The organism is Micromonospora sp. ZG13, assembly GCF_059359355.1.
Genome location: NZ_JCADBQ010000006.1, coordinates 230,687 through 288,357 on the forward strand (window position 1 = coordinate 230,687; position 57,671 = coordinate 288,357).

At 72.6% G+C, this 57,671-nt stretch carries 38 protein-coding genes and 1 pseudogene (2 of these 39 running past the window's edge); 35 read left to right on the plus strand and 4 right to left on the minus strand.

What is annotated here, in order from left to right:
- The 23 genes from AC5L34_RS15910 to AC5L34_RS16020 all read left to right on the plus strand — a co-directional run.
- Positions 1-262 carry the final stretch of a fatty acyl-AMP ligase gene (locus AC5L34_RS15910; protein ID WP_441175898.1) on the plus strand. It extends 3,098 nt beyond the left edge of the window, so the window shows 262 of its 3,360 coding nt (coding positions 3,099-3,360); its start codon lies off the left edge, out of view; the stop codon is at positions 260-262.
- Positions 263-272: 10 nt separating this feature from the next.
- A complete protein-coding gene (locus tag AC5L34_RS15915; RefSeq protein ID WP_494825650.1) occupies positions 273-6,962 on the plus strand; it encodes an amino acid adenylation domain-containing protein in 6,690 nt (2,229 codons plus the stop codon).
- 34 nt (positions 6,963-6,996) lie between these two features.
- A complete protein-coding gene (locus AC5L34_RS15920) occupies positions 6,997-9,717 on the plus strand; it encodes an amino acid adenylation domain-containing protein (protein WP_494825652.1) in 2,721 nt (906 codons plus the stop codon).
- Positions 9,714-10,988, plus strand: a complete 1,275-nt coding sequence (locus tag AC5L34_RS15925) for an MFS transporter (protein ID WP_494825654.1) — start codon at positions 9,714-9,716, stop codon at positions 10,986-10,988. The genes AC5L34_RS15920 and AC5L34_RS15925 overlap by 4 nt, the downstream gene beginning before the upstream one ends.
- The gene (locus AC5L34_RS15930) at positions 10,985-13,327 is read left to right on the plus strand and encodes a penicillin acylase family protein (RefSeq protein WP_441175894.1); all 2,343 of its coding nucleotides are present in this window, start codon (positions 10,985-10,987) and stop codon (positions 13,325-13,327) included. Before AC5L34_RS15925 ends, AC5L34_RS15930 begins: the two co-directional genes overlap by 4 nt.
- Before the next feature lie 514 nt (positions 13,328-13,841).
- On the plus strand, positions 13,842-15,464 hold the full coding sequence (locus AC5L34_RS15935; RefSeq protein ID WP_494825656.1) for a condensation domain-containing protein: 1,623 nt from the start codon (positions 13,842-13,844) through the stop codon (positions 15,462-15,464).
- On the plus strand, positions 15,461-17,269 hold the full coding sequence (locus AC5L34_RS15940) for an amino acid adenylation domain-containing protein (RefSeq protein WP_494825658.1): 1,809 nt from the start codon (positions 15,461-15,463) through the stop codon (positions 17,267-17,269). Before AC5L34_RS15935 ends, AC5L34_RS15940 begins: the two co-directional genes overlap by 4 nt.
- Positions 17,266-21,753, plus strand: a complete 4,488-nt coding sequence (locus tag AC5L34_RS15945) for a type I polyketide synthase (protein WP_494825660.1) — start codon at positions 17,266-17,268, stop codon at positions 21,751-21,753. Before AC5L34_RS15940 ends, AC5L34_RS15945 begins: the two co-directional genes overlap by 4 nt.
- Positions 21,746-22,984 (plus strand): MupA/Atu3671 family FMN-dependent luciferase-like monooxygenase, encoded by a 1,239-nt coding sequence (locus AC5L34_RS15950; RefSeq protein WP_494825662.1) that lies wholly within the window; start codon positions 21,746-21,748, stop codon positions 22,982-22,984. The genes AC5L34_RS15945 and AC5L34_RS15950 overlap by 8 nt, the downstream gene beginning before the upstream one ends.
- Entirely contained in the window at positions 22,981-27,039 is a 4,059-nt protein-coding gene (locus AC5L34_RS15955; protein WP_494825664.1) for a non-ribosomal peptide synthetase, read from the plus strand. The genes AC5L34_RS15950 and AC5L34_RS15955 overlap by 4 nt, the downstream gene beginning before the upstream one ends.
- On the plus strand, positions 27,036-28,286 hold the full coding sequence (locus tag AC5L34_RS15960) for an MFS transporter (RefSeq protein ID WP_441175888.1): 1,251 nt from the start codon (positions 27,036-27,038) through the stop codon (positions 28,284-28,286). Before AC5L34_RS15955 ends, AC5L34_RS15960 begins: the two co-directional genes overlap by 4 nt.
- Positions 28,283-30,595: a non-ribosomal peptide synthetase gene (locus AC5L34_RS15965; RefSeq protein WP_494825666.1), complete on the plus strand. Its 2,313-nt coding sequence runs from the start codon at positions 28,283-28,285 to the stop codon at positions 30,593-30,595. The genes AC5L34_RS15960 and AC5L34_RS15965 overlap by 4 nt, the downstream gene beginning before the upstream one ends.
- Positions 30,588-31,877: an ATP-grasp domain-containing protein gene (locus AC5L34_RS15970; RefSeq protein WP_494825668.1), complete on the plus strand. Its 1,290-nt coding sequence runs from the start codon at positions 30,588-30,590 to the stop codon at positions 31,875-31,877. The genes AC5L34_RS15965 and AC5L34_RS15970 overlap by 8 nt, the downstream gene beginning before the upstream one ends.
- The gene (locus AC5L34_RS15975) at positions 31,859-32,713 is read left to right on the plus strand and encodes a thioesterase II family protein (protein WP_494825670.1); all 855 of its coding nucleotides are present in this window, start codon (positions 31,859-31,861) and stop codon (positions 32,711-32,713) included. The genes AC5L34_RS15970 and AC5L34_RS15975 overlap by 19 nt, the downstream gene beginning before the upstream one ends.
- On the plus strand, positions 32,704-33,039 hold the full coding sequence (locus tag AC5L34_RS15980; protein WP_494825672.1) for a cupin domain-containing protein: 336 nt from the start codon (positions 32,704-32,706) through the stop codon (positions 33,037-33,039). Before AC5L34_RS15975 ends, AC5L34_RS15980 begins: the two co-directional genes overlap by 10 nt.
- Before the next feature lie 14 nt (positions 33,040-33,053).
- Positions 33,054-33,593, plus strand: a complete 540-nt coding sequence (locus AC5L34_RS15985; RefSeq protein ID WP_494825674.1) for a type 2 periplasmic-binding domain-containing protein — start codon at positions 33,054-33,056, stop codon at positions 33,591-33,593.
- The gene (locus AC5L34_RS15990) at positions 33,586-34,536 is read left to right on the plus strand and encodes an aminotransferase class IV (protein ID WP_494825676.1); all 951 of its coding nucleotides are present in this window, start codon (positions 33,586-33,588) and stop codon (positions 34,534-34,536) included. Before AC5L34_RS15985 ends, AC5L34_RS15990 begins: the two co-directional genes overlap by 8 nt.
- On the plus strand, positions 34,533-35,234 hold the full coding sequence (locus AC5L34_RS15995; RefSeq protein ID WP_494825677.1) for an RraA family protein: 702 nt from the start codon (positions 34,533-34,535) through the stop codon (positions 35,232-35,234). Before AC5L34_RS15990 ends, AC5L34_RS15995 begins: the two co-directional genes overlap by 4 nt.
- Complete coding sequence (locus tag AC5L34_RS16000) at positions 35,235-38,303, plus strand: condensation domain-containing protein (RefSeq protein ID WP_494825679.1); 3,069 nt, start codon at positions 35,235-35,237, stop codon at positions 38,301-38,303.
- Between the two features lie 48 nt (positions 38,304-38,351).
- The gene (locus tag AC5L34_RS16005) at positions 38,352-39,932 is read left to right on the plus strand and encodes an AMP-binding protein (RefSeq protein WP_441175879.1); all 1,581 of its coding nucleotides are present in this window, start codon (positions 38,352-38,354) and stop codon (positions 39,930-39,932) included.
- Positions 39,929-40,621 (plus strand): HAD family hydrolase, encoded by a 693-nt coding sequence (locus AC5L34_RS16010; RefSeq protein ID WP_441175878.1) that lies wholly within the window; start codon positions 39,929-39,931, stop codon positions 40,619-40,621. The genes AC5L34_RS16005 and AC5L34_RS16010 overlap by 4 nt, the downstream gene beginning before the upstream one ends.
- A 21-nt stretch (positions 40,622-40,642) precedes the next feature.
- Entirely contained in the window at positions 40,643-41,818 is a 1,176-nt protein-coding gene (locus AC5L34_RS16015; protein ID WP_441175877.1) for a hypothetical protein, read from the plus strand.
- Complete coding sequence (locus AC5L34_RS16020; protein WP_441175876.1) at positions 41,815-42,816, plus strand: NAD-dependent epimerase/dehydratase family protein; 1,002 nt, start codon at positions 41,815-41,817, stop codon at positions 42,814-42,816. The genes AC5L34_RS16015 and AC5L34_RS16020 overlap by 4 nt, the downstream gene beginning before the upstream one ends.
- A 160-nt stretch (positions 42,817-42,976) precedes the next feature.
- Here AC5L34_RS16020 and AC5L34_RS16025 read toward each other — a convergent pair whose 3' ends face one another.
- Positions 42,977-43,846 (minus strand): DUF6745 domain-containing protein, encoded by an 870-nt coding sequence (locus AC5L34_RS16025; RefSeq protein WP_441175874.1) that lies wholly within the window; start codon positions 43,844-43,846, stop codon positions 42,977-42,979.
- Between the two features lie 297 nt (positions 43,847-44,143).
- On the opposite strand from AC5L34_RS16025, the pseudogene AC5L34_RS16030 reads away from it, so the two are divergent.
- A pseudogene (locus AC5L34_RS16030) lies at positions 44,144-44,884 on the plus strand (class I SAM-dependent methyltransferase); the annotation flags it as partial.
- A 65-nt stretch (positions 44,885-44,949) separates the two neighbouring features.
- On the opposite strand, the gene AC5L34_RS16035 reads toward AC5L34_RS16030, so the two are convergent.
- Entirely contained in the window at positions 44,950-45,543 is a 594-nt protein-coding gene (locus tag AC5L34_RS16035; RefSeq protein ID WP_494825682.1) for a TetR/AcrR family transcriptional regulator, read from the minus strand.
- Positions 45,544-45,644: 101 nt separating this feature from the next.
- Here AC5L34_RS16035 and AC5L34_RS16040 point away from each other — a divergent pair, with 101 nt between their 5' ends.
- Both AC5L34_RS16040 and AC5L34_RS16045 read left to right on the plus strand, forming a co-directional pair.
- Complete coding sequence (locus AC5L34_RS16040; RefSeq protein WP_441175872.1) at positions 45,645-46,022, plus strand: DUF4267 domain-containing protein; 378 nt, start codon at positions 45,645-45,647, stop codon at positions 46,020-46,022.
- 64 nt (positions 46,023-46,086) lie between these two features.
- On the plus strand, positions 46,087-46,554 hold the full coding sequence (locus AC5L34_RS16045; RefSeq protein WP_441175871.1) for an SAM-dependent methyltransferase: 468 nt from the start codon (positions 46,087-46,089) through the stop codon (positions 46,552-46,554).
- A gap of 122 nt (positions 46,555-46,676) precedes the next feature.
- On the opposite strand, the gene AC5L34_RS16050 is transcribed toward AC5L34_RS16045, so the two are convergent.
- The gene (locus tag AC5L34_RS16050; RefSeq protein ID WP_441175870.1) at positions 46,677-47,039 is read right to left on the minus strand and encodes a hypothetical protein; all 363 of its coding nucleotides are present in this window, start codon (positions 47,037-47,039) and stop codon (positions 46,677-46,679) included.
- 388 nt (positions 47,040-47,427) lie between these two features.
- Here AC5L34_RS16050 and AC5L34_RS16055 point away from each other — a divergent pair, with 388 nt between their 5' ends.
- Positions 47,428-48,993, plus strand: a complete 1,566-nt coding sequence (locus AC5L34_RS16055; protein WP_494825685.1) for a class I SAM-dependent methyltransferase — start codon at positions 47,428-47,430, stop codon at positions 48,991-48,993.
- 253 nt (positions 48,994-49,246) lie between these two features.
- Here the strand turns inward: AC5L34_RS16055 and AC5L34_RS16060 are convergent, their stop codons facing one another.
- On the minus strand, positions 49,247-51,250 hold the full coding sequence (locus AC5L34_RS16060; protein ID WP_494825686.1) for an endo-1,4-beta-xylanase: 2,004 nt from the start codon (positions 51,248-51,250) through the stop codon (positions 49,247-49,249).
- A gap of 375 nt (positions 51,251-51,625) precedes the next feature.
- Here AC5L34_RS16060 and AC5L34_RS16065 point away from each other — a divergent pair, with 375 nt between their 5' ends.
- The 8 genes from AC5L34_RS16065 to AC5L34_RS16100 form a co-directional block, all read left to right on the plus strand.
- Positions 51,626-52,312 (plus strand): hypothetical protein, encoded by a 687-nt coding sequence (locus tag AC5L34_RS16065; protein ID WP_494825688.1) that lies wholly within the window; start codon positions 51,626-51,628, stop codon positions 52,310-52,312.
- Between the two features lie 6 nt (positions 52,313-52,318).
- Positions 52,319-52,909 carry a MauE/DoxX family redox-associated membrane protein gene (locus tag AC5L34_RS16070; protein ID WP_494825690.1) on the plus strand — a complete coding sequence of 197 codons (591 nt, stop codon included), beginning with the start codon at positions 52,319-52,321 and terminating at the stop codon, positions 52,907-52,909.
- Entirely contained in the window at positions 52,906-53,454 is a 549-nt protein-coding gene (locus tag AC5L34_RS16075; RefSeq protein ID WP_441175865.1) for a hypothetical protein, read from the plus strand. Before AC5L34_RS16070 ends, AC5L34_RS16075 begins: the two co-directional genes overlap by 4 nt.
- Positions 53,451-54,386 (plus strand): peptidoglycan-binding domain-containing protein, encoded by a 936-nt coding sequence (locus tag AC5L34_RS16080; protein ID WP_441175864.1) that lies wholly within the window; start codon positions 53,451-53,453, stop codon positions 54,384-54,386. Before AC5L34_RS16075 ends, AC5L34_RS16080 begins: the two co-directional genes overlap by 4 nt.
- Positions 54,383-54,556: a hypothetical protein gene (locus AC5L34_RS16085; protein WP_441175863.1), complete on the plus strand. Its 174-nt coding sequence runs from the start codon at positions 54,383-54,385 to the stop codon at positions 54,554-54,556. Before AC5L34_RS16080 ends, AC5L34_RS16085 begins: the two co-directional genes overlap by 4 nt.
- Before the next feature lie 63 nt (positions 54,557-54,619).
- Entirely contained in the window at positions 54,620-55,141 is a 522-nt protein-coding gene (locus AC5L34_RS16090) for a hypothetical protein (protein ID WP_441175862.1), read from the plus strand.
- Positions 55,142-55,273: 132 nt separating this feature from the next.
- A complete protein-coding gene (locus AC5L34_RS16095) occupies positions 55,274-56,164 on the plus strand; it encodes an ABC transporter ATP-binding protein (protein WP_494825692.1) in 891 nt (296 codons plus the stop codon).
- A protein-coding gene (locus tag AC5L34_RS16100) for an efflux permease Rv1217c-related protein (protein ID WP_494825694.1) crosses the window boundary here: on the plus strand, positions 56,161-57,671 show its 5' portion. 91 nt of this gene lie beyond the right edge of the window; the window shows 1,511 of its 1,602 coding nt (coding positions 1-1,511); its start codon is at positions 56,161-56,163; the stop codon falls past the right edge of the window. The genes AC5L34_RS16095 and AC5L34_RS16100 overlap by 4 nt, the downstream gene beginning before the upstream one ends.

Here is a 57,671-nt window from a genome sequence, read left to right on the forward strand (position 1 = left end):
CGTGCCCTGGATCCGCCGGCGGCGACGGCTCGGCTCCCACGACGTCGAGACGTTCGACATGCCACCCGTGGACGTCGCCTTCGCGACGAGCCTCTACGGCGCCCTCGACGCGGACGGACTCGCGTTCCGCCTCGTCCACCAACGCAACCTCGTGTCCGCGGAGGCGGCAGCCGAGGTGTGTCGGCGCTTCTCCGAGAATCTCGCCCGGTTGGTCCGACGGCCGTCCACACCACTCGCTCACGACCCGGTTCGACTCAGCTAAGGCGGAGATGATGACTGCTTCCGATGGTGCCGTCGGTAATCTGGTGGAGTCGTTCGACGAGGTCGTCCGACGTCATCCGGACAGCATCGCGGTGTGCTGCGCAGGCCGGCGGATGTCGTACGCCGAGGTGGCCGCCCGGTCGACGGCTCTCGCCGCGGCGATCAGGGCGCGGGTCGACGACCCGTCGCGTCCGGTGCTGCTGCTCCTGCCGCGTTCGGCGGACATGGTGGTCGCGAGCCTGGCCGTGCTGCGGGTGGGCGCGGCGTACGTGCCGGTCGATCCGTCCACTCCCGCCGCCCGGCTGAGGCTGATCGTGGCGGACGCGACGCCCTCGGTGGTGTTGACGACTCCCGAGCTGGCGGAACTGCTGCCACCGGACACCCCGGTGATCAGGCCGCAGGACGTCGCGGAGGACCGGAGCGACGACACCGACGGGCGGTGCCCTGCGGCGTGGGACACCCGCGCCTACGTGATCTACACCTCGGGCACCACCGGGCGGCCGAAGGGCGTGGAGGTCAGCCACGGCAACGTGCTGCGCCTGATCCGCGCCACCCAGCCGCAGTTCGGCTTCGGCGCCGGGGACGTCTGGACGATGTTCCATTCGTTCGCCTTCGACTTCTCCGTCTGGGAGATGTGGGGGGCGCTGCTGTCCGGTGGCCGGCTGGTCGTCGTGGGACAGGACGACGCACGGGACCCGGTGGCCTTCCGGGCGTTGCTCGCCGACGAACACGTGACGATGCTCAGCCAGACGCCCACCGCCTTCAACAGCCTGGTGGCGCACGAGATCTCCCAGCCCGACAGGCTGCCGCTGAAGTGGGTGGTCCTCGGCGGTGAGGCGCTGCGCTTCGGTGACCTCCGGCCCTGGGTGGACAGGTACGGCGACCAGCAGCCGCAGCTGGTCAACATGTACGGCATCACGGAGACGACGGTCCACTCCTCGTACCGCAGGGTTCTGGCGGCCGACCTGACGAGCACGGCCAGCCTCATCGGTCGTCCGCTGTCGGATCTCGACTTCCTGCTCTGGGACGAGCAGGGCCGGCCGGTGGCCCCGGGCCAGACCGGTGAGATCATCGTGACCGGGCCAGGGGTGGCCACCGGATACCTGGGCCAGCCCGGAGCGACCGCCGAGCGGTTCCTCGACCTGACCGTCGACGGCAGGCCCGTGCGGGGCTACCGGTCCGGTGACCTCGCGCGCCTGACTCCCGCCGGGGAGTACGAGTACCTGGGGCGGGCCGACGACCAGGTCAAGATCCGTGGGCACCGGGTCGAGCTCGGGGAGATCCACGCGGCGTTGACCGCGGTACCCGGCGTCGAGCAGGTCGCGGTCACCGTCCGTCGGACGCGGCCGCAGCGCAATCCGGTGGTGAAACAGGAGGCGGTGTCCGGGCGGATCTCCTCGGTGCGCAGTCTCGTCCGGGCCGGGCAGCCGGCGGCGTCGGGCACCGGCAACAACCGGGCGCAGATCGTCGCATACGTGACCCACGACCCCGGCTGCGAGCTGGGGGAGATTCCGGAACTGCTGCGGGCGAGCCTGCCGTCGTACATGCTTCCGGCCTTCATCGTCCCGGTGCCGGAGATTCCCGTGAACGCCAACGGGAAGGCCGACTTCACGCTTCTACCCGCACCGACCGCGGCCAACCAGCTCCGGGCGCCGATGGCCACGGAGGCGGACGCCGACGCCTCGTCGGCGACCCTGGAGCGGGCGATCTGCGCGCTGTTCGAGGAGGTGCTCGGCGTCGAGGGGGTGGGACCCGACGACTCCTTCTTCGGCATCGGCGGGGACTCCATCATCGCGGTGCAGCTGCGTGCGGCCGCGGCGAGCCGCGGGATGACGCTGGACCTGGCCGACATCTACGAGCTGAAGACGCCGCGTGCGCTGGCCGCGAACGCGGTCGCCACCGACGAGTCGGTCGACCCGCCGGTCGAGCCGTTCAGCCTCATCGACGCGGCGGACCGGGTGCGCCTGCCGGCCGGCGCGGTGGACGCCTACCCGTTGGCCACCCTCCAGGCCGGCGTGCTGTTCCACAGCGCGTACGCCGAAGGCGTCAACATGTACTGCGACATCTTCATGTTCCGGTTGCGCGCCAGGTTCGACCAGGACGCGATGAGCCGCGCGCTCGCGCGGGTGACCGAGCGCCACGAGATCCTGCGGACGTCGTTCCACCTGTCCGGCTTCTCGCAACCGCTCCAGGTCGTCCACGCGCAGGCCCGAACCCCGCTGAGCGTGGCGGACCTGAGCCGGTTCGACGAGGATCGGCAGCTGGCCGAGTTCGAGGCCTGGCGACGTCGGGAGATGAGCAACCCGTACGACTGGGCGCGGCCACCACTGGTCCGGTTCACGGCGCACCTGCTCGGCCCGGACGAGTTCATGTTCTCCATGAGCTTCCACGACACGATGTTCGACGGGTGGAGCGAGACGTCCCTGCTCGCGGAGATCCTCGTCGACTACTGGCAGGACCTGCGGGGCATCGCGTCGCACGACCGTGCCCTGCCCGTGCGCCGGTACGCCGACTTCATCGCCAAGGAACAGGCCGTGCTCCGCGACGAGGCGGTCCAGGAGTTCTGGCGACAGGAACTGGCCGACGTCGAGCCGAGCCTGCTGCCCCGCCTGGCCCGGGGCTCCGGCGCCGTCCACGAGGGGCGGATGGGCTTCCTCAGCGTGGACCTCCCGGCGGAACTCTCCGACCGCCTGCACCAGCTCGCCGCCGCCTGCGGGGTGTCGGTCAAACACGTGGTGATGGCCGTCCACTCGCGGGTGGTGATGGCGCTCACGGGACGCGACGACGTCGTGCTCGGCGTCGCCGCCAACGGGCGGATCGAGGAGGAGGGCGGCACCGAGGTCATCGGCCTGCACCTCAACCTCGTACCCTTCCGGCTCCGGCCGCGGGGCCGCACCTGGCGCGACCTCATCGCGGCCACCAGCGACAAGGAGCGGGAACTGCTGCCGGTGCGGCGCTTCCCGCACGCCGAGATGCTCCGCCTCGCCGGCGTACCCGAGCTGACCGACATCATGTTCAACTACACCCACTTCCACGGCTACGAACGGCTCGCCCACGCCACGGGCATCGAGGTGGTGGACGGCTTCGGCTACATCCAGACGAACTTCACCCTGCGGGCCGAGTTCAACAAGGATCCGTTCAGTCGACTGCTCACGCTCGACCTCGAAGCGAACATGGAGCGGATCTCGGAGGACCAGCTCCACGACGTGGCGGACATCTTCCTGCGGGCGCTGACGAGCATCGTCGACCAGCCGGACGACGAGCCGACGCAGGTCGCGCTGCTCGGTGAGCAGCGGTACCGGGCGTTGCTGGCGATCTCACGCGGGCCGGTCGAGCCGGCGACGGCGACGGGCTTCCTCGACCGGATGGCCCGTTCGGTGCAGACGTTCCCCGACGAGGTGGCCGCCGTCTGCCGCGGCCGCGAGATCACCTACCGGGAGCTCGCCGTGCACGTCGAGCGGGTGGCCGGATGGCTGCGTGAACGGCAGGTGGGTCACGGCACCGTGGTCGGCCTGGCCAGCGGCCGGAACATCGACTACCTCGTCGTCACCCTCGCCATCCTCCGCCTCGGCGCGGTGTACCTGCCGCTGCCGCAGGGCCCGGCCGCACGCGTCGCCCGCATGGTCCGACGGGCGGAGGCGAGGCTGGTGGTGTGCGACGAGACGCACCGCGCCGCGTTGGCCGCGATCGGTGAGGTGGAACTGGTCGATGTGGCGGACGTCCTCGCCGCCGCTGCCGGCGCCCCGGTCGCGCTCGGACCCGCACCGGGCGGTCGGGACAGCGCGTACATCATCTTCACCTCGGGATCCACGGGCGAGCCCAAGGGTGCCCTGATCCGGCACGACGGCATGCTCAACCACCTCGACGCCAAGATCCAGCAACTGGACCTGCGGCCCGGCGACCGGCTGGCCCAGGACGCCGCCGCCACCTTCGACATCTCCGTCTGGCAGTTCCTCGCACCACTCGCCGTCGGCGCCACGACCGTGATCTACCCGGACGAGATCGGTCAGGACGCGGCGTCGCTACTGCGGGCCGTGGCCGAGGACGGGGTCACGGTGCTGGAGGTGACGCCGTCCGTGCTCAACATCATGTGCGCCGAGCTCGCGTTCTACGGCGTCGACGCGTTCGCCCCGTTCCGCCTGCGCTGGGTCGCCTCGCAGGCGGAGACGCTGACCCCGCAGTCCGCCAACACGTTCCGCCGGCTGCTGCCCGAGGTGGGGCTGCTGAACATGTGGGGGACGACCGAGACGTCCGACGACGTCCTGCACCACCTCGTCGCGGCGGACGTCGACGAGCGGGACGTCTCCGTCCCCATCGGACGGCCAGTGCGCAACACCGCCCTGTACGTGTTGGACGGCGGCCGGGAGCCGGTGCCCACCGGCACGCCGGGTGAGCTGTACGCCGGCGGCATCTGCGTCGGTGGCGGCTACGTCAACGACCCCGACCGTACCGCCGCGGTCTTCGTCAGCGATCCCTTCGCCGTCGACGGGGACGGCATCATGTACCGCACCGGTGACCGCGGCCGCCGGCTGGCGGACGGCTCGCTGGAGTTCCTCGGCCGGATCGACAACCAGCTCAAGATCAGAGGCAACCGGGTCGAACTGGACGAGGTCAGTCGCGCCCTCGCCGGCGTCGAGGGCGTCCAGGAGAGCGTGGTGATCGTCCGGCAGTCCGATGACGGCGGTAAGCAACTCGTCGGATTCTTCGTACCGGAAGTGGTCTCCGGCGGTGCCGGCGGTTCGGCCGAGGGCTCCCTGCTCCGCCGGGACCTGCGGCCCGAGGAGGTTCGCTCCGGGCTGAGCCAGGTCCTGCCACGCAACGCCATTCCGGACTTCCTGGTCCGCATCGACCAGTTGCCGCGGACGAGCCACGGCAAGGTCGACACCCGGTCGCTGGCGGCGACAGCCCTGTCCCCGGTCGACGAACCGACCGAGGAGAGCTGCGCCCCGATGACCTCGATGGAGGAGGCCGTCGCCGAGATCTGGGCCTCCGTGCTGTCCGGTCGCCGGCCCGGGCCCCAGGTCAGCTTCTTCGACCTGGGCGGCCACTCCCTGCACGCGACGCAGGTCCTCGCCCGGCTGCGCGACCGCCTCGGGGTCCGCCTGCCGATCCGGGAGCTGTTCGAGAACCCGACGCTGCGGGGTTTCGCCGCCCGGGTCGAGGCGGCGCTGACAGACGACCGGGAATCGGCTGTGCCGATCCCGGCGAGGCCCGCCGGCCTGCGGGAGTTTCCGCTGTCCATGGCGCAGTCGAGCCTCTGGTACCTCGACCAGCTCGACTCCGACGGCGCCTACACCGACGGTTACCTCCTGCATCTGCATGGCGACCTCGACGTGACGGCGCTGCGGACGGCCGTCGACCGGCTCGTCACGCGGCACGAGGTGTTGTCCAGCCGGATCGTCGAACGCGACGGCGTGCCGTTGCTGGTCGTGGATCCCGATGCGAAGCCGCGCCTGCGGGTACGGCAGGCTACTGACGCGGTGGTCGCTCAGGGGGACACCGAGGCGATGCTGGAGTACGTCCGGCAGCGGGCGACGCGGCGCATCGACCTCGGTGGGGTGCTGACCCAGGCCACCCTGTACCGCTTCTCCGACCGGGACCACGTACTCGAATGGACGAGCCATCACGTGGTCACCGACGGCTGGTCCAACGAGGTGATCCTGCGGGAGATCGCGGAGTCGTACGCGGCCCACCGGGCGGGACGGGAGGCGGACCTGGCCCCGCTCCCGATCCAGTACGGTGACTACTCCCGCTGGCAGCAGAACTACCTCGAATCGGCGCCGGCCCGACGCGAGGGCGACTTCTGGCGGTCCTACCTGAAGGGTTACGACGGGGAACTCGCCCTCGCGACCGACCTGGAGCGGACCGAGGACCGTGCGCGGGCCGCGGGCCGGCACCGCCGGGAGTGGGACGAGACCTTCTCCGCCGAGGTGAGGGCGTTCGCGCAGCAACACCACGTGACCCTCTTCATGGTCGTGCACGCCGTCAGCGCGGTGCTGATGGCCAAGCTCGCCCAGCAGTCGGATGTGGTGATCGGTGCGGCCGTCGCCGGTCGGCACCCGGCGGAGACGAAGGACCTCGTCGGCTTCTTCGCCAACACCGTGCCGTTCCGCTACCAGGTCGACCCCGAGCACAGCGCGCGGGCCGTCGTCGCGGTGGTCCGGGACAGCGCCCTGAACGCCCTGGATCACCAGAGCCTGCCGTTGCAGAAGATCGTGGACCTCGTGGGAGCACCCCGTCGACCCGGAGTCAGCCCCCTGGTCCAGGTCGTGGTCTCCGTCGCCCGGTCGATGCGCGGTGCCGCCGCGCTGCCGGGCCTGGACACGACCGTGACCCAGCTGGGCGCGCAGACGAGCCGCTTCGACCTGTTGCTGCACTTCACCGACGAGGACCGGATCGGGCTGACCATCGAGTACGACCGGTCGCTGTTCACCCCGGAGGCCATCGACCGGCTGGCCGGGGCGGCCGACCGGCTGCTGAGGTTCTTCTCTGGCAGCCCGGACCGGCCGGTGGAGGAGGCGACGCTCGTCGACGACGAGGACCGCAGGGCGCTCGGGGAGATCTGGCGGGAGGTGAGCGGCCAGTCCCTGGAGATCGACCACCGCGCGACGGCGACGCTCATCGACTCCCCGCACTGGGGCGCGTACGTGTCGCGGGTCGAAGCGGCAGGGCTGATCGTCCCGCTGGTGCTCGCCCTGTGAGGACCGGCGGGACGAAACCTGGGGAGAACCGCTCATGACGTCGACCGATCGCGCGCTACGGCTGCGTCGGCGGCTCGCCGGACGCCACGACGTGTCCGTACCGGCGCTCGGCCGGGCCGGCACCGCGACGGTCACCGCCGACAACCTGGTCGCCGCCTTCGACGAGGTCGCCGCTCGGCACCCCGACCGGGCCGCCGTCCGCTGCGACCGGCAGGCCCTGACGTACCGGGAGCTGGCCACCGCCTCCCGGGCCCTGGCCGGCCGGATCGCGACGGTCGCGCCACCCGGCCAGCCGGTCGGCGTGCTGCTGCCGCGCTCGGCACGGATGATCGTGGCGGCGCTGGCGGTGCTCCGGACGGGTGCCGCGTACCTGCCGCTCGACCCGGAGGCGCCCGCCGTCCGTACCGGCATGATCGTCGGTGACGCGGCGCCGTCCCTGGTGATCACCACGGGTACGCTGGCCGGCTCCCTGCCCGCGACGGTCGCGGCGGTCCTGCTCGACGCGTCGGACGGTGGCGAGGAACAGCCGGACCCGCCCGCCGCACCGGTCCGCCCGATCGCGCCCACCGATCGGGCGTACGTCATCCACACCTCGGGCACGACCGGCCGTCCCAAGGGAATCGAGGTCTCCCACGCCAACGTCCTGCGCCTGATCGGCACCACGCAGCCACTGTTCGGGTTCGGGCCAGCAGACGTGTGGACCATGGCGCACTCGTTCGCCTTCGACTTCTCGGTGTGGGAGATGTGGGGGGCGCTGCTCACCGGCGGGTGTGTGGTCGTCGTCGAGGGCGAGGTCATGCGGGACCCGGTCGCCCTGCGGCGCCTGCTGCGGGCGGAGCGGGTCACGATGCTCAGCCAGACGCCCACCGCCTTCAGTTCGCTGGCGGCCCAGGAGGACGAGTACGACGACCGGCTGCCGCTGCGGTGGGTGGTCTTCGGCGGTGAGGCGCTCCGGTTCGGGGACCTGCGGCCATGGGTCGCCAAGTACGGCGACACCGCGCCCGACCTGGTCAACATGTACGGGATCACCGAGACCACCGTCCACGCCTCGTACCGCCGGATCCTCGCCTCCGACGTCGCCAGCACGACCAGCCTGATCGGCGCCCCACTTCCCGACCTCGACTTCCTGTTGTGGGACGAGGACGATCAGCCGGTCGCCGACGGTCAGATCGGGCAGATCATCGTCACGGGTGCGGGCGTGGCCCTCGGATACCTGGGACAACCGGAACTCACCGCGCAGCGGTTCATCACCGTCACCGACGCGCAGGGCCGGCCCGTACGCGGATACCGCTCCGGGGACCTCGCCCGGCGGACGCCTTCCGGCGAGTACGAGTACCACGGGCGCAACGACGACCAGGTCAAGGTCCGCGGCTACCGCCTGGAGTTGGGGGAGGTGCACGCCGCCCTGGTCGCCCTGCCCGGTGTGCGGCAGGCCGCGGTGGTGCCGCACACCGCACCCGGCACGGGAACCCGGCTGGTGGCGTACGTCGTCGTCGGCGGCGACGCCGGTCCGGCGCAGCTGCGCTCCTGGATGGAGGGTCGGCTTCCGGCGTATGCCGTTCCGTCCGCGTTCATCCTCGTCGACGCGCTACCGCGAACCGCCAACGGCAAACTCGACCGGGCAGCCCTGCCCAACCCGGGCCCCGTCCTGACGCCACATGTGCCCGCAGGCGTCGACGACGTCACGCGGTCCCTGCTGGCGATCCTGGCGGAGCTGCTGCCCGGCACCGAGGTCGAAGCGGACACCGACTTCTTCCGGCAGGGCGGCAACTCCCTGCTGGCGACCCGCCTGCTGGCCGCCGTACGCCGACAGTTCGGTGTCGTCGTCCCGCTGCGCGACTTCCTGAGGGCGCCGACGGTACGAGCGGTGGCGGGCGCGGTCCGTCGGGCCCGGCCGGCCGGACGGAATGCGGCGTCCCGCCGCCCGGTCGACCTGATGCCGCTGGGGGACTCCATGGCGGGCCGGGCGCCCGTGGTGGCGCTGCCCGGCGTCTTCGGGATCGGCGCCTCGATGGCGCGGCTGTCGACGCACGTCCGGGGCCGCCCGTTCTACGCCCTGCACACCCGCGACCTCCTCCGCGCGCGGGACGGCACGCCGTCCGCCGCCGTCGCCGCGCAGGCCTGCCTGACCGAGCTGCTGCCCGTCGCCGATCCCGGGGTCCACCTCGTCGGACATTCCCTGGGCGGAGCGGTGGCGCTGCACCTCGCCCACGCGCTGCGGGCGGCCGGCCGCCAGGTACGGAGCATCACCCTGCTCGACGCGCCGAGCCCACGATGTCTCCACCAGCGCCTTTCCGAGGATCACCGGAGTCGGCTGGTCGCCTTCCTCTCCGACGTCGCCCTCGCGTTTCCCGAGCACACCCGCCGGTGGCGCGAGCTCTCCCCGCAGTCCGCGGCCGGGTTGGCCGACGCGGAACTCCTGAGCTGGGCCACCTCCACCGCGGCGCCCGCGCTGGCTGCCACGATCGGCGGGCTCGCCCACGCCTTCGCGGACTACCGGACGATGGGACGGATCATGGCGGAGCCCGCGCCTGCCCTGGCCGTGCCCGCACTGCTGCTGGTGGCGGGCCTGGAGAGGTCCGACGACGATGACGGGCACACCGAGGGCTGGCACCTGGTGCTGCCGAACCTGACCGAGACGGTGGTGGCCACCAGCCACGAGGGCATGCTGCGTGACCCCGGAGCGGCTACCGTCGCCGAGGCAATGACCGAGTTCCAGCGCCAGCAGGACAAGACGGAAGGAAACCCGAGTTGACCCGGGAACCGGCTGCGAGCGCAGCGTTCCGCCCACCGCGACTGGCCAGGATCCTCGTCGGCGGTTCCGGCGTGATGAGCCTGGCCAACGGCGTGACGATTCCCTTCCTCGCCATCTACCTCCGCAACGAACTCGGCCTGTCCGTCTCGACGGTCGGCCTGGTCATCGGCTCCTCCGTCCTCTTCGGCATCTCCGGTGGGTTCCTCGGCGGCGCGCTCTCCGACATCGTGGGACGCCGCCGGGTCCTGCTCTCCTGCCTGCTGGTGGTGATCGGCAGCTTCGTCGGGTTCTTCTTCGCGCGCGACGCCGTGACGGCGTTCGTCTTCAACTCGTCCATGGCGTTCGCCACCAGTGCCTTCAGCCCGGTCGCGAAGGTACTCATCAGCGACCTGCTCCCCGTTGCGCTGCGGGTGAAGTGGTTCTCCTACCAGTACCTCGCGATCAACGCCGGCTACGCCGTCGGTCCGCTGATCGGCGTGGCCCTCGGGTTCACCGGCGCCCGGATCTCCTTCCCCGCCGCCGCCGTCGTCTACCTGGTCTACCTCGCCGTCCTCTGGGCGGCCACGCGGCAACTGCCACGACCGTCCCTCGGGGACGCCGGGCTGGCGACGCTCGGCCGCAGCACGGGCGCCATCGTCCGCGGACTGGGCGAATCGGCCCGGGCCGTGATGTCGGACCGCCGCCTGCTCCTCCTGCTCATGGGCGCGATCCTGTTGGAGACGGTGCACAGCAGGATCTCGGTGCTGCTCGCCCAGAACTTCGTCATCGACTTCGCCGACAGCGCCCGGGTGCTCGCCGCGGTCATGACCACCAACGCGGTGGCGGTGATCATCCTCCAGCTCTTCGCCGCCGGTTACGTGCAGCGCTACAACCCGCTGAACGCCATCACCCTCGGCGGGATCCTCACCTTCGTCGGGATGGCCGGCTTCGCGATCTCCGAGCAGATGTGGCACTACATCCTGGCGATGGTGGTGTTCACCGTCGCCGAGACCCTGATCGTGCCGTCGGAGTTCGCGCTCGTCGACCGCATCGCGCCCGAGGACCGGCGCGGAGCCTACTTCGGCGCACAGACCTTCGCGCAGGTCGGCGGGTTCACCGGACCGTTCCTCGGCAGTCTCGTCCTCGCGTCCTTCGGCGGGCCGGTCATGTTCCTCGCCATCGGCTCCCTGGCGATGGTGAGCGTCGCGATCTACCTGCTGGTCGGCCGGCGCATCCCTGACCTGAATCGCCACGACACTCTCCCGGAGACGGAGACCGAAAAGGCGTCATGAGAGCCGCGGCGGGCATCCTGCGCCTGGTCGCCTGGCCGAGCAGTCGTGCGCTCCGGCGCACCCGGGTGCTTTCTCTGGCGGCCCTGCACGGGACCGTCGACATCGACCGCGACGGACGCGGCATCCCGTGGATCCGTGCGCGCGACGAGCGCGATCTCTACGTCGGCGTCGGGGTCGCGATGGCGTACGACCGGCTGTGGCAGATGGACGTCCTGCGCCGGCGGGCGACCGGACGACTGGCGGAGGTGTTCGGCCCTCGCGCCGCCGGTTCGGACGTGCTCGCCCGTACGCTCGCCTTCGAGCGGGCCGCCCGCCAGAGCGAGGCGCTGCTCTCAGCGCCTGCCCGCGCCAACCTCGCGGCCTTCGCCCACGGGGTCGACACCGCGGTGCGCCGGATGCGCCGCCGCGGGCAGCTCCCGCCCGACTTCCACCTGGTGAGGTACCGGCCGGGCCCGTGGTCGGTCAGCGACTCGCTGGCCATCGTCAAGCAGCTCGGCTTCCATCTGGGCCGCAACCTGCAGCAGGAGATCTTCCGCAGCCGGCTGCTGGCGGAGCGACCGGACCTCGTCCGCAGCTTCCTGGCGCCGAAGTACCCGCCCGGCGGCAGCGTCACCATCGGGTCCGACGCCCCGGCAGGGCCGGCGGCACGGCGCGGCGACACCGCGCTGCTGTCCGCGGCCGGCGCCGCCCACCTGGGCGACCTCTTCGCGGGCCGGCAGGGGAGCGGTTCGAACGCGTGGGCGGTGTCTGCGGCCAGGTCCGCCACCGGCTTCGCCGCGCTGGCCAACGACCCGCACATCCTGTTCACCCAGCCGAGCCTCTGGTATCAGCTGGGTCTGGACCTCGACGGCGAACGCGCGTACGGCGTGACGGTGCCGGGCGTGCCCGGACTGGTGATCGGCGCCAACCCGGATCTCGCCTGGGGGGTGACGAACTCCACCATCGACACCCAGGACCTGGCCGTGGGGGAGCGGGCGGACCCGCCGGGAGAGTCACGGTGGTCGCAGACCAGCGTCGTGCGGGTGCGCGGCGGAAACGAGATCTCCGTGACCGCCGCAGGCGGGCCGGGATACGTCGACCTGCCGGGCCCACGCGGTGCGGAGGCGGACCCGGTGGCCCTCTACTGGAGTGGCCTGCACCCGTCCACCGAGGCCGAGAGCTGCCAGCGCATGTGGCGGGCGCGCGACTACCCGGCGTTCCGCGAAACCCTGCGGGGTTTCGGCGTGCCCGTGCTCAACCTCGTCGTCGCGACCCGTGACGGTGCGGTCGCGCTGCGGACGGCCGGGATCGTGCCCCGCCGCGACCGTCAGGAGGGCCTCGCCCCGGCCGGCGCGGCCGAAGTGGCCGCTCGCTGGACCACCACGCTCGCGTTCGACGAGCTGCCGGAGGTCGTCGATCCGCCAGCGGGCTACGTGGTCAGCGCCAACCACCAGATCCTGCCCGACGGAGTCGCCCCGCACCTGGGCAGCGACTGGGGCGGACCGTACCGGGCCGACCGGATCGGGGAGCTGTTGACGGCGATGCCGACGGCCCGTCCGGACGACTTCGCCGCGTGGCAGATGGACCTGCGCAACGGCCGGGCACAGCGCATCCTGCCCACCTTGCTCAAGGCGCTCGACGAGAATCCACCCGAGTCGCCGCTGGCCCGGTTCAGCCATCAGTCGCTGGCCACCTGGGACGGCAGGGACGACGCCGATCAGGCCGCACCTCTGGTCTTCGGGGCGCTGGCCCGGGTGCTGACCGGGCGCTGGATCACCAGCCGGCTCGGTGCGGCCGTCGCAGACGCCATGACCGATGTCACCCTTCAGGTGGATCACCTGGTGATGGACGCGGACGCCCGCCGGCGGCTCGGCGAGACGGAGGAACTGCCGGTCGTCGTCGCCGACGCCCTCACCGAGGCGGCGCGTCGACTCGCCGACAGATTCGGCGACGACCCCACCGGCTGGTGCTACGGCAGGTTGAACCGGATCGCGGACCAGCATCCCCTGGCCGCGGTGTCGGACACGCTGCGTTCGCTGTACGGATCGCCCCCGACCCCGGTGGGCGGTGGCGGGCAGAGCGTCTGTCTGATGTATCCCGACCGCGACGGCCAGGTGGTCGAGGGCGCGCCGTGGCGCTTCGTCGTCGAGTTCGGCCCCGCCGGCAGCACCCGCATCCGCGACGTGCTCCGCCACGGCAGCTCGGGCAATCCCCTCTCGCCCCACTACGGGGACCAGACGCCGGCGCACGCCGAGGGGCGGCTGTACGAGGTACGCCTCGACAGCCTGCCGGAGGTGCGCAGACGCCTGACCCTGGCGCCCCGGACGGCGGGGCGGTCGGATCGCGCACGTCGAGGGTGATGTCGCGGCGCACGAGCTCACGGACCGGCGGTGCAGCCGGGACGGGGTCGTGGTGCAATCCGCCACGGGCCTTGGACGCGATGGTCGCCCACGCCGAGCGCCGGGTACGACGCGACCAACGTGGACCGCGACCGCGATGATCGTGCTGGGTGTGGTCGTACGCTGGGTGATCGTGCTCATCGCCGGCCCGGCTCGCGGTCCGGGGAGCCGGGTCGCGGTGTGACACATTTCATAATGTTCTTAATTCCTGGATTCCCCGGGCGGCGTGGGGAGTGCTCGGGTCCCTTACCGCGTCAGCGGAAGGGGCACAGAGGGTAGTCGCGGGGTAGCCCATCGCCCGGCCCCGGACCTCCGGCGATGCCCTGGTGGCTGCGGCTGTCCCCGTGTGGCCAGTCAGCGGAACGGCGCGGAAGGGTCACGCTGTGTCGCAACGGCGGAAGCGGTCGTCCGGGCGGCATGCCCCCAGATTCCACCGTCGGATTAATACATGTAACTGGTTGATCAAGTTGAGGCGGTGTGTAAGTGTTCCTCCTGGTGGGCGACGGGGGGAGGCCGCGTGTCTGATCCATGCCTGGAAGTTTCCGACTATGTGCTCGAGGAGCTCGAGGACATAGTCGGCGGAAACACCACAGGAGCGATCTCCGCGGGCGTCACGGGTGACGTCAACGCCGTCTTCGGGATCGAGTTGACCGAGCGTGAAATCGCCACCGCGGACTCCCTGGTTGCCCTCGGCGTTCTCGTGCAGACGGCGCTCGTCAGCCGTTCCGTCGCCGGAACGGCTGACGACGAGCCCCGGCCCGATCGCCCGGCCGATGAGGAGGTGCCGCTGTCCGGCGCTCAGCGGCGCATCTGGTTCATGCAGCAGTTCTCCCCGTCCTCAACCGTTTACAACGTGCCGACCAGGTTGGAACTGACGGGCCCACTCGTCGTCGAGGCTCTGCACGCGGCGCTTACCGACCTCCTTGCCCGGCATGAGATCCTGCGGACCTACTACCCGGCGCGCTCGGGTGTGCCGTCCGTCGCGGTCCGGCCGGCGGGGCCCGCTGACGTGTCGCGGGTCGACGCGTCCACGGAAGCCGAGGTGGACCGGCTGGCCGAAGCGCAGGCGCGGATCCCGTTCCGGCTGGAGCGGGACCTGCCCGTCCGGTTCGTGCTGGTCCGCCGCGCGCCCGACCGACACATCCTGATCAGCACGTTCCAGCACATCGCCGTGGACGGCCTGACACTCGATCTGCTCAGCCGGGAACTGGGCGCCCTGTACAGCCGGTACGCCGGCCCGGGCCCGGCTCCGACCCCGCCGGCCGCCCGCCAGTACGCGGAGTTCGCTCGCGCCGATGCGGCGGCGGCCATCTCCGAGGCCCGGCGGAGGGCTGTCGCCGAGCGGGCCGCGCAGCTGAGCGGGATGCCGTTCCCGCTGGAACTGCCCACCGACTTCCCGCGGCCCCGGTCTCCCCGGTTCCAGGGTGACGCGGTGGCCGTGGCGCTCGACGAGAGCCTGACAGCGGGAGTGCTCGGCCTGGCCAGGCAGCAGCGGGTGACGCCGTTCGCGGTGCTGCTCGCGGCCCTCGCGGTCGTGCTGCGCCGGGCCGCCGGACGTCCGGATGTCGTCGTCGGGACGCCCGCCGCCGGGCGTCTGCTTCCGGAGTGCCACGACGTCGTGGGCTGTTTCATCAACATGGTGCCGGTGGCGGTCACGGTGCCGGACGGCAGCACCGGCGCCGGGGTGATCGCCGGCGCGGCGGAGTCGGCGTGGCGTGCCCTGGAGCGGCAGGACGTGCCGTTCGAGGACCTGATGCGCACGCTCACCCGCCGCAACGTGCAGCCGCTCACCGTCATGTTGTCGTACCAGGTCAGCGGTCCGCCGGTCCGCTTCGCGGGGCTTGCCGACACCACGCTCACGGTGAGCCGGCCCGCGGGGACGGCCAAGTACGACTTGAGCTTGTACGCCGTCGCCACCGGCCCCGCGATGCGGCTCGAGCTGGAGTACGACACCGACCTGTACACCGCGGAGACGGCGACCGCGATCCTGGGTGCCTTCCGCGCCCAACTGAAGGCGTTCGTGGCGGACCCGGCGGCGGCCGTGGACCTCCACGGGCCGAGTGGATTCGACAAGTCCGAACGTGTGGAGTTCTTATGACGCGGCTGGAGCCGGGCCTACGGGCCTGCGTCCATGAGCTGTTCTCCCGGCAGGTGCACGCTCGGCCGGACGCCGTCGCGGTCACCCGGGACGGCCACGACATGACCTACCGCGACCTGGACCGGCGGGCCAACGGCCTGGCCCACCGGCTGCGCCGGTTCGGCGTCGGGCCGGATGTGCCGGTCGCCGTCTGTGTCGAACGGTCGGCCGAGGCGGTCGTCGCGCTGCTCGGCGTGCTCAAGGCGGGCGGGGCGTACGTGCCGCTCGATCCTGAGCACCCGGACGAGCGGCTGGCCTTCATCTGCGGCGACTCGGGCGCGACCCTGCTGGTCACCGACCAGCGGGAGCGGACGTTCGGGATCGCGCGATCGATCCTGCTCGACAGCTCCGACGAGGAGACCTCAGGCGAGGACACGCAGCCGCCGCCGGTGGAGGTCCGGCCGGAGCACCTCGCGTACATCATCTACACCAGCGGGTCGACCGGCACGCCGAAGGGCGTCATGGTCGAACACCGCAACCTGGTGGCGCTGTTGGGTAGCACCAGCGCCCGGTTCGACTTCCGACCGGACGACGTGTGGACCCTCTTCGCGTCGCTCGCCTTCGACGTCTCGGTGTGGGAGATGTGGGGCGCGCTGCTGCACGGCGCCCGGCTGGTCGTCGTGCCGAACGAGGTGCGGCGGTCGCCGGCGGCCTTCCACGCCCTGCTGGCCCGGGAGGGCGTCACGGTGGTCAACCTGACACCCGCCGCGTTCCGCCAGCTGTCCCGCTACGACGAGGACGCCGCGCCGGCGCCGGTCCGTACCCTGCGCTGGCTGATCTTCGCCGGCGAGTCGCTCACCCCGGGCATGGTCGGCGCCTGGATGCGGCGGCACGGTGACGAACAGCCGGCGCTGGTCAACATGTACGGCATCACCGAGACCACGGTGCACAGCACGTGGCGGCGGATCACCCTGGCGGACCTCGCCGAGCCGGAGGCCAGCCTGATCGGCCGGCCGTTGGAGAACTGGACGGCCGTCCTCCTCGGCCCGCAGGGGGAGAGTGTCGCGCCGGGTGAGCCGGGCGAGCTCCACGTCGGCGGTGCCGGAGTGGCACGCGGTTACGTCGGCCGGCCCGACCTCACCACGGCCAGATTCGTGGACGGCCCGGACGGCGCGCGGCTCTACCGCTCGGGTGACGGCTGTCTGCTGCGGCCGGACGGGGAACTGCAATACCTGGGCCGGCTCGACCACCAGGTGAAGCTGCGGGGCTACCGGATCGAACTGGGGGAGATCGAGGCCGGGCTGCGCGGGCATCCCGCGGTGCACGAGGCCGCGGTGATCCTCGATCCGGACGGGGCGGCCGAACCCCGGCTGGTCGCCTACCTGGTTCCCACGGGCGCGGAGGCGCCCGCGCCGCCGGACCTGCGGGCCCACCTGAGCCGCACGCTTCCGGAGTACATGCTGCCGGCGCTGTACATGGTGCTGGACCGTCTGCCGCTGACCCCGAACGGAAAGATCGACGTCGCCGCGCTGCCCGCCGCGAGCGCGGAACGTCCGGAACTGTCCACACCGCTGGTCGCCCCGTCGTCACTGGCGCAGCAGCGGCTCGCCGAGATCTTCGCCGAGGTCCTCGGCCTGGACCGGGTGGGCCTGGACGACGACTTCTTCGAGTTGGGAGGGCATTCGATGCTTGCCGTACAGGTGGCCGCCTTGGCCCAGGAACGCTGGGAGATGCCTGTCTCGCTGCGGACGATATTCGACGCGCCGACGGTGCGGTTGCTGGCCGCGGAGGCGGACGCCGCGCCGGTGCTGGAGGCGCGGGCATGATCCCGGACAACGCCGTCGCCGTCATCGGCATGAGCGGCCGCTTCCCCGGAGCGCCGGACGTCGAGGCGTTCTGGCGGCTGATCGTCGACGGCGGTGTCGCCGCGACCCGGTTCACCCGTGACGAGTTGCTCGCCGCGGGCGTTCCCGCGCACGAGATCGATGCCGACGGACACGTTCCGGTGGGCTATCCGCTGGACGGGTGGGCCGAGTTCGACGCCTCGTTCTTCGGCTACTCGCCCGCCGAGGCGGCGATGATGGACCCGCAGCACCGGCTGGCCCTGCAGACCTGCTGGCAGGCGCTGGAACGGGCCGGATATCCGCCGCGCGGCACGCGGGAGCCGATCGGGGTGTTCCTGAGCGCTTCGTCCAGCGCCTATCTGGAGCAGCGGATGCCGCCGCGGGACGCCGCCGAGCGGGGCTCTGACGAGCTGCAACGGGTGATCGGCACCGACCCGGGGATGCTGGCGCTGCGGGTGTCGTACAAGCTGAACCTCACCGGTCCCAGCCTGACCGTCCAGACGGCCTGTTCCTCGTCCCTGGTCGCCGTGCACCTCGCGGTGCAGAGCCTGCTCACCCGCGAGTGCGACACCGCTCTCGCCGGCGGTGCGGCGATCCGGTCGCTGGACCCGCGCGGCTACCGGTACGAGGAGGGTTCGATCCTGTCCCCGGACGGGTCGTGCCGTCCGTTCGACGCCGAGGCCGGCGGCACCGTCTCCGGCGACGGCGTCGGCGTCGTGGTGCTCAAGCGGCTCGAGGACGCGCTCGCCGCCGGGGACCACATCGATGCGCTGATCATCGGCTCGGCCGTGAACAACGACGGCAGCACGAAGATCGGATTCACCGCGCCTTCGAGCGCGGGACAGGCCGCGGCGATCGACGAGGCGCTGGCCGTCGCCGCCGTGACCCCGGCCGACGTGCAGTACGTCGAGGCACACGGCACCGGGACGCCGCTCGGCGATCCGATCGAGGTGCGTGGGCTGACCGAGGTGTTCGCCCGTACCCCGCGTGCCGAGGCGTGCCTGCTCGGCAGCGTCAAGTCGAACATCGGCCACCTGGACGCCGCGGCCGGCATCGCCGGCCTGATCAAGACGGTGCTGGCGATGCGGTACGGCATCGTCCCGGGCACGGCCCACTTCCGGGAATCCAGCTCGCAGCTCAAGCTCGACCCGGCGCTGTTCCGTGTCCGCGGCGAGAGTTCGGGGTGGCCGTCCCCGCCGGCCGGGGCGCCGCGCCGGGCCGGGGTCAGCGCCTTCGGCGTCGGCGGCACGAACGCCCACGTGGTGCTCCAGGCGGCGCCCGCGCGCGCGGAAGCCGCCGACGACGGCGCCGGGAGGCGGGTGCTGCCGTTGTCCGGGCGTACCGCCGAGGGTCTGCTCACCACCGCCGGCAAGGTGGCGGCCGTGCTCGCCGGTCCGCATCCGGTCTCGCTCGCCGACGTGGCCCACACGCTCCAGCGGCGGCGCCGCCCGCTGACGGCTCGCACCTCCGTGGTGGCCCGTGACCTCGACGAGGCGATCAGCGCCCTGAACGCGCTCACCCCGCAGGACGTGGACACCGTCGGCGCCGACGACGACCAGCCGCCTGGCGTGGTCCTGATGTTCCCGGGCCAGGGCAGCCAGTACGCCGGGATGGGTGCCGACCTCTATCGCGACGAGCCGGCGTTCCGGCGGGCGATGGACGAGTGCGCCGAGGCCTTTCGGCCGCATCTGCGCTTCGATGTGCGCGAGGTCGCCTTCGGCGACGACGAGGAGCTGCTCGGGCAGACCGAGTACACCCAGCCCACGGTCTTCAGCGTGGGATACGCGACGGGCCGGCTGCTGCTCGACGCCGGGATCGAACCCGCCGCGATGATCGGGCACAGTCTCGGTGAGTACGTCGCGGCCTGCCTGGCCGGGGTGTTCAGCCTGCCGGACGCGGCCCGGATCGTCGCCGCCCGTGGTGCCCTGGTCCAACGGGCCACCCCCGGCCGGATGATCTCGGTGGCGCTCGGCCCGGAGGAACTCGCCACGGTGGTCCGGGACCACGGCACGATCGCCGCCGTGAACGGCCCCGAGCTGTGCGTACTGGCCGGCACCGACGACCAGATCGCCGCCGCCGAGCGGCTGCTCGCCGAACGGGACGTGCCGGTCCGCCCACTGGCGACGTCCCACGCCTTCCACACCACGCTGATGGACCCGATCCTGGCCGAGTTCGCCGCGGTCGTCGCCGACGTCACCCGCAACGCGCCGCGACGTCCGTTCGCCTCCAACGTGACCGGTCGCCTGATCACCGCCGAGCAGGCCACCTCCCCGGACTACTGGGTCGCGCATCTGCGCCAGCCGGTCCGGTTCGGGGACGGCCTGTCCGGGCTGCTCGGCACCGGCGACGACCGGCGCGTACTGGTGGAGGCCGGCCCCGGGTCGGCGCTGACCGCGATGGCCCGGCTGACCGGAACGACCGCGGCCCTGGTGCCGTTGCTCGCGCGACGCGACCGGCCGCCGTCGCCGCTCGCCGCGGTGTGGCGGGCCGGCGTGGAGATCGACTGGGCTGCCCAGGGGTGCGCGGGCCGGGTGGTTCCGCTGCCCGGCCTGGAGTTCGACCGCCAGGAACACGCGCTGCCGTGCCGTGATCCCGCCGACGGACGGACCGACGAGCCGGCCGAGCCGCTGCGTTGGACGTACGCGCCGGTGTGGCATCGCGGCGGCCGGGTGGCCGCCGACCCGGCGGGGACGCCGGAGACCTGGCTGGTGATCGAGGACGAGGTCGGGCTCGCACACCGCATCGGTGTGCTGTTGCGGGCGGCCGGGCACGAGGTCGACTCCGTCACGGCGTCCGCCCTGACGGATCCGCAGGAGGCACAGCGGCTGGTGCAGGGGCTGGCCGCCGAGGGGCGGCTGCCGAGCCGGGTGCTGCACGCCGGGGCGATCCTCGGCGCCGACGCGGGCGATGCGATCGGCTCCTTCGACCTCGTGCAGGGTCGCGGCCTGCTCGGCCTGGTCGGGCTGGCGCAGGCGCTCAACGAACTGGGCCACCTGGACGGGCTCGGCGTCGTCGTGCTGACCGACCGGTTGCAGGAGGTCGCCGGGTCCGTTCCGGTCCGCCCCGAGCGGGCCACCGTCCTCGGGGCGGTGACGGTGCTGCCGCAGGAGTTCACCGGCCTGCGCTGCCGCGGCGTCGACGTGGAACTGCCGCCGCCCGGTGCGGAGGCCCGGTGGGCCGAACTGGCCACCACGCTGACCGGCGAACTGCTGGCCGCGGTGCCCGACGACCTGTTCGTCGCCTACCGTGACGGCTTCCGGTGGCGCCGGGCGTTCGCTCCCGTCGAGCTGGCCGGCGGCGTGGCGGTGTGGCGTCCGGACGGCGGCTACCTGCTGCTGGGCGCCGACACCGAGACCGGGCTGATGGTGGCCGAGGAACTGATCGCCCGCGGGGCGCGGGTGGTCGGCGTGACCGAGCCGGCCGCACCCCCGCAGGACCGGCGGGCTCGGCTCACCGACCTGCAGGAGCGGGCCCGGGGACAGCTGACGCTGCTCACCGCCGATCTGCTGGACGCGGTGCAGGTCACCGCCGTGATCCAGGAGGCGCTGGTCCGGCTGGGCCGGCTGGACGGCGTGTTCCACCTGCTCGACCACCGGGCCTCCGGCATGGTCGCGATGAAGTCGGCGACCGACATCATGGCCACCCTGAACGCCCGGGTGCGCACCACGTTGCTGCTGGGCGCGGCCCTGGACCAGATGACCGGCGACGGCTTCGACGGTTTCCTGCTGCTCGGCTCCTCCATCACGGGCGTGGTCGGCGGGTTCGGGCAGCTCGAGAACTGCGCGGTGGCGGCCTTCCTGGAGGCCTACGCCCACACGCACGACGTGCCTGGGCGTACCGTCACCGCCCTGCACTGGGGACAGTGGAGCTGGGACGACTGGTTCGAACAGCAGATGGCGGGTCTGCCGGAGATCCGGGCCGACTACGAGCGGCAGCGCCGCCGGTACGGCATTCCGGTCGCCGAAGGGCTGGAGCGCACCGAGGCCGCGCTGGCCGGTGGGCTGCCGTCGGTGCTCGTCTCCACCCGCGATCTGCGGGACGTGCTCAGCGAGCAACTGCAGCTGACCGCCGCAGGGTTCGCCTCGGCGGTCGTGGCACCCGGCGAGGCGGCCGATCCAGGCTGGGACCCCGCCCGGCTGTGGCCGGACGACGAGGTGGCTCAGCAGGTCGCAACCGTTTGGCGGGAGGTGCTCGGCGTCACTCTCGACGAGCCGGACACCGACTTCTACACCGTCGGCGGCAACTCGCTCTTCGCCATCCAGGTGGTCGCCCGGCTCCGGCAGATCTTCGGCCCGCTGCCGATGAGCGTGATCTTCGAGGCGCCGTCCGTGGCGGGTCTGGCCGCCGCAATCCGTGCCCATCAGACCCGAGCCCTGGCCGACGAGGAGATAGCGAGCATGCTCGACGAGGTCGAAGCCATGTCACCCGAGGAACTCGAAGCGCTGCTGGCGAGCGACCATGGCTGAGGCCACGGCGTCCCGCGACGAGCTCCAGCGGCGACTCGCCACCCTGACCCCGCAGCAGCGTGCGGCATTCGAGCGTCGCCGCCGTGAGCGGGCGGCCGCCGCCGGACCGGTCCCGGCCGTCCCGCAGGCGAGCGGCCCGGCCGCCCCCCGCCGCCGGCGACGCCCGGGCAGCACGATGGACTTCAGCGTCTTCTTCTTCTCCGGGGACGGGTCCAGCGTCGAGGAGAACCGCTACGACCTGTTGCTGGAGTGCGCCCGGATAGCCGACCGGGAGGGATTCGCCGGCATCTGGGTGCCGGAGCGGCACTTCGTCGACTTCGGCGGTCTCTACCCGAACCCGTCGGTGATCGCGGCGGCGCTCGCCGTCGCCACCGAACGGATCCAGATCCGTGCCGGCAGCGTCGCGCTGCCGCTGCACCACCCGGCCCGGATCGCCGAGGAATGGTCGGTGGTGGACAACCTCTCCCACGGCCGGGTGGCGATCTCGGCCGCCTCCGGGTGGCATCCGGACGACTTCGTCCTCGCCCCCGGCGACGGCGCCCAGGTCTACCAGGACCGCAAGAACGTGATGTTCAGCCAGCTCGACACGGTGCAGCGACTGTGGGCCGGTGAGACCGTCGAGATGCCCGGAATCACCGGCACACCGACCGCCGTGCGCACCCTGCCGCGCCCGATCCAGCCGCGGCTACCGGTGTGGGTCTCCTCGCAGGGCAGCATCGACACGTTCGTGCAAGCCGGCCGGGTCGGCGCGAATCTGCTCACCGGACTGGTCGCGCAGCAGCCGGAGCAGGTCAAGGCGAAGATCGCCGCCTACCGGCAGGCACGCGCCGACGCCGGGCACGACCCGGACGCCGGCGTGGTCACCGCGATGGTGCACACCTTCCTCGGCTCGGATCTCGACGAGGTACGCGAGATCGTCCGCCGCCCGCTGATCGACTACCTCGGCACGTTCCTGCGCCAGCAGGACAGCACCGGCAGCGGGTACGCGCTGCTGTCCGGAGCCGAGCGTGAGGTGATGCTGTCGGCCACCTTCGACCGGTACTTCGACCATCTGGCACTGCTCGGGACGCCGGACACCGGTGAGAGCTTCGTCGAGGACCTGATCGACCTGGACATCGACGAGGTGGCCTGCCTCGTGGACTTCGGTGTGGCGCCCGACCTGGTGATCGAGGGACTGACCCACCTGACCGAGTTGAAGAACCGCTACCAGGGGACCCGGGGTGTCGCATGACCGAGCTCGCACAACGGCTGGCGCAGCTGACTCCGGCACAACGGGCGGTGCTCGACCGCCGGCTGCGGGAGAAGGGTGCGCGGGCGCCCGAGGTGCCGCCGGTCACCCGCCGTAGGGACATCGGCGGCCACGCGCTCACCGTCGACCAGGAGCGGATCTGGCTGATCCACCAGTTCGACCCGGACGACCCGGCGTACAACATCTTCTTCGCCGCGCGTCTCACCGGGCGGCTGGATCTCGACGCGTTACGCCGGGCGGTCGGCGACTTCGTCGCCCGGCACGAGCCGCTGCGGACCACGTTCGTGGCAGTGGACGGGCGGCCCCGGGCGGTCGTGCACGAGCAGGTTCCGGTCGATGTGGTGGTGACCGACCTGCGGCACGTGCCGCGGGACGAGCGGGAGGCGGTGGCGCAGCGGCTCGCGCTCGACGAGATCCGTACGCCGTTCGACCTGACGGTGTGCCCGCTGATGCGGATCCGCCTGCTGCGGATCGCCGACGACGAACACATGCTGCTCGGCACCGTCGACCATCTCATCTGGGACCGGGCCTCGCTCACCGTGTTCAACGCCGAGTTCCCGGAGTTGTACAACGCGCACGCCACCGGGCGCGCGCACACGTTGCGACCGGTGGAGCTGCACTACGGCGACTACGCCGAATGGCAGCCCGGCTGGCTGAGTCGGGAGGTGGCGACCCGGCACCTGCCGTACTGGAGGGAACAGCTCGCCGGGGCCGCGCCGGCGTTGGAGCTGCCCACCGACCGGCCGCGCCCGCCGGTGCAGACCTTCCACGGCGCGCGTCACCAGTTCCGCCTCACGCCGGAACTCACCGCGGCGATCCGGGAGCTGGCCCGCGCGGAGAACGTGACCGTGAACGTCGTCCTGCTGGCCGCCTGGCAGCTGCTGCTGCACCGGCTGTCCGGCCAGGAGGACATCGTGGTCGGCACCACCTCGTCGACCCGGGGGCGGCCGGAGACCGAGTCGATGATCGGCTACTTCCTCACCATGCTGCCGCTGCGTGTGCGGGTGCGCCCGGAGATGAGCTTCCGGGAGCTGCTCGGCGAGGCCCGGACGGCCGTGCTGGGTGGGTTCGACCATCACGATGTGCCGTTCGGGGTGCTGCTGGACGCACTCGACGTGCAACGCGACCCGAGCCGGAACCCGGTCTACCAGTCGACGTTCATCTACGTCGACTTCGTGCACGAGGAACGCGTGCCGCTGCACGGACTGCGCACCGAGACGGTCATGCTGGACAACCTCACCGCGAAGGACGACATCACCCTCGGCTTCTTCGACGATCGTTCGCTCGGCGACGACCACTTCTACGGCCTGCTGGAGTACAACACCGACCTGTTCGACGCCGAAACGGTGGAGCGGATCGGCGAGCAGGTCGTCCAGCTGCTGGAGCAGCTCGTCGTGGACCCGGGGCGCACCGTCGCCGACTACCAGCTGATGGACGCCGAGCAGGTGCACCAGGTGGTGGTGGAGTGGAACGCGACGGCGGCCGAGCGGGACCCCGACGCCACGGTCGACCGGCTCGTCCGCGAACGGGCGCTGCGCACACCGCACGCGGTCGCGGTCCGGTGCGGTACGCAACAGTGGACGTACCAGCAGCTGATCGATCGTGCGGCGGTGATCGCGCGGCGGCTGCGGCTGCTCGGGGTCGGCCCGGAGGTCGTGGTCGGCGTCGGACTGGAGCGCTCCTGCGACCTGGTGGCGGCGCTTCTCGGCGTCCTCTGGGCGGGCGGCGCGTACCTTCCGCTCGATCCGTCGCACCCACGCGAGCGGCTGGCCGGCATCGTCGAGCGCTCCGACGCGCGGGTCGTGATCACCACGGCGGAGCACAGCGACGGTGTGCCGGCGCCCGAGGTGCTCCTCCTGGACGACCTGCCGCAGCGGGAGACGGAGCAGGAGCCGTCCGCGTCGGGTGACGGCCGGCGGCTGGCGTACGTGATCTACACGTCCGGTTCGACCGGCACGCCGAAGGGCGTGGAGATCACCCACGGCAACTTGATCAACGTACTGCTCGACCTCAACGACCGGGTCGGCGTGGAAGCCGGCGAGGTGCTGGCCGCGGTCACCCCGGTCACCTTCGACATCGCAGGTTTCGAACTGTTCGGGCCGCTGCTGGCCGGAGCCACCGTCACGGTGCTGCCACGGGCGGACACCCGCGAGGGCGGTCGGCTGGCGCGGGCGCTGGCCGAGTGCGGCGCCACCGTGATGCAGGCGACGCCGACGACCTGGCGGCTGCTGCTCGACGCCGGCTGGCGCAACCCGGCCGGCCTGCGGATGCTGGTCGGCGGCGAGGCGCTGCCGCCCACCCTGGCCGCCGAGATGGGTTCGCTACCCGGTCGCGCCTGGAACGTGTACGGGCCCACCGAGACCACGATCTGGTCGACCATCTGGCCCATCCCGGCCGAAGGCGAGCCGGTGTCGATCGGCCGGCCGCTGGCGAACACCCAGGTCTACGTGCTGGACGCGGATCGCCGGCCGGTGCCGGTCGGCGTACCCGGCGACCTCTACATCGGCGGGGCGGGCGTGGCCCGCGGCTACCGCGGCGCCCCGGAACTGACCGCGCAGCGGTTCCTCCCCGACCCGTTCCGCACGGGCGGCATGCTCTACCGGACCGGCGACCGGGCCCGGTGGCAGCGCGACGGCACGCTGATCTTCCTGGGCCGTGACGACAACCAGGTGAAGCTGCGCGGACACCGGATCGAACTGGGCGAGATCGAGTCGGCGCTGGAGCGGCATCCCGGCGTACGACGCGCCGTGGTGATCGTTCGCGAGGACCGTGTCGGCGACGCGCGGCTGGTCGGCTACGTCGAGCCGGCCGGCGAGGACCTCCCCACCGCGCCCGAGCTGATCGCGGACCTGCGCGGAACCCTGCCGGACTACATGATCCCCGCCGCGGTCGTCGTGCTCGACACGCTGCCGATGACGGCCAACGGCAAACTGGACCGGACGTCGCTGCCCGCGCCGTCGATCGACCGCGCCGCGGCCAGCTACGCCGCGCCACGCAATCCGTTGGAGCTGCGGATCGCCCGGATCTGGGAGGACGTGCTCGATGTCCGGCCGGTCGGCGTCCACGACCGGTTCTTCGACCTGGGCGGGCACTCGCTGCTGGTGCTGCGGCTGATGGCCGAGCTGGAGGCGGCGTTCGGCGTGACCCTGCCGATGGCGGCGATCTTCCAGGGCGCGACCGTCGAGCAGTTCGCCCGCATGGTGCGGGACGGCTTCCGCCCGGAGGGCGACGTGCACGCGATCCGGCTGCGGGCCGGCGCGGACACCGAGACACCCATCTTCTTCGTGCATCCGGCGGGCAGCGAGGTGGTCTGCTACATGCCGTTCACCGAGCTCGTCGAGCCGGCCGAGCGACCGCTGTACGCCCTGGCGTCGCCCGAGCCGGTCGACGGCCGGTTCCCGTACGAGACGTTCGAACAGCGCGCGGCCGCATTCGCCGGGTTGGTCCGCGAGCTTCAGCCGTCCGGCCCGTACGAGCTGGTGGGCTGGTGTTATGGCGGTTCCAACGCCTATGCCGTGGCCGCCGAGCTGGAACGTGCCGGTGAGACCGCGTCGGTGGTGCTGATCGACGCCCACCCGCCGGCCCCGGTGGACGTCGAACCGGACCGCGCCGAGATCGTCGCGGCGATCGCCGCCAATCTGCGCTGGGACCACCAGGACGACACGGCTGTCGACGACCTGCGCGCGATGAGCGACGACGAGCACATCGACCACCTGCTGCGCATCGCCCGTGCGGCGAACTACCTGCCGGCCGACAGCGGGCGGGCGCAGATGGCGTCGGTCGTCGAGATGTGGCTGGCGAACCTCCGCCTGCTGTGGAGGTACGAACCGCCGCCGCTGCGCGGCCCGGTGACCCTGGTCCGGGCGGAGGCCGAGGAGCTCGTGCCGTTCCGCGCGTGGCAGTCGCTCGCGGCGGGGCGGTTCCGGGAGGTCGAGGCGCCCGGAAACCATTACACGGTGGTGCGGTGGCCCCACGTCAGAGTGGTGGCACAGGTCGTGAGCGATGCCCGTAACCGGGCGCTAGGGGACGAGTCGTGAGAGAACTGCTGCGGGACAGGGTCTACATTCGCTACTGGCTGGCGGTGGTCACCTCCTTCCTGGGAGACGGCATCGCCAAGGTCACCGTGATCTTTGTGGCGGCGGACCTGACCGACTCGCCGGCGCTGTTCATCGCCGCCATCGTCATCGCGCAGCTGTTGCCGTCCGGGGTCCTCGGCACGTTCATCGGCCCGCTGGTGGACCGGATGTCGCCGCGGGTGCTGCTGGTCGGCGCGGACCTCGCCCGCGTGGTGATCGTCCTGGCGATGATCTTCGCGGTGGACTCGGCATGGCTCCTCGTGGTGCTGATCTTCCTGGAAGGGCTGGGCAAGGCGGTGTTCGAGACCGCCCGGATGGCCGCCATCCCCAAGGTCGTCGGCAAGCACAGCATCCCGGTCGCCATCGCACTGTTCCAGAGCACCGTGCAGGCGCTGAACCTGGCCGGCCCGCTGCTCGGCGGCTTCCTGATCCTGGTCGCCGGGGTCAAGCTGGCGTTCGTGGTCAACGCGGTGACCTTCGTGGTCTCCGCGCTCCTGCTGGGCAGCATCGCGGTGCTCAAGGAGGCCACCGTGACCGCAGCCGGGCCGGGCCAGTACTGGAGTTCGCTGCGGACCGGTGTCACCGGCGTGCTGAGCATCGGGTCGCTGCGCCTGGTGGCGTGGGCGATGGTCCCGGTGATGCTGGCGATCGGGCTGTTCACCACGAACGTCAACACGCAGTTGCTGGCCGGGTTCGACCTGCCCGCCTTCGAATTCGGCCTCGCCCAGGCGATGCTCGGCGGCGGCGCGATCATCGGGGCGTTCCTCGGGCCGGCCCTGGTCCGGCGGCTCCCGCTGACCGGGCTGCTGGCCGGCGCCGTCGCCCTGTTCGCCGTCTCCCTGCTGGTGCTGTGGCCGATCGACGACCGCTGGCCGGGCAGTGGTGTGGCCCTGGTCTGCGCGTGGTGCGCCCTGGTCGGCCTCGGCATGAGCCTGGTGCAGGTGCCGGTGGCGAACATCCTGCTCCGGGACCTTCCCGAGGACCTGCGGGGACGAGGGATCGCCCTGCTCAACGCAGTAATGATCAACTTCTCGATCGTCGGCGTCCTGCTCGGCGGCGTGGTGGCCAACGCCATCGGCGCGGCCGCGTCGATCGTCCTCACCGGTGTCGTCCTGCTGCCGCCGGCCCTGGTGCTGTTGTCCAGGTCGCGCACCGAGAAGAACAACCTCGCTCCGGCTGCCGACACCGAGGCGGGGGTCCCGCGATGAGCGCGGACAACCTCGCCACGCCAGTCGACGCGGAGCTCGGCCTGCCGGACGCGGAGTTGGTCGCCGCCTGGGCGATCGTCCGTGCCGCCGTCCTCCGGCAGCAGGCGCTCACCCTCCCGCTCGACCTGCGTGGGCAGTCGACCGAAGTGGACGTCGACCTGGCCGCCACCCCGACCACCAGCGACCTGATCGCGCACTGCGCGTCCGCGCTGGCGGTACGGCGGCCGGCTGGTCGAGGCCCGGCCGTCGACCCGATCACCCTCGCCGTCACCGAGGCAGGGGCGGAACTGCGGCACCGGTCCGGCGCCGTCGACCCGATGCAGGCCACGCTGCTGGCCGAGCTGGCGGGCCGGGCCGTACGGGAGCTCCACCGCGCGCCGCACAGCCCGCCGTCCGACCTGGACCTGCTCAGCGACGACGACCGGCGCCAGCCGCAACGCTGGCGGCAGGCCGCTCACCAGGTCGTCGACGGGCCGGCGCCCGAGCGCCACCGGGCCGTCAGCGAGCAGGCACGCCGGGACCCCACCCGGCTCGCCGTGATCTGCGGGGAGCAGCGGCTCACCTACGGCGAACTCGACGCCCGGGCGAACAGGCTCGCGCACCTGCTCGCCGACCGGGGCGTCGGCGCCGACGTCCGGGTCGCCCTCTGCCTGCCACCGGGCATCGACCTGGTGGTGAGCATGCTCGCCGTGCTCAAGGCGGGCGGTTGCTACCTACCGGTCGATCCGGGGTTCCCGACCGCCCGGATCGCGTTCCTGCTGGACGACGCCGACGTCGCGGTGGTGCTTGTCGACGACGCGACGCCCGCCGCCGCCACGGCGGGACGGCCGGTCGTCCGGCTCGGCACGGAGCAGGCGCGCGAGCAGCTGGCGGCCTGGCCCGAGACGCCGCCGGCCGACCCGTCCGACACCGGACGGCTGGGCTACATCCTCTACACCTCCGGATCCACCGGCGAACCCAAGGGCGTTGCGGTTCCCGAGGCAGCGGTCGGCAACCTGCTGCGATCGCTCGGCCGGTACGTGACGTTGCGGCCCGGCGACACCGCACTGGCCAGCTCCGCGCCGGTCTTCGACATCTCCACCGTCGAGATCTTCCTGCCGCTGGTGAACGGCGCGCGGGTCGTCGTCGCGACCCGCGACCAGAGTCGCAGCCCGGCCGAGATGGTCCGGCTGATCGACGCGTACGACGTGCGGTTCGTCCAGGCCACGCCGACCGCGTGGCGTCCGCTCACCGACGCCCTGACGGCCGGTGGGCGACGCGAGCGCCTCCAGGCGCTGACCGGCGGCGAGCCGCTGACGGCGGACCTCGCCGCCCGGATGACCGCGGTGGCCGGTCAGGTGATCAACGGGTACGGCCCGACGGAGACCACCATCTACTCCACGTTCGCGCGGATCACCGACCCCGCCGACGTGACGATCGGGGAGCCGGTCGACGACACCACCCTCTACGTGGTCGACGCGCGGGACCGGCTGGTTCCCGCCGGCGTCCCGGGTGAGCTGCTGATCGGCGGCCGCGGTGTGGCCCGCGGCTACCTCAACCGGCCCGAGCTCACCGGCCGGCTGTTCGTCCCGGACACCTGGGGACCGGCCACGCCCGGCGAGACGGTGTACCGGACCGGCGACCTGGTGTGGTGGGCGCCGGACGGCCGGCTGCGGGCGATCGGGCGCATCGACACCCAGCTGAAGGTTCGCGGCCACCGGATCGAACCGCGCGAAGTGGAGGCCCGGCTCGACGCGCACCCGGGCGTCACCGCGTGCGCGGTGCGGGCGCGCGAGTTCGGGCCGGACGACACCCGGCTGGTCGCGTTCGTGGTCACCGGGGACGGCCGCCCGCTGTCCCTGGCCGACCTGCGGAGCTGGTGCGCCGACACGCTACCGGAGTACCTCGTCCCGACCGTCTGCCTGACGCTCCCCGAGCTGCCACAAACCGGTAGCGGCAAGCTCGACGAGCGTGCCCTGCCCGACGCCGCGCGGATGCGGGACGGCCTTACCTCCACCCCCGGCGGAGAGCACAGCCGGGTGGAACCGCGTACCGCCGCGGAACGGGCGGTGGCCCGCATCTGGCGGGAGGCGCTGTGGGCGGACGAACTCGGCGTGCACGACGACTTCTTCGAGCTGGGCGGCGACTCGCTGGTGGCCACCCAGGTCACCCTCCGCCTGCAACAGGAGTTCGTGCTCGACGTGCCGATGCGCGCCATCTTCCAACACCCGACGGTGAGCGAGCTCGCCGCCGCGCTGGTTCGGGCGCGCCGCGCCGGCGGATTCGACGTCCCGGCACGCGCCGGAGCCGGGGAGGGGCGCGATGGGTGACCGCGAGACCCTCCTCGTCGTCTACGACCGGGGCAGCCTGGCACCCACACGGCTGGCTCACGCCGCCGAGGCCAACGACGTGGAGCTGGTTTTCCTGGTCGGCGCCCAGACCCTGGGCGGCGGCGTACGGGACCGGCAGGCCGAGGCGCACACCGAGCTGATGCTGCCGACGCTGCGGATGCTCGGGGACACGATCGACGCCACCGGTACGGGCGAGGACGAACTGCTCTCCCTGATCAGTGGGCACCGACCAGCCGGCATCGTGACCTTCAGCGAGTTCCAGCTGGAGTCGACCGCCCGGCTCGCCGACCGGCTCGGCCTGGCCCACCACCGGCTCGCCGATCTGCCCGGGATCACCCAGAAGGACGTGCAGCGCCGGCGATTCGCCGAACGGGGGGTCGACGCCGTACGGGTCGCCACGATCACCGGCACCGACCAGGTCGACGCGGCGGTCGCACACGTCGGGCTGCCCGCCGTGGTCAAGCCGGTACGTGGCGCGTCCAGCCGGAACACCGTCGCCGTGCACACCGTGGCGGAGGCGCACACGTTCGTGGCCCGGGCCCTCGCCGGTGACGGACCGGGCCCCCGCGAGTCGGCTCTGATGCTGGAGGAGCTGCTCGTCGGCCGGCCGACGCCCGCGCCCTGGGGTGACTACATCGCGGTGGACTGCGCGGTCTCCGCCGGGCGGGCCGAGGCGATGTTCGTGACCAGCAAGTTCGCGCTGGCCGAGCCGTTCCGGGAGCGGGGCGGCTACGGCGGCCGGTCGTTCGTGGAGGACTCCCTGGTCGCCGAGGTGGAGGCGCTCGCGTGTCGGGCGGTGGAGGCGGTCGGCGTCACCACCGGCATCGCCGACGTCGAGATCAAGCTGACCGGGGCGGGTCCACGGGTGATCGAGGTGAACGGCCGCCTGGGGGCCTGGGTCGACGATCTCGCTGTCCGCTCCGGCTTCGCCGACCCGGCGGACGTCGCTGTCCGCGCGGCGCTGGGCCGCCCGTTCGAGGCCCGCCGGCGGCCCGCGCCGGACAGCCCGATCGCGTTCCACTACCTGCTCGTGCCGCCGGTGCACGCCCGCCGGGTGCGGAGCATCCAGAACGTGTCCGCGCTGCGCCGGGTGCCGCGCGTCGGGCGGGTCTCGGTGCTGACCGCTCCGGGGGAGCCGGCGGACTGGCGGCTCGGCGCGGCGGCGAACGCGGCCGCGGTGACCGGCGCCGCCGGATCCCACGCCGAGCTGGCCGACACCGTCGCCGCACTGGAGGAGGTGCCGTGGATCGCCTACGACTGAGCGGTGGCGACTCCGCGGCGATCGAGCTGCCACCGTCGCGGTGGCTGCGGCCGTGCGCCCCGACCGGAGCTTCCGGTCCCTTGCGCGCGGTGCTGGTCCTGCTGCCCCATGCGGGCGGCGCCGCGCACACCTACAGCGCCTGGGGCCCGGCCCTGCCGGAGGGCGTCACCGCGCTGGCGGTCGAGTACCCGGGCCACGGCACCCGGATGAGCGAGCCGCCCAGCGCCGACCTGGGCAGCGTCGTGACCGAACTCAGCGACCTGCTCGTCGCGGTGCAGGATGCGCTCGACGGCCGTCCGCTCATCCTCGGCGGGCACAGTTTCGGCGCCCTGCTCGCCCACGAGATCGCCGTTGAGCTCCAGAACCGTGGCCGGCCCGTCCCCGACCTGTTCCTCTCCGCGGCGGCGCCGCCGCACCGCCGGGCCGGGCTGCCGGACATCAGCCGATGGGACGACGACGCGCTCGCCGCGGCCCTCGGCGACATCGGCGACCTGCCGCGGGAGATCCTCGCCGACGTCGAGGCCCGCGCCCTGTACCTGCCGATGATCCGACACGACTTCGTGCTCGCGCGGCGGTACGGCCCCGACGCCCGCACCGCCGCCACGGCGGTACGGACCCGGGCCGTGATCGTCGGCGGTGCGGAGGACGGCCGGTGCCCCGCCGCCGACCTCGCCGCCTGGACCGACCTGATCGACGGCCCGGCACAGGTCACCGTGCTGCCGGGTGGCCACTTCTACTACCGCGACCAGCTCGGCGCGGTCGGCCGGCTCATCGACGGCCTGGTGACCGCGCCGCGACCCGCCACGCCACTGAAGGAGGGACCCGAATGCCCATGAGACGACTGCACTTCACCCCCGCCACCGGCACGACGACCGAACTCATCCCCGGCTACCAGGGCCGGTTCGTCCACGGTGACCAGTTGACGGTGGCGATCTGGGACGTCAAGGCCGGCAGCGAGGTGCCCAGCCACAGCCACCCGCACGAGCAGATCGTGAACTGCCTGGAGGGCACGTTCGAGATGCGCGTGGGCGGCGAGGTCTTCCTGATGGGCCCGGGTGACAGCGTCGTGGTGCCGGGTGGCGTCGAGCACTCGGCCGTGGCCCACACCGACGCCCGCTGTCTGGACGTCTTCCACCCCGTACGCGACGACTACCGGATCTGAGGACGGTGACGCTGATGGAGTCCCAGGTGCACGTCCACACCCTCGGTCCGTCCGGCACGAACTGCGAGGCCGCGGCTCACCACTGGCTCGACCGGCAGGGGATCGACGACCACCGGGTGACCCTGTACGGCACGCTGGAGGAAGCTGTCGAGGTGGTCACCACGGCGCCCGGCGCACACGTGCTGCTCGGCTGCGTCGTCTATCCGGACCTGCACCACATCGTCTTCCGCAACCTCGACGCGCTGGCCCTGGTCGAGTGCTTCGTGATGCCGACCCACCACATGGTGGTGGCCGGTGACATGTCCAAGCCGGTGCCGACGGTCGCATCGCATCCCGCCCCGATCAACCTGCTGGACGCGTGGACGCCGGAGATCAGGTTCGTCGACAGCAACGTACGGGCCGCGCTGACCGTCGCCAGCGGCGCGGCGGACGCGTGCGTGACCACCTCGGTCGCCGCCGCCGAGGCGGGCCTGCCCGTGGTGAAGGACTTCGGTCCGGTGCCGATGGGCTTCACCATCCACGCCAACCGCACCTACCGGCGACAGCATGGCTGAGCCGGCGGTCTGGTTCGACGGCCGCATCCACACCGGTGTCACCGCCGAGCCCACGCTGAGCACCTTCGGCCTGCACTACGGGTACTCGGTCTTCGAAGGGCTGCGGTCGTTCGACGTCGGCGGCACCGCGTCGATCTTCGCCCTGCAACCACACATCGACCGGCTGCTCGGCTCCGCGGCCACCCTGGACATCCCCATCCGGTACGACAACGACACCCTCGTCGCCGCGCACTACGAGGTGCTTGCCGCGAACGGGCTGACGGAGGCGTACATCCGGCCGATCGCCTTCTTCGGCGACGGCCTCGCTGGGCTCGGCACCCAGCGGCACCAGGCACACCTGGCGATCCTGGCCTGGCCGTGGGCCAACCCGGCACCGGGCGGAGGCGGTGTCCGGTTGGCGATCGCCAGGCGTCGGCGCCCGTCGCCGGAGAGCCTTCCGCCGCACGCGAAGGCCGCCGGGAGCTACCTGATCGCCAAGCTGGCCCACAACGAGGCGACGGCCCGCGGCTTCGCCGACGCGATCATGCTGGACGACCGCGACCACGTCGCGGAGGCCACCAGCATGAACGTGTTCCTGGTGCGCGACGGCGGCCTGCTCACCCCGACCACCCGGGCCTGCCTGCCCGGCATCACCCGGCGGACCGTCATCGACCTGGCCCGCCGGACGGGCATCGGCGTACGGGAGGCCGACCTCACCGTGTCCGACGTGCTCGGCGCCGACGAGGTGTTCCTCACCAGCACCGCGGCCGGCGTTCGGCCGGTGCTGGCCGTCGAGGACCACGTGTTCGGCGACGGCCACCCCGGCGCGCTCACCACCCGCCTGCTCGGCCACTACGACGAGCACGTTCTCACCCACTCCACCCCGTCGGCCGCGTTCGCCGGTCCCGCACCGCGCGGGACGTCCGGCCCGGCCGCCGTTCTGATCCCGGGAGGCCGCGCATGACAGAGACCCGAGACATCGTCGCGAAGACGATCGGTGACGTGGAGCTGAGCACCTGCGCGCTCGTCGACGTCCTGGACGGGCTGGGCGTCACCTCCGCCGTGCTGCCCAGCACACTGCAGCAGCGGGCCGGCCGGCCCGCTCTGGCCTACGGGACCGCGTACACCGTGTCCTGGGTGGAGGTGCGCAAGCAGGCCTCCATCCACCAGCCGGCGCCGAGCACCTGGCAGCAGGTCCGGGACTTCCTGGTCCCGGAGGTCACGGACGGCGCCGGCCGGATCTACGTCGGCGGCGCCGGCGAGCTGCTCACCCACGCCGCGCTGGCCGGCGGCATGTCGGTGACCTACCTGCTGGAGCAGGTCGGCTTCGAGGCGATCGTGCTGGGCGGCGCCGTGCGGGACCGGGCGGTGGTGGAGGCGGCGGACCGTCCGGTGATCGCCAGCAACTTCACCCCGACCGACACCCAGGGCGCCTACCGGGTCGCCGCCACCGGCACCGAATGCCGGATCGGCGACGTACGGGTCGTCACCGGCGACTGGGTGTTCACCGACGGCAACGGCACCGTCGTGATCAAGGACGAGATCCTGCTCGAGGTGCTGACGAAGGCGGTCGCGGTGGAGAACGCCGAGGCCCGCATCCTGGCGCAGGTCCGGGCCGGCCGGCCATTGCACGAGATCGTGGACGAGGGCGGGCAGATCTGAGTGGGCCACACAGTCGTACCGCTGTCGCCGGCACAGGAGCGGCTCTGGATCTCGACCCAGATCCGCCCCGGTGACCCGTTCTTCCACATCCCCTTCGTCATCGACGTCGCCGGCCGGCTCGACGACGCCCTGTTGCACGCCTGCCTCGGTCAACTGATCCGCCGGCACGTCGCCCTGCGCGCCCGCGTCGCCTGGCGCGACGGCCGGATCTGCCTGAGCGCCCCGCCCGCCGACGAGTCCGTCCTGGACTGGTTCCGGGGTGCGGTGCTCGACGTCCCGGACGAGGCGGCCGCCGATCGGGAGATCGACGCCATCGGGCGCGCGCCGTTCGACCTGACCGCCGGGCCGCCGCTGCGGGTCCAGCTGATCCGGCTCGCCGAGCGGCGGCACCGGCTCGCGGTCACCGTGCACCACCTGGTCTTCGACGGCTGGTCGATGGACCTGTTCGTCGCCGAGTTGGCCGCCCTGTACCGGGCCGGGGGCGATCCGGAGCAGGCGTTCGCCGGGCCGCCGCCGGACTACGCCGACCACCTCGCCCGGCGCGACGCCGGCCGGTCACCCGACGCGGACGTCGAGTTCTGGTCCGCCCGGCTGGCCGGCGCGCCGGCCGCGATCCCGCTACCCAGTGGCCGGGTGCGCCCGGTGACCACCGACCATGCCGCCGCCCGCTACACCCGGGTGGTGCCGGCGGCCGCCGTCGAGCCGCTGCGGCAGCTCGCCCGGTCGCGCCGGGCGACGATGTTCATCCTGCTCAAGGCCGCCTGCGACGTCGTGCTCAGCCACTACGGCGGTGCCGACGTGCTGACCGGCGTGGCGCTGGCCGGCCGCGACCACACCGAGAGCCACGGCCTGATCGGCTATCTGGCCCGGCCGGTCGTGCTGCGCAGCGACCTGGGCGGCGATCCGTCGTTCCTGACGCTGCTGAGTGCCGTACGCGGGGACCTGCTCGACGCCCACGAGCACCCCGAGCTGCCGTTCGACGCGGTCGTACGGGCCCTCGGCGTGCCCCGCGACCCCAGCTACAACCAGCTCTACCAGGTCATGTTCGGCTACTCCGGTGAGCGGGCGGCGCATCGGGCCGGCGAGCTGCGGCTCACGGTCACCGAGTTCGCCCCGGCCACCATGAAGGTCGACCTGTCGGTGGTCTGCACCGACACCCTCGGCGGCCTGCGGCTGGACCTCGACTACCGGCGTGACCTCTTCGCCGAGGCCGATCTCGCCCGGATCGCGGACCGGATGGAGGCCGTGCTCGCGCGGATCGCCGTCGACCCGACCGCGACCGTGTCACAGCTGAGGCAGCTCAGCGAGGTCGAACTGCGCGCGGCGGTGGACGAGCCGAACCGTCCGGCCGCGCTGCCGGACCCCGGTCCGGTCGCGCTGCACGACCTGGTCGCCTCGGTCCTGGACCGTGCGGCCACCACACCGGACGTGATCGCCGTCAGGGCGGCCGGAAGCACGCCGGAGCTGACCTATCGGGGTCTGGCCGCGGCGGTCGCCGCGACCACCGGACGGCTGGTGGCGGCCGGGGTCAGGCCGGGGGACCCGGTCGCCCTGTGCGGCGAGCCGTCCGGTGCTCTGGTGGCGGCCCTGCTCGCGGTGATCCGGCTGGGTGTACGCGCGGTGCTGCTCGATCCCGGCCGGCACTCCTTCGAGCTGCGCAACGCCCAGTCCGAGGCGGGCTTCCGGGTGGTGCTGGCCGACGCGCACGTGGCCCGGCTGTTCGACCGGTCCCGGGTCGACGTGCTCGACATGGGCGCCGCCGGCACTGCCACGGACGACGTCGACGCCGGGCACGGCGAAGCCGCGTTCGTCGCGTACGACGACGACGCGGAGCAACAGGCCGTCGTCCTGTCCGACGAACTCCTCTCGGTGGTGCTGGGCACCCTGCGGCGCGAGGTCGCCTCGCCGCCGGCGGTGGTGCTGCCGCTGGTCAGCTCGACCGCTTCGATCAGCGTCGTGATCGAGGCGCTGCTGGCTACGACGGCGGGCGGAACTCTCGTACCGGCACCGTCGGCCACGGCCGACGCCACCCTGGTCCTCGCACCCGCCGACGGCATCCACCGGCTGGCCGGGGCGCTGCCGGCCGGTGCCGTCGTGGTCGCCGGCCACGTCGACGCGGTGCCGCCGGCCGCCGTGCGGCGCCTGCTCGACGGGCACGGGCTGCGGGCGGTGCATCAGGTGTTCGGCCCGCTCGCCGCGGGCGGGCTGGCCCTGCTCGACGGCCGTCCCCGGCCGGGAATCCGCGCCTACGTGCTCGGGCCGGACGGTACGCCGGTGCCGCCGGGCGCCGCCGGCGAACTGTTCCTCGGCGGGGACCTGATCGCCGACGGTTACCTCGACGAGGAAGCCACCGCCGCCACGTTCCGGCCGGACCCGCTGGCCGGCCGTCCGGGTGCGCGCCGGTTCGCCACCGGGCGGCTCGCCCGCCTCACCGCGGACGGGCGCTTCGAGATCCTCGGCGACGCCCGCGAGCCGCTGCTGCGCCAGGGGCTGCGGGTGGATCCGGGGCCGGTCGAGGACGCCCTGCTGGAGCATCCCGGGGTCGCCGCGGCCCGGGTGCTGCCGTGGCGCCCCGAGCATGGTGGACCGGAGCTGCTCGCGCTCGTCGCCCGTACCGCCGCCACCGCCGAGCCCGGTGCCCTGGCCGTCCACCTGGCCGCCCGGCTGCCCGGCTATCTACGGCCGGACCGGATCGTCGTCCTGGACGCGTTGCCGGCCGACCACGACGAGATCGAGCGGGTTCTGGCCGACGCGCGTAGCAGCGCGGACGCGGCGGAGCCGATGGCGGCGGACGGGCAGGCGATCGCGGCGGCCTGGGAGAAGGTCCTCGGGCGCGCCGTACCGGCGAACCTCAACTTCTTCGAGGCCGGCGGCAACAGCCTGTTGCTGATCCGGTTGCGCGACGAACTGCGGACGGTCCTGGGAACCGAGGTGTCGCTGACGGACCTGTTCAGCCACCCGACGATCCGGGCGATGTCCGACGCGCTGGGCCAGCCGGTGGCAGCGCCGCCACCCGCGGCCAACCGTGGCGAGGCCCGGCGGTCCACCCACATCCGTCGTGGCCGCTGACCCGTGGCCGGGACAGACCGCCGCACCGATTCCGATCTGGGAGACGTCATGCTGAAACGGACGCTGTATCAATGGTTCGAGGAATCGGCCCGCCGGCACCCGGAGGCCACGGCGCTGAAGGCGGGCGGAACCGCGCTCAGCTACGCCCAGCTGGAACGGCGGGCGCTGGCCGTCGCGGCCGACATCATGGCCGGGCGCGACCGCCCGCCCGCGCGGATCGCGCTGGTCGCGCCGCGCACCACGCCCTCCGCGTACGTGGGCATCCTGGCCGTGCAACGGCTCGGTGCCACGGTGGTGCCGCTGAATCCGGATCATCCGAGTCACCGCAACATCGACATCGCCCAGCGGGCGAACGTCGAGGTGGCGCTGGTGGACCGTGAGGTCCGTGACCCGTTCCAGGACCTGCCGCGGCGGTTCCGGCCGGCGACCCTGGTGGTCGGCGACACCGACCCGGTCGGGCACGCCGACGTGGCCGGACTGCCGCCGGTGGGCGAGGACGCCGACGCCGAGGCGTACCTGCTGTTCACCTCCGGCACCTCCGGCATGCCGAAGGGGGTGCCGTACAAACACCGGCACATCTCGCCGTACCTCACGCACAACCTGTTCCGGTTCGAGGTCGGCCCTGGCTGCGGGGTATCGCAGACGTTCGGGCTGACCTTCGACGCGTCGGTCGGCGCGACCTTCATGACCTGGGCAGGAGGCGCCACCCTCGTCGTGCCGAGCCGTGAGGAGCTGTTCCAGCCGGTCGACTTCATCGTGCGCAACCAGCTGACGCACTGGTTCTCCGTACCGTCGGCGGTCCGGGTGGCGCAGCACCTGGGCAACCTGCCGTTGGGCGTCGCGACGTCCGTGCGGCACAGCCTCTTCGGCGCCGAGCCGGTCACGCTCAAGCACGCCCGGCTGTGGCGCTCGGTCGCGCCGAACACCGACATCTACAACCTGTACGGCCCCTCCGAGGCGGTGGTGAACTGCACCGAGTTCCGGCTGACCGGCGATCCGGCGGGCTGGACGGCGGCCAGCAACGACACGCTGCCGATCGGGGTGATGTACCCGGGCATGGAGTCCCTGGTCATCGACCCGGACGGCAATCCGGTCGACGACGGCGAACTGTGTCTGCGGGGATGGCAGAGGTTCGACGGTTATCTCGACCCGCGGGAGAACGACGGCCGGTTCGTGGCGTACGACGGCACCGGCCCGGCCACCCCGCGCCCGCCCGGCCAGGCGCCGTCACCCGAGGACTGGTACCGCACCGGCGACCGGGTCAGCCGCGAGGGCGTGAACCTGGTCCACCGGGGCCGCCTGGACCACCAGGTCAAGGTGATGGGACACCGGATCGAGATCGGCGAGGTGGAGGCCGCGATCCACCGCCATCCGGGCGTCACCGACGCCGCGGTGATCGCGATCCGCGTCGACGACGACACCCAGCTGGTCGGGGTGCACACCGGCGCCGGGGTGGCGGCCGCCGAACTCGACCGGTGGCTGCGCCGCGAGCTGCCGATCCACATGGTGCCCACCCGGCTGGAACACCTGCCTGCGATGCCGCTGAACGACAACGGCAAGATCGACCGGCGGGCGCTGACCGACCGGTTCGCCACGCGGGACGCCGCGACGCTCGGCGCACGGCGGTGACGGCACCGGAGTTGGTCATCTTCGACCTGGACGGCGTGCTGGTGGACACCCAGGCCGCCGAGACCGGGGCGCTGAACCACCTGGCCGGGCTGATGGGCGTGCGACTGTCCGCCGACGAGGCCGCCGAGCTGTTCGCCGGCAAGCGGATGGCCGACTGCATCGACGCGATCTCCGATCGGGCCGCGGTGGAGCCGCCGCCGGGCGCGGTGGAGCTGGTCCGGGCACGCTGCGAGGAGCTGATCGGCGACCGCCTGGAACCGATCGACGGCGTACGACATGTGGTCGACGCCGTGGACCGACTGATGTGCGTGGCTTCCAACAGCCCTCGCGAGCTGATCCGTAAGCGGGTGGAGGCGGCCGGGATCGCCTCGGCGTTCGGTGAGCGGCTCTTCTCCGCGTACGACATCGGCAGTTGGAAACCCGCCCCCGACCTGTTCCTCTGGGCGGCCCGGGAGTGCGGCGTGCCTCCAGCCTCGTGTGTGGTGATCGAGGACAGCCCGGTCGGGGTGGCCGCCGCGATCGCGGCGGGCATGCCGGTGCTGCGGTACGGCCCGGACGGCACCCCGGCCGACCACGCCGCGATCAGTCCGCACCTGCCGCCCGGCACTGCTGTCACCGGCCTGAGTTCCTTCGCGAAGATGGCCGACCTGCCGGCGCTGATCTCGCATTTCTCCGGTCCTCGTGCATGAACGCGTTGGGAGAGTCACACGATGGTTGATACCCGCAAGGCAATGGTGATCGGCGCCGGAGACCTCGGCAGCCGGGTCCTGCAGGGCCTGGCCTCGGGCGGTTCCGGACGCGAACTCCGGCTGGTCGGGCGCGACGGCGAGGCGACGCTGCGCGCGGCGAACCTGGCCGCCCTGAGCGCCCTGCAGACGGGCCACCGCAACGTGGTGTCCGACGCGGTGAGTGACCTGTTCGACGTCGACCGGACCGCCGAGACGATCAGCGCGTTCCGGCCCGACGTCATCTTCCTGACCGCCAGCCTCCAGTCGTGGTGGGTGATCTCGACGCTGCCGCAGCCCGCCTTCCAGCGGCTCTACCAGGCCAACTTCGGTCCCTGGCTGCCGATGCACCTGGTCCCGGTGCTGTACGCGATGCGCGCGATCCGGGCCGCCGGCAGCGACGCCGTGGTGGTCAACGCCGCGTTCCCCGACGCGGTCCACCCCGCGCTGGCCGGCGCCGGCCTGTCGCCGCACGTCGGCATCGGCAATGTCGCGAACAACGTGCCGGGCATCCGGAGGGCCGCCGCCGACCTGCTGGGTGCGGACGTCCACCGGGTGGAGATCAGGTTCATCGCCCACCACTACGTCTCGCACCGGCTGTCCCGCACGGGCGACAGTGGCGCCGCCGAGATGATCCTGCGGGTGCTCCTCGACGGCAGGGACGTCACCGGCCGGTTGGACCTGGGCGAGATGCTCCGCGCGCTGCCCGGGCGTTACCGGCGCACCGGAGGCCGCGACGGGCAGGTGATGACGGCGGCGTCCGCGCTCAGCGTGCTCGCGCCGCTGCTGGACGGCCGGAAGGCGATCGTGCACGCGCCGGGACCGCTGGGGCGGGTCGGCGGCTATCCGGTGGCGTTGTCGCCGTCCGGCGTCGACGTGGTGCTGCCGGACGGTGTCAGCCAGGCGGAGGCCGCCGCGGTCAACCTCAGTGGGCAGCGCTGCGACGGCATCACCGAGATCGACGGCGCCGGTACGGTCGTCTTCGAACCGGAGGCGGCCGACGTGCTCGCCCGGGAACTCGGCTACCACTGCACCCGGATGCAGCTCGACGAGGCGGAGGATCGGGCCCGGGAGATCGCCGAGCGGTTCGCGGCCTACCGCGAGCGGGTGCTGATCGACCCGGCCTACCAGGCCGGGGCGCGATCGGCCGTGACGGTGTGAGCACGCTACTGGTGCTCGGCGGGACCCAGTTCCTCGGCCGGGCGGTGGCGGAGGAGGGGGTCCGCAGGGGAGCGCGGGTGGTGGTCGCGCACCGTGGCGAGCATGAGCCGCCGCCCGGCGTGACCGCCGTCCGCGGCGACCGGACGGATCCGGGCTCGTGGGCCGAGGTCGAGGAGCGGCTGGCCAGTGAACACTGGGACCTCGTGGTCGACACCTGGTCCGGCGACCCGGCCGCGGTCCGCCGGTCGACCGCTGCGCTGCGCGAGAGGGCCGACCGGTACACCTACGTGTCGAGCCGTTCGGTCTACGCCTGGCCGGCCGTGGACGGTGCCGACGAGGATGCGCCAGTGGTCGATCCGCCGTCCGGCGACGATCCGGACGAGCTCGGCTACGCCGAGAGCAAACTGGCCGCGGAACTCGCCGTCGAGCAGGCCTTCGGCGCACGGGCGCTGATCCTGCGCGCCGGCCTGCTGGTCGGGCCGCGCGAGAACACGGGTCGGCTACCGCGCTGGCTGGCCCGGCTGGCCGCCGGCGGTCCCGTACCGGTGCCAGGGCCCGCGGACCTGGACTGGCAGTACGTCGACGCCCGCGACCTCGCGGCGTGGACGTTGCGGGCCGCGGCCGACGGACTCGGCGGGGTGTTCGATGCCGTCGGCCCACCGGGCGGAACGACCACGGCCGAGCTGCTCGAGTTGGGCGTGGGGATCACCGGGGGCGGGAGCACGCTGCACTGGCGCGATCCGGCGGCCTTCGCCGCCGCCGGTGTCGAACCGTGGACCGACCTGCCCGGTTGGTTCCCGCCCGGCCCGGAGCACGCCGCGGTGCATCGCGGCGCGGCGGCCAAGGCGGCCCGGCACGGGCTCGTGCAGCGCCCGTTGCGGGACACCGTGACCGACACCTGGGCCTGGATGTGCACCGCCGAAGGCCGCGCGGCCTGCCGGGACCTCGATCCGCTGTGGTCCCCGGAGGTCGAGCGGCGACTTCTGGACGCGGGCTGAACGCAGCCCGGGCCGGCCCGCTGACGACGTGCGAGGAGCCGCGATCGGCTCTCCGCCGGGGTTCGACTGTCCTGTTGGAGTTCGTGCCGAGGTTTTGCGGGCTGTGGGGCGGACCGGCCGGGACTGGCGAGTGCCCGTCCCGGCCGGCTGTCGACTCAGGTCACCTGCTCAGGAGTGGTTGCCAGCCGTCGCGGTAGCGCAGGCCGCGAGGTTGCAGTCGGATCTGGTCGTGCACTGCTCCGGAGACCGGCTCGGTTCGTACCGCCTGGGGCCGCTCCACCACGACGCAGACGTCCTCGCCGGGCCACCACCAGCCGCAGGAGCGGGCCAGGCCGGCCCAGGCGTCGAGGTGCTCGGCCTGGTCCGGCTCGTACCGGGCAAGGCCGAGTCGATGCAGGACGTCGTAGTAGGCGATCCATGAGGCGTCCTGCTGCCCGTACCAGCACACGGGCACCGGGCCGTCGTCCGCGAGCGCCGCGCGCACGGGTAGGTAGTACCCGTGCGCGAGGCTCCGGTGCATTGCCGTGCGTACGCCCTGGTGCAGCACGACAGCGAGCGGCACGCCGCTGTCGAGCGCCTGCGCCGGCGCCAGTTCGGGCCATGGTTCCTTGGTCTTGCTCGTGCGCACGGGTGACAGCTCGGGATCGGTGTGAGTGACGCCCGCGCTCAGCGCGCCGCGCAACTGGGAGGCGATCATGGCGAGGTCGCTGGCCAGCGGTGGTGTTCCGCGCGGCCGGGGGGCCCGGATGCGCTCGTAGAGTTGATCGAGGGTGGGCCAGCCGGTGGTCAGGGGCCGCGCCTTGTCTGGCGAGTCGACCCATTCGAACCGAGGTCGCGGCCGCGATGCCCTGGCGTAGATCGCGGTCAGGCACCGTTCGGCGGTCGGCTTGTCAGCCGGCTGTGTGGACAGGGCGTGATCGAGCCATTCCTGGCGGATCCGGATGGCCTGCTGCCACAGGTCGTGCGGGTTGCCGCTGCGAACGGCCTGTGGAGGTTTCGCGGCGTCGTTGCGCCGCGTGGGGGCGCTCACAGCGCCAGGGCGTCGCCGCCCTTCCGGTACGAGATCATGCAACGACTATGGCCCACGACTTGGCACCGGCGCAAGGCGGTTCCCTACCCGCAGCGCCCCGTCAGGGGCGTGGCGCGACGTGCTGCACGAACTGACCGGGACGGCGGCAGGGAGCTTGCGCCGGGGCCTGCCCGGAACGTAAGTTGCCGATGTATCGATCCGATATATCGGATCGATAAGGACCGCGATCCAGGCGGCGAGGCCATCGCGCGCGCAGCGGGGGATGGTGACAGTCAGGGAGGCAGCGACATGTCCAGTGCGCAGCTGTACGACACCATCGGCGCCACCTACACCGCGACACGGTGCACCGAACCGCGGATCGCCGCCCGGGTCTGGGCCGCCCTCGGCGACGCGCGGACGGTCGTGAACGTCGGGGCCGGAACCGGCTCCTACGAGCCCGTCGACCGTGACGTCACCGCGGTGGAGCCGTCGGCGCTCATGCGCGCGCAGCGCCCCGCAGGCGCAGCCCCGTGTGTGGCTGCCGCTGCGGAGAGCCTTCCGTTCGAGGACCAGTCGTTCGACTTGGCGATGGCCTTCGCCACCCTCCACCACTGGCGCGACCCGATCGCGGGCCTGCGTGAGATGCGGCGCGTCGCCCGCCGCCGCGTGGTGGTGTTCACGCACGACACCAGTGACGCCGGGTGGCTTGATCGATTCTGGCTCACTCGCGACTACCTTCCCGAGGTCGCGAGCCTCCTCGTCGACCGGCCGTCGCTGAGCGAACTGGCCGCCGCGATCGAGGCCCGGGTGGAGCCGGTACTCATCCCGTGGGACTGTGCTGACGGCTTCTTCGAGGCCTACTGGCGCCGGCCGGAGGCGTACCTGGACGAGAGGGTCCGCCGCGGCATGTCGGTCTGGACCAAGGTCGGGCCGGACGCCGAGCGAAGGGCGGTACGCAGCCTCCGTGACGACCTCGCCTCAGGCCGGTGGGCGGAACGCAACCGCGACCTCGCCGACCTCGACACGGCAGAACTCGGCCTGCGCCTGCTCGTGAGCTGAGTCCGATCGGGCCGGCGAGCTGGGTCCGGCCGTGGGCCGGCGAGCAGAGTGCCGCCGTGGGCCGTTCACGGCGTGGTCGGGTTCGTCGGGGTGTCGGCGAGCTGGGTGACGAGGAAGTCGAGGCGCTCCTCCTGCGCGTCCGGGGGGATGCGGCCGCTTTCCGACAGGACGGCCATGCCGTGCAACGCGCTCCAGACGACCTCGGCGAACAGTTCCCGCCGCTTGTTGTCCGGGCGGAAGCAGCTGACGAACTCGTCGAAGGCGGCCCGCAGCGGAGGCGGTGTCTCGACGCTTGCGAACTTCAGGTCGGTGGGCAGGATGAACATGGCCTGGTACAGGGCGGGTCGTTCGGTCGCGAAGTCCAGGTAGGCGCGGCAGACGGCGCGCAGGGGCCGCCCGGAATCGGGGGCGGCCTGCCGCGTGCGGCGCAGGTGGACGGCGAGTTCGCCGAAGCCGTCCAGGGCGACGGCGCTGACGATGGCGTCCTTGCCGGTGAAGTGGCTGTACAGCACCGGCTGGCTGTACTCGACGCGCTCCGCCAGCCGTCGGGTCGTCACCGCCTCCCAGCCTTCGGTCTCCGCGAGTTCGCGGGCGGCCGTGATGATCAGCTGATGACGGTGGGCGCGTTCACGTTCGCGGCGCTCGCTGATGGCGGACATGACGACATCCTAGCGGCGCTAGACCTGCTGTCGACGTTAGAGTAACGTCGCTCTCATCGCTAGCGCCGCTAGATTCGCTGCTTCCGTCGAGGGGGACACCCATGCTCATCACCGTCGCCAACGTGCTCGCCGGCCTGATCGGCGTGAGCATCAGCTTCATCGGCGTACGCGCCTTCTGGGCGCCACAGGCCGCAGCCGGCTTCGGTATCCCCGGCACGCCGACCGGGGACCGCACCTTCCAGGCATGGCTGTCCGTCAAGGCCGTGCGCGACATAGCCGCGGGGCTCTTCATCTTCATCCTGCTGGCGGGAGCGACACCCGACCTGCTGGGCTGGTTCATGCTGGCCGCCGCCGGCATACCCGCCGGCGACGCACTGGTCGTGTGGCGCAGCAACGGGCCCAAGGCGGCCGTCTACGGCGTCCACGGGGCCACCGCCGTGGTGATGCTGGCGATCGGCGTGATCCTGCTCGTCGCCTGACCGGATGTTGCGCCGCTCCGGGCGGCCAGGACGGCCACTGACGGACGGGGGAAAGGTGTCCAGCATGCTCAGCTACCAGATCACTCCGATAGGTACGGTCCGAAACGACCGTACGGACGTCCAGCACACCGACAACTGGGGTGCCGTCCGCAGCACGGTCACCATCGACGAGCGCTTCGGCGAGGCGTGCCTCCAGGGCCTGGAGGGCTTCTCCCACGTGGAGGTCCTCTTCCTCTTCGACCAGTTCCCGGAACACGACGACTACCGCGAACCCCGCCCCAACCGTGGCCGTTCCGACCTCCCGCCCGTGGGCGTCTTCGCCGGCCGCGGCCCCCGCAGACCGAACCGCATCGGGGTGACGTGCTGCGCCATCGAGTCCGTCCAGGGCCGCGAACTGACGGTGGTGGGCCTCGACGCGGTGTCGGGCACCCCGGTCATCGACCTGAAGCCGACGATGACGGAGTTCCTGCCGGTGGACGTCAAGCAGCCGGAATGGATCAGCCGCCTGATGTCGGAGTACTTCCGGCCGTAGCCGGGACCTGGGGCGAAGCTCGACGCCGGTCGCGCAGGAGCTTCGCCGAGTGCGCCTGTCCCGGAGGACTCGACCGTGGAGCCGCCGTCGCGTACCCCCGGGGACGGTGACCGGCTCGGCGGTCAGCCGTCGGCACAGGCCTCCCGGAGGGTCTGGGCGTCGCGGTCCGTTCTGGCCTGCACCGCGTCGGGGTCGCCCGCGACCATGCCCGACAGGATGAAGCGCAGCTCCGAGAAGTCCTGCGACAGCGTCACCGTGGCCTGGTAGACCCCGCCCTGGGCGTTCAGGCTCGCGCCCATCATGCCCTGGTACGCCGTCGTGGCGGCGGCCTGCCGGCTCTGCCTGGTCGAACCCGAGGTCCGGTAGAACCGGTCGACGACCGCGAGCGCTTCCTCGCAGCCGGCGGGTCGCAGCGGCGCCACCGACGGCAGTCGACCCAGGGCCGGCGTCCGGGACGTCGCGCTGGTGGGGCGGGGCGTCGTCACGCCGGGCTCCGGCACGGTCGTCGGGGCCGGCGTCGTCCGGTCGGGCGTGGCCCGGCCCGGCGTTGTCAGGTCGGGCCCCGTGACTGGACCCGCTCCGGTTCCTGAGGCCGGCGGCGGCACGGGCGGCTCCCGTGGCAGCACGTACGTCAGCAGGGTGAGAAGGGTGGCCGCCACACCGGCGATCGCGCCCACCGCGGCCCAGTCCGGCTTGCGCGGCGTGGAGCCGCCTCCGGACGGGCTGCGAGCAGGCCGTTGACTGCTGATGCCTCCAATGTAGCGCCCGGCGCCATCCGGGAGCGTCCGCGCCGTCCGCCGGGTGCTCCTCGCCCCGACCGGCGACGGCACCCCTGCCGCGCGCGGCCAAGCAGGCATCGGCTAGGAACGTGACATGCCCCGCTACCTGCTCTTTCCCGGCCGCCACCACCTGCTGACCCGGTTCCAGGCCGGGTACCTGCGCCAGCTCGCGGCGCAGGGCGACGGCCCCCTCGCCGACGGTGACGGTGCGACCGGGGGCGAGGACGCCGGCGGGGCGACCGTGGTGTGGGCGGTCACCTCGGCCAACCACGAGAACACCCGGCGCAACCCGGTTCCGTACCACCGGCGGGAGGCGGCGATCGAACGGTTCAGCGTGCTCGCCGGGCTCCGGTCGGTGGTGGTGCCGATCTTCGACACCGCGCCGACCGACCGGTTCGCCGAGGTGACCCTCAAGACCGTCGCGGCGTCCACCGAGCTGGAGCTGACCCCGGCGGACACGGTGGTCGCCTGCTCCACGCCGGAGGTCGCCGCGATGTACGAACGACTCGGGTTCCGCATCGCCGGGGTGGAGGCCGACGTCGAGCCGGCACCGGTGCGGCCGTGGGACGTCCTGCTACGGCTGGCCGACGACGACCCGTCGTGGCGTGAGCTCACCCACCCGGCGACCGTCGACGTGTACCGCCGCTACCGGCTCGACGACCTGGTCCGCTCGGTGGTGAACGACCCGGTGGTCGGCGACGAGGGCGGACTGACCGCAACCCGCGACTACCGGACGTACGCCGAGGCGTTCAGCGACGCCGCGCAGCGCAAGTGGGACGCGGTACGCGAGCACGTGCGGCCGGGGCGGATCGTCGACGTCGGCTGCGGCGCGGGCGCCGTCCTGGAGCTGGCTGACCGGGAGCCGGCCCTGCGCGAGAGCGACCTGATCGGCGTCGAGGTGGCCCGGCAGCTGTTCGAGGAGTGCGTGCACAAGAAGGCGCAGGGCGTGTTCACGAACCCGAACGTCTTCTTCTACCGTCGCAACGTGCTCGGCGGGGCGGTGTTCGCGCCGCGCTCGGTGGACACCACCATGACCTTCGCGCTGACCCACGAGATCTGGTCGTACGGCGAGCGGATGGCCTCGCTGCGCCGGTTCGTGCAGGCCCTCTACGACCACACCGTGCCCGGCGGGGTGTGGATCAACAGTGACGTGTGCGGGCCGGACGGCAGGGACCGGACGGTGCGCCTGCGGCTGACGGTCACGGACGGCGTCAACCCGCCGCGGCCGCGTACCGACCTGGCGGGCCTGCCGCCCGGCGAGGTGGCGGCGTACGTCGACGGGCTGTCGACCCGGGCCCGGCTGGACCAGTTCGCCGTCGACTACCGGTTCCCGTTCGCGTACCGCCCGGTGGCCGGGGCGGACGACACGGTCGAGTTGACCCTCGGCGCGGCGATGGACTTCCTCACCCGCAAGGACTACACCGACAACTGGCTGTCGGAGACCCAGGAACAGTTCTGCGGCATGGAGTACGCCGACTGGAAGTCGTTGCTCACCGACGTCGGCTTCGAGATCGACGGCGCGAGCGGGACGTCCCGCAACGACTGGATCGTCACCAACCGCCTCGCCCCGGTGGCCGCCCTCAGCACCCCGGCGGGCGAGCCGCTGGACTGGCCGGTCACCCACGTACGCCTGGTCGCCCGCCGTCCGGTCAACACCTGACACCTGCTGGCCGGTCGGGCGAGGACCACCCGGTCGTCGACGCTGCCTGGTGCGGCTCCGGTGGCGCCCGACCTGCCGTCAGCGCCGTAGGGCGGCCGGCCCGGACATGGCGGTGGCCGGGCCTGTCCGGCCCGGCCACCGCCCGGCCCACACCTCGGGTGCCCCGGGGCCCTCCACCGACCGGCGGCACCGATCGGGCGTCGCGCTCGGGCCGCGGCTGGTCACCGGCCTGTGGCGTACGCGGGCCGGCGAATCAGCCCGTCGTGCAGGTCAGCCCGTCGAGGGTGAAGCCGACCGGACGGTTGTTGCTCGTCTTCCAGCCGGCGAGGAAGCCGAACTCGACCGTCCCGCCGGCGGGCAGGGCGGAGTTCCAGGACGCGGGGGTGACCGTCACCTCCGGGCCGTCCTGCCGGACCGTGCCGTTCCAGAGCTGGCTGATCAGCTGGCCGTCCGGGAACCGCCAGCGCACGGTCCAGCCGTCGTGCGCGGACACCCCGGTGTTGGTGATCCTGAGGCTCGCCTGGAAGCCGCCCGGCCACTGGTTGGTGACGGTGTAGGTCGCCCGGCAGGTGTCCAGCCCCGTGGTCGGCGTGGCAGTCGGGGAGGCCGTGGGGGAGACCGTCGGGCTGACCGTGGGGGAGGCCGTCGGCGTCGGAGTCGGGTCGATCCGGGTCGGGTCGACGATCCCCCAGTACGCCGACTTCGCCTGGAGTTCCGTGTCGAACAGCAGCGGCGCGTCCTTGCGGGCCACCGGGAAGGTGTCCAGCCAGGTGTCGTCGTCCGCCAGCCCCCAGAGGGTCACCGAGGTCAGTTCGTCGGCGTAGCGGCGGTAGAGGGCGAACAGGTCCCGGTACCGGTACGCCTGGGTCAGCAGCCGGTCGGCCGGCGGGGTGGGGAAGGACTCGTTGTCGGCGACGTAGATGCTGACGTCCATCTCGGTGACCTGTTGCTCCACGCCGAGCGGGATGAACGCCTGGAGCATGGCCTCGGTCTCGGCGATGGACGGCCACTGGACGTTGACGTGCATCTGGTGCCCGACGCCGTCGACCGGCACCCCTTCGGCGCGCAGTCGACTCACCAGGTCGCGCAGCTTGTCGCGCTTGGCCGGCACGTTGGTGTTGTAGTCGTTGATGTAGAGCTTGGCCGTCGGCGCGACCTCCCGGGCCACCCGGAACGCGGTACGCAGGTAGTCCAGCCCGCTGATCTCGTACCAGCGGCTGCGCCGCAGCCCGTCGGACTGGTTCTCGTCGATCACCTCGTTGGCGACGTCCCAGACCCCGATGGCGTCGCCGTAGCGGCCGACGACCGCCCGGACGTGCGCCTCCAGCCGCGACAGCAGCAGGGCCTTGTCGGCCGGGTCCGAGGTCAGCGGGGTGCCGTCGGTGTCGGTGAAGACCCAGGCCGGGGTCTGCTGGTGCCAGACGAGGGTGTGTCCGCGTACCGCCAGGCCGTTGTCGGTGGCGAAACCGACCTGCGTGTCGGCGTCGGCCCACCGGAAGGCGCCCTCGGTCGGCTGGGTGGCGTCCCACTTGAGCGCGTTGCCGGGCGTCACCGTGTCGAAGTGCCGGCGTAGCAGGACCGCCTGGTCGCCGATGATCTGCCGGTTGCCGATCGCCGCCCCGATCGGGAAGTCGGCGGCGAGCACCTCCCGCAGGGCCGGGATGTCCGTCTGCACGGGCCTGGTCGGCTGGTACGCCATGGCGAAGTCGTCGACGTGCAGGTCGGCGGTGCCGTCGGCGGTCTCCACGTACGCCGACAGTCCGTCCACGTCGTGGGCGAGCACGTACGTGCCACTGAGCCGGACCCAGGCGTCGGCGGTGACCGCGGTGTCACCCACCACCTGGTCGTAGGCGGAGGTGCCGCCGGAGTCGCGTTGCACGCTGAGCCGCGCCTGGCCGGGCGACTCGCCTGCGGCGAGCCGGACCCACACCGTCAGCGTGTAGCGGGTCCCCTTGACCATCTCGTCGAGCAGGTCGATGGCGGGGCCCTGCCAACTCGCGGTGCGGCCGGAGGTGAGCAGGCTGCGGGTGCCGCCGTGGGCGACGGCGGTGCTGACCGCGACGGTCTCACCGGCCCGGGGCCGGAAGCCCTGGGTGGTGCCGTCCTCGAAGGTGGCGTCGAGGACCAGGACGGGGTCGGCGGCGCGGGCGGGCGGGGTGGTCAGCGGAACGGCGGCGGCCACGGCGACGGTGGCGAGGCAGGCCAGGGCCAGCAGCCCCGGCAGGAGGCGGCGACGGCGCGTCCAGGGAGCGCGCATGGGGGTGTCCTTCCGGTGCGGGTGGATGCGCGCGGACCGCTGGGCGAGGTTCTCGCGGATGCGGTCGCACGCCGGTGGACCGGCATGAGCCCGCATGCCGGTGGTCGGTGGTCCCGCTCCGCTCGCGACACCCGTGCCGGGCGCCGCTGTCGAGGACCGATGGTACGGATCACGGGCGCGGCGCTCCAGGGCCCGTGCCGACCGACGGGCAGGAGCGGCCGTCCGCGTGCCCGCTGCGCCACGGCGTCGGGCCGGCGCTGTCACCGTCCGACCACGTGATCGATCTTGTCAAATATTTACCAACCCGTATATCGTGCCGGTGCTAAGTTCCGGACCCGGACGAAGGGCGGTCGCATGGCAGCCAGAGGTGCGCCGGTGACGCATCGTGCGATCGATCAGAACCGGTTCACGCTGGACGGTTCACTCGATTTCGGCGCGCCGTTCACCTCCGTGGCCGACGTGACGATCGGTGGCCGGCTGCACGAGTTCACGGCCGGCGCGATCGGGCTCGCGGACGACGTGGCCCGCACCCTCGGCGTCGAGACGTTCGACGAGGAACTCACCTACCAGGGCGGAACGCTGCTGACCGCGCGCGTCCGGTCCTACGACCCCCAGATCCAGTTGGCCGAGGAGCGGCTCGTGGCGGTCTGGCGGGGGCGGCGACACTGCTTCTTCACCGAGATGTACGGCGCGGCGACCACCGACCTGCTCGGCGCGCTGCGGGCACTGCGCGTCGAGGAGCACGACGACGGGCTGGCCCTGCGCCCGACCTCGAAGACCGGCGTCAGGTTCGCCGAACCCGCCACCGTGCTCAAGGAGGTGCCCGGGCTCGGCCTGCTGGAGATCGCACCGCTGACCAAGCAGCGCGTCGGGCAACTGCCCTCCTGGCGTGGCCTGCGGACGCAGGCCGGTGAGCTCTTCCGCGACGTCCTGCCCGACGGGCAGCCCTACTTCGTACTGGCTGCGGCCGACGCCTGGCTCAGCCTGGTGCCGTTCGCCGACACGGACGTGGAGCAGGTGCCCGCCCTGGTCGACCGGCTCCGCGTCCGGACGGCCGGGTAGGCCGCGATGTCCGTACTGCTGGCCGGCGTGGCCGCGTACACCGTCCTGTTCACCCTGCTCGTCAGCACCGCCGAGCACCTGTCACGGCCGGCGGCGCTCGCCGGGGCCCTGGCCGCGCACCGGATCCTTCCCGCCCCGGCCGCGCTCGCCGCCGTCGCCATCGTCGGCGAGGCGGTGCTCGCCGGTGCCGGGATCGTGGCGCTGCTCCGTCCCGGCGGCGAGGGCCTGCTCGTCGGGGTCCTCGCCGGCAGCGCCGCGCTCCTCGCGCTGTACGCCGGCTACGGCCTGCTCGTGAGGTCGACGGGGCGCGCCGGGCCGTGCGGATGCTCCCGGGTGGAACTGCCGATGACCGGCTGGGTGGTGGCACGAGCGGCGGTGCTCGCCGGGCTCGCGCTGGTCGCGCTGTCGCTGTCCGACTCGATCGTTGCGCCGCACCGCGCCGACGCCGCACTCGCCGTCGTGCTGCTGGCCTCCGCCACGTTCACCGCGCTGCTGTGGCACCTGCCCGCCGCGATGTACGACCCGGCGACGACGCCGGCCGGGCGCCCCGCGACCGGCCGGTCCATCGGCACGACGGAGAAAGGCCTGCCCGGATGAGCTTCCAGACCAGCGCACTGATCCTGAGCTGGATCGCGATACTCCTGCTGGCGTTCACGGTCTCGGGCCTGGTACGCCAGGTGCACGCGCTGTCGAGTGGGGCGGTGCAGCGTCGTTCCGAGTCGGTCGGCCTGCGTCCCGGCACACCGGCCCCCGGAATCGCCCGGTTGGCGCCGGCGGCACCGACGGTTCCGCTGGTGCTGCTCTTCCTGGAGCCCGACTGCGGGACCTGCACCGAGGTGCTGGCCGAAGCGACCGACCACCACGAGCGCCCCGGCCTGGAGTTCCGGGTCCTCTACCGGGAGGACCCGCCGGCGCGGGCCGCACAGCTGCCGATCACCGTGCTCGGCGGGCAGGCGGAACTGTTCGAGCGGTACGACGCCATCGCCACCCCGTTCGCCACCGTCGTCGACCGGGCCGGCCGGGTGCTCCGCGCCGAGCCGATCGGCTCCCGCGCGGCACTGCACCGCCTGCTCGACGAGGTCGACAGCCCACCCGGCGGCTCCGCACCGGCGGGCGCCACGAATCAGGGAGGCCGGGCATGACCGGTATCGACACCGTCCCCTGGCTGCGCGGCGACGACCCGGGGACCGGGCCCGCCGTGCGGCGGGTGCCGCTGGAGCGGGGCGGCCGCAGGCGCGGGGGGTGGGAGCTGTCGCGACGCACCCTGCTCCGGGCAGGCACGGCGGTGGGCATGGCCGCGCTCAGCGTGTTCCCGGCAGCCCGCCGCGCGTACGCCGACGGCTACACGATCTACGCCGGATGCCCGACGTACGCCAGCGACCACAACTGCTCCCCGGGGTGCGGCCCGAGCACGATCTTCGCCGATTCCTGCAACACCAGCGGCACGTACACGGGGTTCCACAAGAACGACGGCGTCACCTGGATCCTGCGGCCGAACCAGTGCTACGGCGGCACCTACGACGGCTGGCTGTGGGCCTACAACGGGGCGTGCGGCGCCTGCGCGTGCTCGGTGGAACGCCGGTGCCACGACGGATACAAGAAGACCAGCGCGGGCTGGGTGAAGTCGATCTGCCGCTGGAACACCAAGTGCGGATGCCTGGGCGCGGCCAGTTGGCCCACCACCCGGCGGAGCAACACGGGGGTCAACGTCTACACCGTGCAGCACCTGCTGACCGTCCGCGGGCACCCGACCGACATCGACGGGATCTTCGGTGGCGACACCGAGGCGAAGGTGAAGAGCTTCCAGACGGCGGCCGGCCTCGGAGCCACCGGTGTCGTCGACGCGACCACCTGGCCGAAGCTCGTGACCACTGTCCGCTCCGGGAACAACGGCCACGCCGTCAGCGCCGCCCAGCGCCAGCTCAACAGGCGCGGCTACGCGCTGGTGGTCGACGGTTCCTTCGGGCCGGCGACGGACAGCGCGACGCGGGACTTCCAGCGGCAGAACGGGCTGACGATCGACGGGGTGATCGGGGGCAACTCCTGGCGGACGCTGACCGGCGCCGCCGTATGACCCGGACGCTGCCGGGAGGTGCCCGGGCGGTCCTGCGCCGGGGCGGCGACCCCCTCGTACCCCTTCTGCTGCTCGCCGTCGGCGCGCTCGCCGCCGCCGCGTACGGGCACGTCCTCACCTGGGCGATGATCGGGGGGCTCGCGGGTTACACGCTCTCCGGCTCCGTTTGAACGCACAACAGCGCGCACGCGCTGGCCTCGCCCGGGTGGCGGGATCGAGATCGGCAGGGCGTCGTGCTCACCCTGTTCGTCGTGGGGTTGATCGCCGGTGGCCTGCTCAGCGGATCGGTGCTGTGGTTGCTCTCCGGCCTGTCCGCGCCCCTGCCCGTCCCGTGGCGGTACGCGGGCATCGTGGCGGTGGCGGTGCTGGGGCTGCTCCGCGAGGTCGGCCTGGTGCCGATCCGGCTGCCGCAGAACGCCCGGCAGGTGCCGCAGGACGTGCTCCAGCGCAGCCTGCGGCGCGGGGCCCTGCAGTTCGGCTTCGAGATGGGCACCGGGGTCCGCACGTACGTCTCGGCGAGCGCCCCGTACGTGCTGGCGGTCGCTGTGCTCCTCGGCGGTCAGCGCCTGCACGTCGCGTTGCTCGCCGGGATCGGGTTCGGCGTCGGACGGGCGTCGACCCCGCTGGCCCGCCGCGCCGCCGGCACGGGCGACAGGTGGGACGCCGACCTGCGGCTACGGATCCGGACGATCACCGTCACGGCGGGCGCCGTGCTCATGGCGGCCGTCAGCCTGCTGGCCGTGCGGCAGTTCTGAACGCGGCGCGAGCCGCTCCTGTCCCGGCAGCCGCGGCTTCCCCTCGATGACGGCCGGGAGTACGGTGACGGCAGGTGCGCCGGGAAGTCTGGTCGGCAGTTCGAGTCCTGCTGCTGGCCTATGGAGGCTCCGATGGGCATTGCCGCCCTGCGCACCGAAAACCTGTCCAAGCGGTACGGCCGGCTGCTCGCGGTCGACGACGTCACCCTCGACGTCGCGCCGGGAGAGGTGTTCGGCTTCCTCGGCCCGAACGGCGCCGGAAAGTCGACCACGATCCGGCTGCTGCTCGGCCTGGCCCGGCCGACCTCGGGCCGGGCGTGGATCTTCGACACGGACGCTGCCGACGTCGCCGCCGCGCATCGCCGGCTCGCCTACGTGCCGGCGGACGTGGCGCTGTGGCCGCGGCTGACCGGCGCCGAGGTCCTGGACCTGCTCGGGCGCATCGGCCCCGGCGTCGATACCACCTACCGGGACGAGCTCGTCGAGCGGTTCGCGTTGGACGTGTCCAAGCCGGCCGGCACCTACTCGACGGGTAACCGGCAGAAGGTGGCCCTGGTCGCGGCGTTCGCCACCCGGGCGCCGCTGCTGGTGCTCGACGAGCCGACGAGCGGCCTGGACCCGCTGATGGAACTCGAGTTCCGGCGGGCCGTCGGGACCGCCCGCGACAACGGGCAGACGGTGTTCCTCAGCTCCCACCAGCTCGTCGAGGTCGAGTCCGTCTGCGATCGCGTCGGCATCCTGCGCGCCGGCAAGCTGATCGAGGTGGCATCCGTCGCGGGGCTGCGCCGGCTGCACCGCACCGAGGTGGCCGCCACGTTCACCGGCACGCCACCGGACCTCACCGGCGTCCCGGGCGTCGACGCCCTGCGCGCCGACGGCGTGTCGGCCCTGCGGTTCACCCTGAACGGCCCGCCCGCGGCGGCGCTGCGCGCCCTGGCGGACGCCGGCGTGGCGACGATCGCGGTGCGCGAGCCCAGCCTCGAGGAGATCTTCCTCGCCTACTACGGCCGGGACGTCCGATGAGCGCCCCCACGCTGGCAGCGGTGCGTCCCCGGCGGGTGCTGAACGCTCTCGCGGCGCGACAGGTGCGCCGCGGCGCCGCGGTCGTCGTCGCGGTCTGCGCCGGCATGTCCGCGCTGATCGTGGCCACCTACCGTACGCAGCCGCTGGATCCGGCCGCGTTGGCGGCGCTGACGCGCAACCCGGCGATCCGGACCCTGTTCGGCGAGCCGGTCGCGCTCGACGACGCGGGCGGGTTCACGGTGTGGCGGACCGGAACGGTCCTGGCCGTGCTGCTCGGTGTGTGGTCGATGCTGGCCGCCACCCGGATCACCCGTGGCGAGGAGGATGCCGGTCGGTGGAGTCTGCTGCTGTCCGGTCGTACCACTCTTCCCGAAGCGGTCCGCTGGCACCTCGGCATCCTCGCGGTCGTACCGGCTGTGGCCGGCGGGGCGACCGCGGCGGCGATGATCGCCGCAGGAGCGGGCGTCACCGGTTCGGTGCTGCACGGCACCGCCCTGGCCGTCGTCGGGTTCTTCTTCGTCGTCGTGGGTGGACTCGCCGCGCAGCTGTTCGCCGGCCGGTCGGCGGCCAACGGCGCCGCGGCCGCCGTTCTGGTCGTCGGGCTGCTGATGCGGATGGTGGGCGATGGCGTAGCCGCCCTGGCCTGGCTTCGGTGGCTGTCACCGTTCGGACTCATGGCGCTGGCCCGCCCGTTCGACACCGACCGAGGGCTGCCGGTGCTGGTGCTGGGGTTCGCCGCAGTGCTGCTGACGGCCGGCACGGTCCGGCTCGCGGCGCGCCGCGACGTCGGCGGGGCGATCGTCGGTCCGGCCGGCGGCCGGTCGGCACACAGGGCGCTGCTCGGTTCCGTGCCGGCCTTCGCGGTGCGGCGCACCCTGCGGCCGTTGGCCGGGTGGTCGGCCGGCATCGGCGCGTACTTCCTGCTCATCGGGGTGATTGCCCGGTCGATGACCGACTTCCTGACGGCCAGTCCGGAGTTCGCGACGAGGGCGGCCGCGGCCGGCTTCGGGGAACTCGGCACCGTGCGGGGCTACGCGGCGACCATGTACGCCCTGCTCGCGGTGCCCGTCGGGGTGTTCGTCGCGGTCCGGCTCGCGGCCGTCGCGGCGGACGAGAGTGCCCGGCGGCTCACGTTGGTGTTGGCCGCGCCGGTGACCCGGCTGCGGCTGCTGGCCGCCGAGACGGCCGCCGCGATCGGCGGCGCGTTTGTCCTGGTCACGGTGGCGGGTCTCGCCATGTGGGTCGGTACGGCCACGGTCGACGCGGGACTGGGCGTGGGCGACGCCCTCGCCGGTGCCTGGAACGTCCTGGCCGTCGTGGCGCTCTGCCTCGGCGCCGCGGTCCTGGCGCTGGGCTGGATGCCCCGCGCCGTCGCGGCGATCGGAGCCCTGCCGGCTGCCGGTGGTTTCCTGTGGCACGTCGTCGCGGACAGCGTCGGCGCACCCGCCTGGCTCGCCGCGTCGACTCCCTTCGCGCACCTGGTCGCCGTGCCAGCCACGACACCGGA

What these genes read in the sequence shown, in the direction of transcription:
- AC5L34_RS15915 (WP_494825650.1), top strand. Translation starts at nt 273, where the DNA reads ATGACTGCTTCCGATGGTGCCGTCGGTAATCTGGTGGAGTCGTTCGAC.
- AC5L34_RS15920 (WP_494825652.1), top strand. Translation starts at nt 6,997, where the DNA reads ATGACGTCGACCGATCGCGCGCTACGGCTGCGTCGGCGGCTCGCCGGA.
- AC5L34_RS15930 (WP_441175894.1), top strand. Translation starts at nt 10,985, where the DNA reads ATGAGAGCCGCGGCGGGCATCCTGCGCCTGGTCGCCTGGCCGAGCAGT.
- AC5L34_RS15940 (WP_494825658.1), top strand. Translation starts at nt 15,461, where the DNA reads ATGACGCGGCTGGAGCCGGGCCTACGGGCCTGCGTCCATGAGCTGTTC.
- AC5L34_RS15945 (WP_494825660.1), top strand. Translation starts at nt 17,266, where the DNA reads ATGATCCCGGACAACGCCGTCGCCGTCATCGGCATGAGCGGCCGCTTC.
- AC5L34_RS15950 (WP_494825662.1), top strand. Translation starts at nt 21,746, where the DNA reads ATGGCTGAGGCCACGGCGTCCCGCGACGAGCTCCAGCGGCGACTCGCC.
- AC5L34_RS15955 (WP_494825664.1), top strand. Translation starts at nt 22,981, where the DNA reads ATGACCGAGCTCGCACAACGGCTGGCGCAGCTGACTCCGGCACAACGG.
- AC5L34_RS15965 (WP_494825666.1), top strand. Translation starts at nt 28,283, where the DNA reads ATGAGCGCGGACAACCTCGCCACGCCAGTCGACGCGGAGCTCGGCCTG.
- AC5L34_RS15970 (WP_494825668.1), top strand. Translation starts at nt 30,588, where the DNA reads ATGGGTGACCGCGAGACCCTCCTCGTCGTCTACGACCGGGGCAGCCTG.
- AC5L34_RS15980 (WP_494825672.1), top strand. Translation starts at nt 32,704, where the DNA reads ATGCCCATGAGACGACTGCACTTCACCCCCGCCACCGGCACGACGACC.
- AC5L34_RS15985 (WP_494825674.1), top strand. Translation starts at nt 33,054, where the DNA reads ATGGAGTCCCAGGTGCACGTCCACACCCTCGGTCCGTCCGGCACGAAC.
- AC5L34_RS15990 (WP_494825676.1), top strand. Translation starts at nt 33,586, where the DNA reads ATGGCTGAGCCGGCGGTCTGGTTCGACGGCCGCATCCACACCGGTGTC.
- AC5L34_RS15995 (WP_494825677.1), top strand. Translation starts at nt 34,533, where the DNA reads ATGACAGAGACCCGAGACATCGTCGCGAAGACGATCGGTGACGTGGAG.
- AC5L34_RS16005 (WP_441175879.1), top strand. Translation starts at nt 38,352, where the DNA reads ATGCTGAAACGGACGCTGTATCAATGGTTCGAGGAATCGGCCCGCCGG.
- AC5L34_RS16015 (WP_441175877.1), top strand. Translation starts at nt 40,643, where the DNA reads ATGGTTGATACCCGCAAGGCAATGGTGATCGGCGCCGGAGACCTCGGC.
- AC5L34_RS16035 (WP_494825682.1), bottom strand. Translation starts at nt 45,543, where the DNA reads ATGTCCGCCATCAGCGAGCGCCGCGAACGTGAACGCGCCCACCGTCAT.
- AC5L34_RS16040 (WP_441175872.1), top strand. Translation starts at nt 45,645, where the DNA reads ATGCTCATCACCGTCGCCAACGTGCTCGCCGGCCTGATCGGCGTGAGC.
- AC5L34_RS16045 (WP_441175871.1), top strand. Translation starts at nt 46,087, where the DNA reads ATGCTCAGCTACCAGATCACTCCGATAGGTACGGTCCGAAACGACCGT.
- AC5L34_RS16055 (WP_494825685.1), top strand. Translation starts at nt 47,428, where the DNA reads ATGCCCCGCTACCTGCTCTTTCCCGGCCGCCACCACCTGCTGACCCGG.
- AC5L34_RS16060 (WP_494825686.1), bottom strand. Translation starts at nt 51,250, where the DNA reads ATGCGCGCTCCCTGGACGCGCCGTCGCCGCCTCCTGCCGGGGCTGCTG.
- AC5L34_RS16070 (WP_494825690.1), top strand. Translation starts at nt 52,319, where the DNA reads ATGTCCGTACTGCTGGCCGGCGTGGCCGCGTACACCGTCCTGTTCACC.
- AC5L34_RS16075 (WP_441175865.1), top strand. Translation starts at nt 52,906, where the DNA reads ATGAGCTTCCAGACCAGCGCACTGATCCTGAGCTGGATCGCGATACTC.
- AC5L34_RS16080 (WP_441175864.1), top strand. Translation starts at nt 53,451, where the DNA reads ATGACCGGTATCGACACCGTCCCCTGGCTGCGCGGCGACGACCCGGGG.
- AC5L34_RS16085 (WP_441175863.1), top strand. Translation starts at nt 54,383, where the DNA reads ATGACCCGGACGCTGCCGGGAGGTGCCCGGGCGGTCCTGCGCCGGGGC.
- AC5L34_RS16095 (WP_494825692.1), top strand. Translation starts at nt 55,274, where the DNA reads ATGGGCATTGCCGCCCTGCGCACCGAAAACCTGTCCAAGCGGTACGGC.